The following is a 57,671-nucleotide window of genomic DNA, read 5'->3' as shown; positions in this document are numbered from 1 at the left end:
CGGTCTTCCATTACAGGTCTCTGCAACAAAACCTGTTTCAGTTTTATCTTACGAGGATCAGGATTATTATGTACCATCAAGCAATGGAAGCTTTGTTGGAACTTTGTTCTACGGTTTTTCTGGCTATAATGGTTACTGGCAAAATAGTATTACAGTTACCTCCTATTCCGATAACAATAACATAATAGTTAAAAATACCATAACTGGAGAAACGATAAGTGAATATACATTACAAAAGGGTCAGGTACATTCCGACGGAATAACTTCTGCTGTTTTTTGGACAGTCACGTCTTCACAACCGGTTTCCGCAGCTAATATTCCTTATGCCGGATGGAAAGACTCATATTATTATATGACCCGTGCAATAGATGAAACAGGAAAAGGATTTGGCAAACTTTTTTACGTCCCAACTATTGCCAGCAATATACACGTTTTTTCATTCGAAAATAATAATAATATAACTATCACTCAGCTCGGGGAATATGATCTATTCCCTTATACAAATCCATCGACTATCTGGAGTGGAACCCTTAATGAAGGTGAATTTTACTATTTTAATTCTGCTTATGGTAATTATGTCTATAAAATAGAAAGTTCCGGGTATGTTTCGGTTCTTCAAAGTAATGGTGGAGCAGGCGCGGATTTTATGCCACTTGCCTATTCGCTTGATTATCCTGACCTTGCAATTTCCACATCGGATATTGAATTAAGTAAGTCCGATGAAGAGATCAATGCAGGAGACAAGATTACAATTACTGTAACTGTACATAACTATGGAAGCGTACCTGCTAACAATGTAGTTATTACAGCGTTTGATGGCGATCCAGATGCTGGAGGCAGTGCACCTCCAATCGGTAGCGGTTCAATAGTAAGCATTCCAGCAGGCACCACAGAAATTTTCACATATAATTATACAGTACCCTTAGCTCCAGAATACCGAACGATTGTTGTAAAAGTTGATCCATTAAACAATATTACCGAATCAAACGAATCTAACAATAAAGCATTTAGAAGTATAAAACCGAACGAGGAACTTTTACCACCGCTTGCTGTAACTGTCACTGCACCGTCAAGTCTAATTTTGCAAAACGATGTTTTATCGCCCAATCCATTTACTGTTCAACTTGATATTTTTAATACAGGAACTGTTTCTGCCGGAGATGTTACTGCCACTCTTGAGTTATTAGATGGATTGAACTTGGCAACTGGTAATTTAGTACAAAATGTCGGCAATATAACAGCAAACTCGTCTACTTCGATAACTTACTCTATTAATGCCAATAAAAATATTTCAGGTTTCAATAGGTACAGAATCACTATTACGTCTTCCAATTCGGAAACAAAAACTATAAACCGAGCTATCAATGTGCCCGACGCTACTCCTCCATCTGTGCCTATAAATTTTGACGGACAAGTTTCTGGTGAAGGATGTGCCTTGTTCACCTGGAACAGAAATAGCGAATCGGACTTAGCTGGTTACTATTTATATTATGGGACCGACGGTATAAATTGGAACGGAACAGGTGCAAATCAAGGCGATTCACCAATACTTATAATCGGTCAAAATAATTTCGAAGTGTGCGGTTTAAAAGCAGGCATCTATTATTTTGCATTAAAAGCTTTTGACTCGTCAAATAATTTAAGTTCATTAACTAACACTGTTCAGATTTCTATATCTGGAGAAACAACTACCCAAACATTGTTTTATGGCGATACACCACAGATCTGGACTGTTGGAACAACTCCACCAGCCGACAGCGGCTATGTGTCCGGTACAAATATTTATAATGATTTAGGAAAATATCAAAGATTTGATATAACGGTAAACAGTCATTTAATTCAAGCCAATTTGTATTTTGCAGTCAAACAAATTGCTGGAACTGCCGACAATTTTAATTTAGTTGTTAAATCAGCTCAGATAGACGGAGCACCTGGTTCCACTCTTTATTCGAAATCATATTCTGTTGATTCAATAGACATCTCAAATCCCGGCGTTGTCTACAACGCTTTTCCGATTGATACAGATGTTTCTCTCACTGGACCTTTCTTTATAGGTATTGAATGGCTCTCGGGCGTGGACGATCAGTTTGGATTGGTTACTGATTCAGCTAATGAAGGTGCGAATGCAAAACGTGCATGGGAAAAATGGTCTGATGGCACATATCATGATATAAATTCTGCATGGCAAAACCTTGACATAGATCTCTGGATAGCTGCAGTTTTAAGTACAACTACCGAGATAAAAGTAATTACCAATGAATTACCACAGGGTTATATCCTCTCTCAAAATTATCCAAATCCTTTCAATCCAATAACAAAAATAAAATATGCTATTCCGCATAATGCTTATGTAACCCTACGCATTTATGATGTGCTCGGTAACGAAGTCAAAAAATTAGTAAGTGAATCTCAAAATGCAGGTTACTATGAAGTTGAATTCGATGGCTCAAATTTAGCCAGTGGAATTTATTTCTACAGATTAGAAGCAGGAAATTATTTTGCAACCAAGAAACTAATTATTGTTAAATAAGTCTCTAAAAAACTAAAAGTCTGCCTGTTAATAAACAAATTACCAGGCAGACTATTTATAATTATGTTATAACATTTGCTTACACGAAATAAGCTTTCTTATGGTAACAAGATAAAAATAATGCAGCCGATTTCTTGCTTCTATAAATAATTCAAAAATATGGTCTTCTCGACTTAGAAGTGTTTGCTTGGTATAAAAATCAAAAAAGTAGTTGACTTGCGATACATAAACTGTAGTATCGTGAAAGAAAGGAAAGATTTTGCTCACCTATTTCCTGAGCTTTCTTAGCTACACCCAGTACTTTATTAAGGAAAATATTTTGTAAAGAAGGCAATAACATTAAATAATTTAGAAACAGCAAAACAGTAATAATCACAAAAATTATTTAAAGATATCCACTATTAGTTTCTTGCGATCACGAAAAAAGAAGTGCTGTGCCGAAAAAAGCTTTTAGCCTATGTCCCCGTTGATTTAGTAGTTGATTTTACCCAATCAATTAAAATTATGAGAATGGCAAACGAGCCGAGGATTGCTGGAATAATATAAACCTCCTTGTAGTTAACGCCTTCAAACCACTTCCCGAAGACTGGTGTACCGAGCCAGGCACCAATCCATCCAAAAATTACTTTCGAAAGAAATGAATTGAAGCCAGGCCGAATATAATATTTGAGCGCATAATGAAGGATAGCCGAGACAACAACACTTATAATAAGTAAAATCAGAAAGCTTATAAAATCCATTCCAATCATAATCATCCCTCCTCTTATATAAACACTTCAGCACAGCACTTCTGGGGACAAAAGAAAATTAAAAAAATATTTTAAATGTGTCCACTCCATAATGTGGCGTCAGCTGTATGGTGAAATGGTTAAAGGACAAAACTAAGCTATACGAAGCAAAGTAATGAATTCAAAAATTCAACTCTGATTTGGATAAAAAATGTAAGGACAATTTAAGTCGCTTTTATGGTTCTGTTTTTGTTAAGATCATCAGGGCTTAAATTACAAAAGGTGGAGCATTGATTTAATACTGATTGATTTCCTTTGTTGATAACATTAAATATTATTGACGGCATCTATCGGTTTGTTCTATATCTACTTCTACCTTCACAGCTACAAACCACTGCTCGGATTTAGTTCTTCGTGAATGATTGCGAGTTTTTTGCTTGTTGTAATTTCTGAAAATCTTTCATAATGGAGCAATTCTGATTTATTCTTGGTTAATTGACCCCCTTTTCGCCTGAGGCAGAGGCACTTTTGCTAAGCTTCATGCATCATTATTAATGTTACTATTATAGATCTTCTTGTTTCATCTTTTCCAAGTGCATCATACCACGCTATTTAGTTCAATATGATTCTTTATGGAATTAATAATAGCTATTTAACAAGTACCATTTTTCTATTCAGAATTTTGTCACCAGCCTGAAGACTATAGAAATAAACACCAGCTGCTAAACTTTGAGCGTCAAAATCATATTCGTAATAACCTGCACTTAAATTTTGTCGATGTAGAATTGAAGCAATTTCCCTTCCGAGAATATCAAATACTTTTAATGAAACAGTTTCCCTACTCGACAACCTGAATGAAATATGAGTTGTGGGATTAAACGGATTCGGGTAATTTTGATAAAGTTGAAATTCATGCTCGACTGGGAAATTATTATCAACCGAAACTATATTATTACCGGGTTCAATTAAAATATATTGCACAGAAAGCGCTGGCGATTCTAATTTAATTTCATCTCCTATATCATAGGCCATAGCAGGTATTTTATCAAGTGTTGCAAGAGGACCCTGTGTTCTGTCTGTAGGTCCATATTCATTGTTGACATACACAAATTGTGAAAATTCACAATTGTCGCAGCCGCCAGTCAATGAATAGACATAATACTTTTCACCGACACCATACTCCGCTGGGTATATCTTAACTATTTGTGTAGCAGTCGACTTGTTCACTATTACCACTCCAATATGCCCCGACGTAAAAGTAGAAGCGTATGCTAAAACCTGAGAATTGCCTTTTACTTCAGTTTTGACCGAGTGGTCTCCTACAAATTTTTGTAAAAAATAAATGTAATAAAAATCGGGACGGGGATTCCATGGCGGAATACTTTGGTCATTGCCTCGATAAAACATCCCATCGCTTTCCCAATTTGCCAGTAGCCAGCGTGCGGACATTCCAAAATTATATTTAATTAACTCATTAAAAAGTATTACGGATTGCATACCGTTAATAATCGATGTTTTTGGTAAATCTGGATCTCCTCCAGTATTGTTCATGTTATACTCAGTTAAAGCGACGGGTTTCAGAGGAGCATTTTTATCAGAAATATCTTTCAAAATAAATTCAATGTTTTTCTTCACTTCGCTGGATGCTACGTCGAGCAATGATTTTGCATTTTTCGTCTGCCCAAAATAATTGTGGATCACATAAAAATCCGCTACCTCGGCACCTTCTTTGAAAAAGCCAGCATTCCATCTTCTGTCAACTGCGTTCCAGCTGTTTGTACCGTCATAATGAAGTATTTGTCCCCCGATATAAATTTTAGCTCCTATTTGATTGGCCGCGGCTTTCATTGAATCGACAAATATTTTAAAATGTTTCCCATACAACTCACCAGAAATAATTTCAGGCTGTTCATCTTTATTAAGCGCTGTATCGATTTTCCAGCCCGCTTCCCAAGGTCCTGCATTTTCGTTTCCTATTTCCCAGAATTTAGTACGTCCAGCGTCATAACGCACCCAATCAGCAGCAAGATGAGCAGCTTCGGCAACTGGATCGTCTCCTGTTCCGTAACGTGCATAACCGTAGTTGACGGTAATCAATCCCTGTGTAGATACTTCTTCTCTTAACCGATAATAATTATCGACAGTCGTAGGCCAGCTATTTTTTCCTAATTGAGGTTCGAATTTAACCCACGAATTTTTAGTACCATCCCATACAGTTGGAGGGACATTCTTTGCATTGCCATTCCAGAAAAAAATATCCGACCAGCTTCCGCCAGGATAACGTATTAAAGCGGGAGCCAATTGTTTTACCTGCTTTACGAAAATAGTATCGTAAATAGGATCGTTACCAATCCAGGCAGCCAATGCATTACCGAAGATATATTTCGATATTTTCCCGATTATATCTGTCGTTGCTATTGTAACAATTACATCTGCGGGCTTGTCGGTTTTAACTACATCAACAAAGTCGGGAATAGTTGCTTCCTTTGGCTCAAAGTCGATCAAAAAACAGTTCGTACCCGTTTGTGATAATAAGTGTGGAGCAGTAAAATTAATCACTGCCATTAATACTAAAAATTTTTTCATCTACTCCTCCACTTATTTTGTATAAATAATAATTTCTGAAGGAATTAAATTTTCCGCTTCCGCCTTTAGTTTAATTTCGCCGTAGTTTTTATCAGATTGAATTATAACCAGACAAAGACCATTAAATGTTTTTCTGTAGTTTGCTTTAAATGGTTCGTGACTCGTTTGCAGGCCGTTGTCCACTCCTACTATTCTACCTGGCCCATCAATTTCAAATTGAATAAGACAATCGGCGTTCGGCACTAAATTTCCATTTATATTCAAAACTTTCACAGTTATAAAAGAGAGATCCGTGCCATCAGCTCGAATTACATTCCGGTCTGCTTCCAATCTCAATTTATAAGGTTTATCGGCAGTGTAATTTTTTTTCACTACTACAGTTCCCTCAGATGCTCCGATAGCTTTTAACGTACCTTGCTTAAATTTTATCGACCAGATTAATCTCAAGTTTTCATCAGAAATAAACTTTTTCCCGATTGAATGTCCATTCAAAAAGAGTTCGACTTCAGACAGGTTCGTATATGACAGTACATCCACGTTGTCACCTTCTTTCCAATTCCAGTGAGGAAAGAGATGCAGCATTTTATTTTCAGTCCACTGACTCTGGTAAAAGTAATATGAATCTTTAGGAAAGCCCGCCAGGTCGATTAAACCGAAATAGGAACTTCTCGACGGCCAGCCATAAGGCGTCGGTTCTCCAAGATAATCGAAACCAGTCCATATAAACATTCCCGAAATGAAATCATATTTCTTGACGGTTTTCCATGTATCGAGATGCGTTGAACCCCACGGGGCTCTACAATTGTCGTACGAAGAACATGTATTGTCAGGGTTGCCATCGTAAAAAGGTTTATCCCACCTTTCGGGCCATATTCTGATGCTGTCCGAAGGCATATCGTAATGCCCGCGTGTAGCAAGCGCAGAATTAGTTTCGGTGGCAATAAATTTTTTACCAGGAAATTTTTTCGGAAAGTCAGGATATTCTTCGTGATGATAATTAAATCCAATTAAATCGAGAGCACCACTCTCAAATAATGGATTATCGGGAGAAGTGTTATTGCACGCTGCTGTAACCGGACGTGTGGAATCAATACTTTTTACAATCGAGGTAAGTTCTTTTGTTATTTTAACGCCAAGTGAATCATCTTTATCCCATTGTTCGATAACTTCGTTGCCAATACTCCACAAAATTATGCTCGGATGATTTCTGTCCCTCATTATCATATCTTCGATGTCTTTTTTATGCCATTCATCCCAGTAGAGAGCATAATCGTATTCAGTTTTCTTTTTTTTCCAAATATCAAAAGCTTCGTCCATTACCAAGAATCCCATGCTATCGCATAAATCGAGTAATTCTTGAGCAGGTGGATTATGAGATGTTCTAATTGCGTTAACACCCATTCTTTTTAGTATTTCGAGCTGTCTTTCGATTGCACTCTTATTAACCGCCGCACCAAGAGCTCCTAAATCGTGATGATTGCATACACCTTTTATTTTAATTTTTTCACCATTCAGATAAAATCCTCTCGCTGCATCAAAACTAATTGTTCTTATTCCAAATGGAGTTATGTAATCGTCCACTGTTCTACCGTTTTCGTAAATTGTTGTATGTGCCATGTATAAATAGGGATTTCTAAGAGACCAGAGTTGAGGATTATGCAGATGGAAATTTTGTGCAAATTTTGTTACGCCGGAAGCAATTGTCTTTGTTTCTGATTCAGCTACTGCAATTTGTCGCATCTCAGCGTCATAAATTACGGTTTTAATATTAACTGAAGCAGGTTTATCGTTATCGTTCCTGATTGTAATTTCGATATTTACTTTGGATAATGAATCGGAAACAAATGGCGTGGTTACGAATGTGCCCCATTGATCGACATAGATTGGATTAGTAACTACCAGACGTACATTGCGATAAATACCCGACCCGCTGTACCATCTTGAATTTGGTTGTTTTGAATTATCAACTTTTATCGCAATAAGATTTTTATCGCCGTATTTAATGTAGTCGGTAAGTTCATATCTGAAAGAAATATATCCATTTGGTCTGTTGCCCAAATAAGCACCGTTAATCCACACCTGGCTGTTCATATAAACTCCATCAAATTCGATGAAGATTCGTTTACCAGCATACGAATCAGGAACTAAGAATTCTTTTCTGTACCAACCGATGCCTCCTGGTAAAGCGCCACCACCAACTGTAGCTGGATTGTTCTCATCGAACTTACCTTCAATACTCCAATCATGCGGGAGATTTAATTGTCGCCATTGAGAATCGTTTAACGCGGGGTCGTTTCCGTTAGTAATGTCACCTAAATGAAATTTCCAATCTTCATTAAAATTTTCTACTCTTCTTATTTCCAGCGTCTGCGATAAAGCCATTTCCGCAATAAGACAGAGAATCATAATTAAGTTGGCAATTTTTACTTTCATTTTTTCCCTCGTTTAAAATCTGATTTTAACTTCTTTGCCGTAATATTTAATACTGTGATCAGGTTCGGGATCAAATTCAAAAGGCCTGGGAGAATCGGGACTTACATAGATGATATTGATTATTCTCTCTGAAAGCATACCGGGGAATTTGCCTTTTCTTTCGCCAATGGTTAATTCCTTGTTGCTATCATTGTATTTGAATTCTATTGTTGAATAAAGTCCTTTTTCATAATTGTAATTCGTACCTTCGTCTTCATATAGCTTGAAGGAGCCGTCTTTTCCTGAATAAACAAAAAGAGTAAGAGTGTCGGCTTGTTTTTGACCTGAGTATTGAATGTCGGGTCCAAAAGGTACAATGGAACCCGCCATTACAAATAGAGGGATGCGTTCATAAGGTGCAGAAGTGGAGATTGTATTCCCACCGGAATATTTTTTACCTGTATAGAAATCGTACCAATCAGAACCGGCTGGTAGATAAACATTCCTGGTACGTGCTTTGTATTCAGTAACAGGATTAACCATGAATGCAGGTCCGAACATATACTGGTCAGAGATATTCAGCACATTTTTATCGTTTGGGAAATCGAAGATTAACGAGCGCATGATCGTATAATCTTCAAAAGTTACCATCCCTGCAAGAGAATAGATATAAGGCATTAATCGGTAACGCAATTTGTCGTAATAGACCATCGACTCGTAAGCCGGGTGACCTTCGGGAGAAACATTGAATATTTCCCTGTAAGGAAATTGACCGTGAGAACGAAAGAGGGGGCAAAATGCACCGAACTGGAACCAACGAGTATTTAATTCCCGCCATTCGTCAAGATCTTTTTCTGATGGATTTTCATATCTCGGTTCAACAGCGAAACCGCCTATATCGGTAGTCCAGTATGGAATGCCCGACAAACTAAAATTGAGACCAGCGGGAATTTGAACCTTCAAGTCGTACCATCTGGCTGCAACATCGCCACTCCAGGTAGCTGCGCTATATTTTTGTTGACCTGCAAAAGCAGATCTGGTAAGTATAAACACTCTCCTGTCGGGATCTGAAAATCGTTGTCCTTCATAAACGGCTTTCGAGTTCAGAAGAGAATAAGTGTTTCTGTAACGAGCCGACGTGCCTAAAGCTGTCGGTCCCATTCGTCTCGTGGTTTCTTCGGGCGAAAGATTTGAATGGATATCAGGTTCGGTTGCATCGAGCCACCATGCGTCGACGCCTTTTGAGAATAATTTATTTTCAATTTGTTTCCAGTACAATTTACGTGCGCCCTCGCTGTACGGGTCATAAAATGTTGATACATATCCTCTACCTACCCAGTCTTTTTCGCCGACATCAACATTTCTCATATAGAGCCAACCATTCTTTTTAAACTCTTCGTAATGATCCGTACCCACATAAAATTTAGGCCATACGGAAATCATGATGTGAGTATTAAGACTATCGTGCAATTTTTTAATCATCCCATCAGGATCAGGAAAGCGTAACGGATCAAAGTCGTGACTTCCCCAATCGTCTTCTTTCCAATAAAACCAATCCTGCACAATATTGTCGAGTGGAATATTTCTTTTCCTGTATTCTCTGACCACATTAAGTAATTCATCTTGAGTTTTGTATCTTTCTCTACATTGCCAGAAACCCAGTGCCCATCTGGGCATAACAGGAGCTCTTCCCGTTAAATATCTATAACCTTTAATAACCTCATCAATGTTATTGCCGTAAACAAAATAATAGTCGATCTGGTCGGCAACTTCCGAATAGAAAGAGATTAATCCGTCATAATTTTCGTCCGACGGAGGAAGCGATTTCAATCCGATATATCCTCCCGAATGAACCCATTCGATTTTGATTTTTTTTCTATCTCCTTTTTTCAAATTCAATTTTATAATGTGAGCCCAGGGGAGCCAGTTTTGCCTCCACGAATCGACCACAAGTGAGTCATCAATCCACATTTTTGTATAACCGGAGCAATAAAGTCTCAGTTTATGAAGTCCCTCCTTATTACTTTCTATATAGCCTTCCCATCTTATGGATTTAATTTTTTCAAAACCATCCGGGAAAAGGTCGTTTTTGTCGATGTATTCGTGTTCAATTTTATTTTCTAACCTTTCGATAGCCTTTTGATCAAATTTTTCATCAACAAAATATTCTGCAGACAAACCTTCTTGTTTACCGTCCCTGGAAAACAATTTAAATGTTTTATCGAGGGAGACATAATCCCTGTAATCACCGAATTTTGTATGAGAATAGTTATCCCATAAAATGCCATAGTTTTTGGAAGAAACCATGAAAGGGATAATGTCGACGATATTATATTGTAATAAATCGACGTCTTCGTTTTTGTAGTTCATAATTCCATTCTGGTGAGCGCCCAGTCCGTAGATAGCTTCGTCTGGCGAAGCTTTGAAGATCTGACGAATATTATAGACATTCTCGCCCATGATATTGGTATCTACGAAAATTCTGCAAACGTTTTCGGGCTCTTGCAAAATAATATTCCCTTCCCTGTCATAAAAAGAAATCCTCTCTGTCGATTTATCAATTCTTACTATTAATGTCTCTGAAGAAAGCAAAATATAGTCACCCTTGTCTTCAGTTCTAAAATTGCCTGATGGCTTCACGCTTTCGTCGATAATCAAACTTTTTTTGAATGAAAATTCGTCAGAGGGTGAAGCAATTACGTGGACAATCTTATCATTGATGAATTCGACCTTCAAAAGCTTTGTATTGGAACCACTGCCAGTTTTCATCTGGAATGAATTATCACTCTGAGTTTGAGTTGCACTAAAAACGACAAAGAAAAAAATAAATACCGTAATAATGTTAAATTTCATATTACCCCTCTAAATTAAACTGTTTGTTTTTTGTTAATCGAACAAGAACAATTTCGATTATGAATTCTAAAGTTGCTTTAATAACTACAAAGGTAATAAAAAAAATAATTGCCCACGATTACTAATTTATCGGGAAAACAGGGAATTCCGAATAATTAAATGAGTCATCAAAACAGCGCATAAATAAAAGGCGCCAGCGCTGAACCTTGCGTTGCAATAATTAGAGCTCCTAAAAGCACCAGGAAAACAACTATTGGCATTAACCACCATTTTTTGCGTTCTTTCATGAATTGCCATAATTCTTTCATTATCGATATTTTACTCATAAATTTTCTCCTAAAATTGTTTCTCAGGATCGCTAATATTTTCCTTTTCTTTTTTATTCCAGTACGATCTTCTTTCTTTTTCGATTTCCAGCTCAAGAAAATTTTTTCCAGACAATCTTAATATTAAACCGAGTGGAGTTATAATCAAATAAAATAAAATGATGAGAGTAAGTCGCGACATAAAATAACTGAGGAAAACGGCAATTGACATCCATCCTTTGTAAAAAGGATAAATGACTTTTACCGGCAAAAAATATCCCAAACTGGCAAGTATACCTGCAAATAAAAATAAATAATAACTGACATCGGTAAAGAAATAAAAATAGATGTATATCAATAAAAAAATGCTTCCAATGATAAGTGGAAATTTTTTAATTGCATTTTTATTCGGTTTCAGATTAGAAATTTCTTCAGTAATATTTTTAATCCAGTTCAAATTCTTTTCTCCAGTCGTTTTGCTCTTTGAATTCGGGTTGATCTTTCTTGTCGAGCAAAAAATTTTCCAGCACCAAGAAGTCGATATTTGTACGCATGAAACATCTGTATGCTTCTTCAGGAGTTCTGACTATTGGCTCGCCTCTGACGTTGAAAGAAGTATTTACTATTACCGGGCATCCGGTCAACTCTTCAAATTTGGAGATTAATTTGTAATAATCTGGATTTCGTTTTTTGTCGACGGTTTGTATCCGAGCTGAATAATCGACATGTGTAACTGCAGGAATAACCGAACGAATCACATTTAACTTATCGATTCCGAAAAGATTCCCGTCGGCTGTGTGATTCACTCTTTTTTCCTCTTTTACGTCAGCAACAAGTAACATATAAGGACTGGGGCGGTCGATATTAAAAAACTCGGTTGCTTTTTCTTCCAGTACAGAAGGTGCAAAAGGTCTGAAGCTTTCCCTGAATTTAATTTTAAGATTCATATTTTTCTGCATTGAAGGATCTCGTGCGTCGCCCAGAATCGACCTCGCACCGAGCGCTCTGGGTCCGTATTCCATTCTCCCTCTGAACCAACCAACAACATTGCCCTGAGAAATCAATTCAGCCGTTTTATCAATAATTTCCTCGTCGGATAATTTCTGGAAAGGGATATTATTTTTTTTAAGATAATCTTCAATATATTCGTTATCGAATCGAGGTCCGAGCAACGACCCGTTTTGAGAATCGTTAACTTCGTCGACGTTTCGGTCGTTGTTCAGGTACTGATACCAGCCAAAGAGAGCGGCACCGAGTGCTCCTCCGGCATCTCCTGCAGCGGGCTGAATCCAGATATCATCAAAAATATTTTCTCTCAGCAATTTACCATTCGCCACACAATTCAAAGCAACTCCGCCTGCCAGACACAAATTTTTCATATTCGTTTCGTTTTTAATGTGTCTTGCCATTCTTAAGATGACTTCTTCTATTACCACCTGTACCGAAGCGGCTAAGTCCATTTCCCTCTGCGTCAATTTAGATTCCGGCTTTCTGGGTTTTCCGCCAAATAATTTGTCGAACTTTGAATTCGTCATCGTCAAGCCGGTACAGTAGTTAAAATAATCCATATTGAGACGAAATGAACCGTCATCTTTCAAATCAATAAGATTGTCATAAATCAAATCTACATATTTGGGCGTACCGTAGGGTGCAAGACCCATTACTTTGTACTCACCAGAATTAACTTTAAAACCTGTATAATAAGTGAATGCCGAATAGAGCATTCCGATTGAATGGGGGAATTTTATGTCGGCAAGAATAGTAATTTTATTCTCCTTTCCGATACCGTAGCTTGTGGTAGTCCATTCGCCAACACCGTCGATGGTTAAAAAAGCAGCTTCTTTAAATGGTGAGGGGAAAAAAGCCGAGGCTGCATGGGACTGATGATGTTCAGGAAAAAGAATTTTTCCGTCGTAATTCAGTCGCTCTTTTATCTGTTCTTTGATCCACAATTTTTCTTTTATCCAGACGGGCATGGCACTTAGAAAAGAAGTAATACCTTTGGGAGCAAAAGTAAGATATGTTTCGAGGAGGCGTTCAAATTTCAAAAAAGGCTTGTCGTAAAAAGCAACTAAATCGACGTCGGAAATTTTAATTCCTTCATATTCGAGACAAAAATTAACGGCGTGGCCGGGGAATCGATAGTCGTGCTTCTTACGAGTAAACCTCTCTTCCTGCGCCGCTGCTACAATTCTACCGTCTTTAATTAATGCCGCTGCGCTATCGTGATAATATGCCGAAATTCCAAGTATATACATGAACCGATTTTTTTGTGAATTTGAACTTAGGACTTTTTGTTAAATTTTACAATCTGATTATTACGGCACAAGGCTCGATTTTATAATAAAATAATCGCTAAGTATTGAGGGGAAATGAGAGTCGTGATTAGTTATTTCAATTCTGTAATGAATTGAAGGTTTTATATTTACATCAATATTCCACTCGAATTCGCCATCGTTCTCCGTCTCGGCAGATATTATCTCTTTGACTACGGACTTTCTGAGTAAACGAATGTAGACCTTTTTTATATTGGCGGGCATTTCCCATTTAATTTTCATTATGCTTCCTGTGTAGTAAAGATCTCCTTCGGCAGGTGAAAAGATTTTTGATTTGATAAATACGGAAGGGTAAACCTCTTCTTCTTCGACGGGGAGTTCCTCTCGGCAAGCATACAAAATTAAAACTAAAGATAGTATATGAAGAATTGTTTTCATATCAATTCTTCAATTACATCTATAAGTTATATTAATTTGGATAAAATTGAAATGATAAACTTAATCCCCGAGAATAATTTCCTTTCCCAGTTCGGCTGAGTAAAGTTTAACATCAGGGATAGAAGTAAGTAAGTTATATCCTAACCAATTCTGAGCAGATTCTTCTCCGTGAACAAGTATTACAGTTTCAGGATCAAGTTTTTGTGCAAAGTTAATGAGGCTGTCACGATTAGCGTGTGCCGAAAAATAGAAGCGTTTTATATCGCATTCGACATTAATTTGCCTGTCGCCGTTAAATATCAGTGTGTCATTCTTTTTTGCATTAATAATTTTATAGCCCGGCGTGGAAGGATCCATGTAACCGACTCCAAATATTCCGAAATCTTTCTGTCGCAACCAGAATTGAGCAAGTTGATATGAAGAAGTTCCTTCGAGCATCATTCCGCTGGATGCTAATACGTAACCCGGATTTTTTTTGTAATAATTATTGTCGCTAATTTCATTCAAGTTGGATTGGCGAATTTGCTTTAATTCATTATCAGGACCTTTTCTTCTGACAACATACCTGTATCGGTCATAGATGTTCGATATTTCCCTGCCGATCCCTCCTGTATATATTTCTGCTTCGGTTAATCTGCCGCTTCTAATAGCTTCATCAATCAACATCAGCATTTCCTGCATTTTTCCGAGTGCAAATACTGGAATCAGAACCGATCCTCCTTTCACAATAATTTTATTCAATTCAGTTACGAATCTATTTAATTCCGTTTCCCAACTCCCGATCAACTTCGTGTCGGTATCGCCGTAAGTCGATTCCATAATCAAAAGATCGACTTTGTCCACTGAGTTTACGTCTGCACGTATTTCAATAGATTGTTCGGATAAGTTCAAATCACCCGTGTAAAGAATTTTTACGTCTTCCGTTTTAATCATTACCATTGCCGAACCGAGTATATGCCCTGCATCGTAAAAGCATCCTTTTACTTTTCCGAATGCTGAGTTCAAGCCAGTCAGGTCAAATTCTTCGTTGTAATCGTAGTCGCGTATACTCCTTACGAGAAGATCGATTTCTTCATGCGTGTAAAACGGTATGTTTTCCTCTTCAGTTGTTTCTTTCTTTAGAATGTTCACCGCATTATGAAGCGTTATGGACATTAATTCTTTTGTATAGGGAGTTGTATAAATTATTACATGCGGATACTTTTTTATCAAGAACGGCAGAGCGCCAATATGGTCTTGATGAGCATGTGAAATTATTACAAAATCAAGAGGGTAGTTTTCCAGTAATTGAAATAAAGGTAAAGACTCAATTCCTTTCTTTCGCGGATGAATGCCGCAGTCAAGTAGTATTCCCGTTCCATCGATTTGAAGGAAAAAAGAATTAGCGCCTATTTCACGCGCGCCTCCTATAGGTAGAAATTTAATCATCAATAGAATTCGTATTCGTAGACTGCGAGATATGCAGGGCGTTCGTTATTTGCATAACGAATTTCCTCGTGTTGAAGTCCGTTTTTGTAATATGAAAAAGTCACTCTATACTGACGCGAACCATCTGAAAGGAAAAGTTTATCCTCGATGAGATTATTATTTTCGTCATAATTCATTTGACGAAAAGTTTGTTTGTTCTTCGTAGTTATCAGGTTACCTCGTTCGTCGTAGTTATAGACAACTTCATTTGTAGTAGAACCCGACTTTTGAATTTCTTTTATCAGGAATCCTTTGTCGTCATAAACATATTCTATCTCGGCTACTAATTGACCTTTAGCATTATATCCACTTACTTTAGTGAGTAGATTACCGTCATAGTAATATTTTTTCTCTGCATTTAAATTTTCTCCATAGTATTCGCGCTCGCTTATGAGATGGTTCAATGAATCATACTGAAACGTGATCCTCTCTTCCTGTACATTTCTGCTCGTGAGTATTCTTCTGTTAATTTCATTTCCTTTATCGTCATACTCGGATTCTTTGCGGGTAGTAAGATTTCCGAAGCTGTCATAAATCTCGGTAGCGATTAGCTTGCCTTTATTATCATAGGCAAATTGATAAACAAGGTCGATGCCCCCAAGAGCTGTATATCTGATCAGTTTAGTTCTCTGCCCCTTCTCATTAAAAAAAAGTTCTTCAATTAAAGTAAGTCTATCGGGCTTTTGACCGTTCCGCAAAAAGAAGCCCGCTTTTTTTCTGCGCACTTTAACCTTTAATTTTACTGCTTTTTCAAGTTCTTTAGCAGGTTGATCCTTAATTTCTCTACTTTTTTCCGGTTTGTTTTCTGTTTTTGCATTGACACCTTTTACTTTTTCGTTATTATTCTCCTGAGTATTGCCGCACTGTACTACCAATGACATGGTTATTAACGGCATCAGGATAAAAACAATCATAATCAACGCTTTGAATAATTTTTTCATACATTCATCCCTTTAACTTTGAGTACAACAAGGATAATTTTTCTTCGTCCAGTTGGTTTTGTATCAATTCAAATAATTCTCGTTCTTCCATTCTAATATGCTCGTCCAGCATCATTCCAATTTCGTGCATTGTATTTTCATAATCTTTTTCGATTTTTAGTTTATTGAACAGTTCCTCTAATTTATCATGTTCATTGAGCATTCTTTGAAACAGGTTATCGAGCTCAGGCGTAATACCCGAACAAAAAGGCAGCAAAATATCTTCCTCTTTACGAAAATGTTTTATCAATTCTGCACTATAAAACCGTAGAGCATAATTTCTTTTCCCTTCTACGTCAGCAGGCAAATCGCGATAAGCAGGAGTGTCCTTTTTTAATATCTGAGCAAGTATCAATCCGTTATGATGCTCTTTGGATAAATCGATCAAACTAGGATGTCTTTTCATTTAACCTCTCTCGATACAGTTGTCCTATCTCTGCGCCAGCAATAAAAATACATGACGAATAAAAGATCCATAATAATATAACAACAAAAAGGACAAAGGCGCCATAGAATGGATTAGTGTTGAGAAAATGTCTGATGTAATATCCGAACAGGCTCCTGGCAGTTTCCCATAATAAAGTAGTTGATATAGCGCTTGTTAGTGCTACTTTCTTTGGAAGACGTTCATAAGGTATAAGATAGTAGAGCAGAAAAAATAATATAAGCATTACTATCAGAGATATAATCCAGACAGCAATATTCCATACATTAGCAATTTCCACATATGAAATAACAGGCGAACTTTGCGCATTCTCCACAATAATATTTAGTATGGGAAATATAAGTGTTGAAAGTGAAATAAAGATTACAACGAGTAACACCATCCCGATATCGCGTAAAAATCCAATCAGTGCGTGTTTCTCAATTTTTGTATGAAAAATCTGATTAAGAATTGTTCGTAGACTACTGAATATCCAGGTTGATGTAACTATTAAGCCAAACAATCCAAGATACCCGGCAAGTGTTTTGTACTCGATAACCTGTGGAAGTCTTCTGCTGATTACTTCTTTAGCATAATCTGCATATTGCTTGTATGGAAGAAGCAATTCGATAATCTGATTGATTATTCTTTCGAGACGTGCTGCTTCGAATACATTGCCTAGCAAAGAAAATATCAATAGAATAAGAGGTATCATGCTCAGCAACAACGAATAAGCAATACCAGCTCCTGAAAGGAAAAGGTTGTGTTCTTCAATCCTCTGGTATAATCCCAACAGGTAATATTTCAATATTTTCAGAACGTTATAGGCTCTTTGAATAGATTTTTTCATTATTTCAGTTCAGACAATATTCATTTTTTCTGAAATAGAAGAATAATAGAGCTTAATCAAACGCTCCAGCTTAAACTGGTATTGATCGTTAACCGATAGAATATCGTCAATCGTTTCGCCAAGATAAGTGTATGGAGTAAAACTCCTGGAGGCAATTTGTTCAAAAGAATCTTTATTTTCGCGACTTACGGAAACAATCACTCTTGATTGACTTTCTGAAAAGAATGAAAAATCTTCTCTGGATTTAACGGGTATATGAACTTTTGCTCCGATTGGTTTTTCTTTGTTTATAATGCAACATTCCGCCAGTGCAATTAAAATTCCCCCTTCGGAAATGTCGTGTGCCGATTTAATAATTTTCCGTTTGATCAATTCGAGTAATAGATTATGAAGGTCCTTTTCGGTTTGCAAGTCAATTTTAGGAATTTTGCCTTTAACCAGGTTATGTTGAATTTTTAAATATTCGCTGCCGCCGATTTCTTCGTAGTCCTCGCCGAGCAGATAAATGAGATCTCCGGCATCCTTGAATTCTGCAGTTGTTACATTATCAATGTTTTCGATAATACCTACCATTCCAATTACCGGAGTGGGGTAAACAGCTCTGTCCGGACTTTCATTATAAAAGCTGACATTGCCACCTGTAACAGGTGTATTAAAGAAACGGCAAGCCTCTCCCATTCCTTCAATCGCTTTTTTGAAAGTCCAGTACATTTCAGGTTTGTATGGATTTCCAAAATTCAGACAATTCGTAATAGCCAGAGGAATTGCACCCGAACAGACAACATTGCGTGCTGATTCAGCAACTGCAATCTTTGTTCCTTCCTTAGGATTCAGATAAACATATCTACCATTGCAATCAGTTGTTGCTGCGATTGCTTTTTGAGTGCCTTTAATTCTTATCACTGCTGCATCAGAACCGGGACCAACGACAGTATTTGTTCTAACCATTGAATCGTACTGTTCATAAACCCAACTTTTCGATGCAATATTAGGAGATGAAAAAATCTTTTCAAACACTTCGGAAATACATTCTGGTTCCGGTATTTCGTTATGATCGAGTTTGGTAATTTCTTTCAAATATTCCGGTTCTTTAGCATCTCGATAATAAACAGGAGCTCCTCCGCCGAGGACAAGATCGTAAGGAGGAATTACTGCTTTCAGCTCGTTGTGATGCCTGATTTTCAGAAGTGGTTCGTCGGTGACATATCCGATAATTTCACAATTCAAATCCCACTTGTCGAAAATTTCTTTTACACGATCTTCTTTCCCCTTTTTTACAACCACCAGCATACGCTCCTGACTTTCTGAGAGCATAATTTCGTAGGCCGTCATTTTTTCTTCGCGTAGCGGAACCATATCGAGATTAATATCCATTCCCGATTTACCTTTGGCGCTCATTTCGGATGTCGAGCACGAAATTCCAGCAGCACCCATGTCCTGAATACCCACGATCAGGTCTTCTTTAATAATTTCGAGAGTAGCTTCAAGCAGGAGCTTTTCGGTAAACGGATCGCCTACCTGTACTGATGGTCTTTTCGACTCAGACTTTTCGGATATTTCTTCGGAAGCGAATGTAGCACCGTGAATGCCATCTCTACCAGTCGACGAGCCAACAATCATAACTGGATTGCCTTCCCCTCTGGCAATTGCCGAAGCAGTACGGTTTGTATCGACTATACCAATTGCCATTGCATTTACAAGAGGATTGTATTTATACGAATCGTCGAAATAGACTTCGCCACCGACAGTTGGAACTCCAAAACAATTCCCGTAATCGGCAATTCCTTTTACTACTCCTTCGAAAAGGTAGCGGGTTCGCGGATCGTCGAGTGTCCCGAAACGGAGCGAATTCAAACAGGCTATCGGTCGAGCACCCATTGTAAAAATATCTCTTAAAATACCCCCGACCCCAGTAGCTGCGCCCTGATACGGTTCCACAGCTGAGGGATGATTGTGACTTTCAATTTTAAATGCAATTGCAAGACCGTCGCCAATATCAACCAGTCCCGCATTTTCTTCGCCGGCTCCTACAAGCAGTCGACCACCCGACCTCGGAAGCGTTTTTAGTAGAGCAATCGAATTTTTATAACTGCAATGTTCACTCCACATTACACTGAAAATTCCGAGTTCCGTAAACGTGGGCGTCCTGCCAAGACGCTCGCAAATTATATTATATTCTTCTTCTGTCAATCCGTGTTCAAGTGCTAATTCTAAATTTACTTCCGGTTCTTTCATTTTCATTCTCTTTAGAATTTATAATTACGAATATAACAACATTTCAACTTTTTCACTCCCTTGATTTTTCGGAAAGAAATTTTATCTATTTCAATTTACCGGTATTAAGTACAACTGCAATTTTGATTTTACATTCATTTTAGAATTTAAATCCTCAATTTCGACTTCGATATCATAATCCCCCGCTTTCAAGCCACTTAAATCCAACCGTATAAAAAGCGGCACGTCACTTCTATCGGCTCTGTACTTGTTTGTCAAAGTAAGTGCTTTTCTTTTTGAAAAAAGATTTTTAATAGCGGATAAGAAGCCTTCTTTGCCTTCGTTACGTTTTATTTTAATATTTTGTCTAAATTCGGCAAAACCTTTCCCATTTTTATTAAGATTGTAAACTTCATAATAAAGATAAACCTTACCGATAACAGTATCTTTAATATATGGATTAAAAGAATACTGTCTGCGCTGCAAAATTCCTTTACTGGCTGAATACACAGTATCGGCCAAAATGAGTGAACTGAGTGATAATAACTTTCTGTAGTCCGGAATGTTCAATGTTCCTCTTTTTACAGAAGTCTTTCTGCTCGATTTTTCTATCAGTTCAAAAGAATAAAAACCGCTGTCGGGCTCTAACACTGCAACAAATTCGTTTAATCCCGAGTTTGTTTCGAAATATTTATTCTCAACAATCTTTTCAAGCTGATTATGGTATCTATCGAACAAGAAAAAGCCCGTATTGATATTCAAACTGTCTCCATCTGTTTTTATACTGTCAGGAATATGAAAAACAATATGCATCTCAGTTTTCGACGGATAAAGAGCCGATTTAAAATAGTACTCCTTAGAAGATACCGAGAATTGACTGCCCTCGTAGACGGGCACGTACTTTGAATGATATGATTTTCTTAAATATTGTATAAGCTCGTGAGAGTTTAGTGGATATTGAGAAACAACCTTTTCTTTTTCGACAGGCGGGGCACTGAAAATAAAATTATTGTTCAACGCCATATCCGTGAATCCAAAATTCATTTCTTCGTAATTCCATACGTCCGTCTTCATTTCGTACCCTGCTTCGCCCATCGATGGTCTAATTCTCATTATATTCAATGGTTCACCGTACCGTAGAATCACTTCTCCCCTGTCTGTTTGCCATCCTTTCTTTTGGTTGTTACTCAAAAAAAGATTTGCAAATGTCAACCTGGAATAATGTTCGAGCAATCTTTCGTTGTAATCAGTTAAATACAAAGGGTCGTTTACCTGCCAGTAAAATTTGATGAAATGACTTCTTTTATATTCATTGTCGCCCATTATCTCATCGTAGGCGGGCTGTAGCATTTTAACCGCCGATTCATAATCGTATTCTTTTCTTTCTTCGTAAGTCATGTATCTGAAAGCGAGTTTATAAAAGCGGTTGCTTTCTGTAAAATTCCGCAATTTATAATAACAGAATCCAAGAGCGAGATTTATTTTAGTATCTTTCTTTTCTATCTGATAAAGACGGTGCAAAAGGCCGGCAGCTTTTTCAAAATTACCTGCTTTCATATAGAGCAGAGCTAACTTATAATTAGCTTCATAATTTATCGAGTCTATAGATAAAACAGCTCGATAGTACTTCTCTGCTTCTTTAAAATCTTCATTCGCATACTCCTGTAAACTTGCTAAAAACTCATCGCCAAGTTTTCGATAAGAATTATTATAATTCGTAAAGTCCTCGTCTTTTATTTCGGCAAGATTCAGGTAAGCTTCAATTGAAGTCGAATCGAGCTTAAGAATTTCTTTAAATTCCTTGTAAGCAGAAACACGCGCGAAGTCTTTCAATATTGTTGCATAAGCAAGTCTGTATTTAATATTCCGTGGCTCCAAAAGGGCGGCTTTTTTGAGCAATTGGTAGGCTTTGTTCCTCTCGCCGTAATCTGTTCTAATAGCTTTCAGTTTTCCTAGTAAATAGATAAACTCGGGCATCTCAAATTTTTGAATTAACTTCTCCAGCAATTTTTCAGCCGTTAGACTATCTCCTGTAGAAAGATATTGCCTTGCAAGATTAACATAATACATACTACTGTCTACCTGCTGAGCGAGGCTAACTGCAGCAGCAGTGAGAAATATCGCCGTAATTTTCAATATGAATTTTCCAGATGCAACCATTTTCCAAGAAGTCACGTCTAAAAGACCAAGCAAAACAAACATAAAGAAAGTTGTTTAAAACGTCACCCGGAGAAGTCATGAAAAAATCGATGTTATTTTTGTTAATCCTTGTAAAAATTTTCGCTGCCAACGAAGAAAAAGTAATGAAATTAAAGAAAGTTGATGCAGACATTAAAATCGATGGAATTATAGACGATATATGGAGCAGAGCCGATTCGACAGACGACTTTTTTCAATTGTCACCATATTATTCAAAAGCGCCGAGTAAAAGAACAGTTGCTAAAATTTTGAGTACGGACAATTCTTTATTCTGTTTAATAATTTCTTACGACGATAAAAAAAACATTCAACATTACACTGGCAAACACGACAATGCAAATGGAGATGTTGTTTCGATAATGCTCGATACATTCGGCGATAGAAAGACGGCATATAAGTTCGCCGTTTCGGCTGCGAACGTACGATCCGATTGCAGATTGCTCGATGACGCACGCAATCGCGATTATAATTGGGATGGAATCTGGTTCTCGGCCGCACAGATTTACGATTGGGGTTATGTCGTTGAAATAGAAATTCCATATAAATCTCTCCAGTATGACGAAAATCTCGATTACTGGGGATTGGATTTCGACCGCTGGATACCGACCTTGAAAGAAGATTTATACTGGTGTGTCTACGAGCAAAATGAAGGACAGCGCATTTCCAAATTTGGTAAATTAGTCTTCGACAAATCTAAACCTTCAGTAAAAGGATTAAACCTTGAAATTTACCCAACGACCTATGGCAAATACACAACTTTGAACGATAAAATGAAACCAAATTTCGGACTCGACATTTTTTATAACCCATCGTCCCAGCTGACCTTTCAAGCAACGGCAAATCCTGATTTTGCTCAAATAGAGGCTGATCCATACAATTTCAATATCACTCGATACGAATCATATTTTTCAGAGAGAAGACCGTTCTTTATTCAAGGTAATGAAATTTTCATGCCCGCCGGCAGACAGCGTAACTGGGGATTTTACAGACCGATGGAACTTTTCTATTCAAGAAGAATCGGCAAGTTGCTACCCGATGGCAAAGAAGTGCCAATTAATTTTGGAGCCAAAGCATTTGGAAGGATAGGAATGTGGCAATACGGCGGTTTTGTTGCAAGAACGCCCGAAGTAGAATATACCGAAGACGACTCAACGAAAATTGAGCCTTCATCATTTTTTTTGTCGGGCAGACTGAAGCGCCAGATCATGGAAAATTCTGAAGTAGGCATTTTATTCGTCGGAAAGCAAACTGCAGCTGGAACCGAAGGTGTATTCGATATCGACGGCGCATTCAGAAATTCGAACTGGCAGCTGGCTTATCAAGTTGCACGTTCAATTCAGAACTCAAAAGGCGATTATGCCGCTTCAATGGGATATACAAATATGACGAACGACTGGATTTTAATGTTTCGTTCTCGTTATGTGGGAAACGATTTCGATATCGATCAGGTGGGCTATGTACCCTGGCGTGGAACTTTTGAAGCTGTCGGTCTTGCTGGACCAGTCTGGTTCATAGATAAAGGCGCTATATCCCAAATTTTAATTTATACAGGACCTGCTGTTAACTACGAAAAAATAGATGACTATACCGACAGAGCATGGGTCATAGGATTTAATATGCAATTCAGAAGCAATTGGGGGTATGAAATTAATACCGATTTCGGTAAAGTCAAAGACGACACGGTTAAATATGATTATTATTCTGTCAATCTCAGTAGCTGGTTTAGTCCCGACCCATCATGGTGGGGTAATGTTTGGGGCGGGTTTTCAAGAACTTACAATTTTTCACGAGAATATCTTGCATTCTACAGCTGGGCAGGCTCGAGCTTCGGCTGGAATATTTCCAACTTCATAAATATTGGTGCGTCGGCTAATCTCTGGATTGAAGGCAATCCGGATAATCATATTGAAGAAATCACTATCAACACGCGCCCGTGGATTTCGTTTACTCCGCTTAACGACTTGAATTTCTACGTCTACATCGATAATCTTTTTCTCAGATCTTCAGACAAATTGGAAAGAATTTTTTTAGGTGCACTTTTCTCGTATCAATTTCTTCCAAAAAGCTGGATTTATCTGGCAATCAACGATTTACATGAACGAAACGACATGCGCACTATGGCGTCAATCGAAACAGTCAGTGTTTTCAAGATACAATATCTATACTATTTCTGATTTTTCATAAGCTTATGGATAAAGCTAAAATGTCGTCCAGTAATAGAGATAAAGATAGACGAGCGGGGCGCTGTAAATCAATGAATCGAAACGGTCGAAAATTCCACCGTGACCTGGTATGATTGACGAAGAATCCTTCACATTACAATCCCTTTTCAGCATACTTTCTATGAAGTCACCAACTTGACCGAAGACACCAATAATTAATCCAATAATTATTCCGTCTTTCACTGTGAGTACATCAATCAACAAAGTTACGAATACAATCATTGTGGCTACTGCAAATACCAAACCTGCAATTGTGCCTTCCCAACTTTTATTAGGACTTATTCTTGGAAAAATTTTATGCTTACCAAATGCAGTTCCAATAAAATATGCTGCAGAGTCGCATACCCATATCGAAACCAGTACTCCAATTATTAAATAACCTCCATTATCATAAAGGAAGAATGAATCACTATAAAACTCCCTGATAGCAACCATCGCCGAAGTAAACAGTCCAATATAAAATATGCCCGTGAGTGTTGCCCCTATGTTGGCTACTGCAGATTCTTTATTTCTAAACATTTCCCAGAATAATGTTACTGCAACGATCAAAAATGATAGGATTTCAAATTCGATGAAATGAAAGTATGCATTCAATATCAATGCAATTATCGCAACTGTACCGGCAATAACATTCGGATAAAATTTCTTTTTTTTCAACATACCTGCAAATTCAATAAAAGATAAGATGCCTATAAACAAAGCCAGGAATAAAAACGGTCCTTTCCCTGCCATTGCAAGAAATAAGATTATGGGAATACCGAAGAGAGCAACAATTACACGTTTGGTAAGATTACTCTTCATCTCCCTGATCCTCCGAATTTATTGAGCGGCTATTGATATCTTTAATTATTTCAAGAGCGGATTCTGCATCAACTTTTTTTACCAGGATTTTAATTATTGCCAGGTCGCCAACAGTCGGATAGTTCCTGTCCTTCTGAGATAATACCAGTGTTTCAACATCTGCGCTTTCCAGATTCGCTTTATACATCTCGGCTTCAATATTGTCAGAGCAGGTATAAACCACTACCCAATCTTCAGGGTGTACCAGATGTCCCTCAAATTCTTCTTTGCTAACTAATTGAACACCGCAATCAGGACATACATTTATTCCTTCAACATATTCGTATTCACATTTCGGACAAATCATAATTCACCTTCTTTTTGTTCTTCTTTTAATTTATACATTCTATTTACGTAAAATACAAATGCTGCAAATAGAATAACCAAAACAACAAAACTGATAAGATATATTGAAATATCTTTTTCTGGAACGACGTTTGAACTTATTAGTTCCTGCTCGCCCAGGATTAAGTAAGCTGTAACTGCAAAAAAATTATTCAGAAAATGAAGAGCCATCGGCACAAAAATGGACTCGCTTTTGTATGCAGCAAATCCAAAATATGTTCCGAGCACTATTAGTGGAATCAAGCCATAAGGATTGAAATGATAAATTCCGAAAAATAATCCCGTTATTAGGGCGCTGAGAAATGGTGAATATTTGAGCTGGAAGCTCGATATAACGTAGCCTCTAAAAAAGACCTCTTCGCAAATAGCCGGTATTACCGCAATGATGAACACTATTAACGATGACTCGAAAAATGAATTTGAAACGAGCAAACTTCCGTATGCACTTTCGAGTAATTTGTCGAGCTGGTCTACAATTTGTTTGATTGATTTAATTGCTCCATAGTTTTCGGCTGCTTTCGTAATAAAATAATTCTGTATATAAAGATAATTTTGCAACAAAGGAGTAATAATTATCATCCCGATTATAAAAAGAAATACTTCCTTTTTTTCAGGAAATTTGAATTTAAGAATTGAAGTGACGTCGGTGTAAATAAATTTTGCCAATAAAAGTGACGGTAAAAGAATTAATAAAATTTGTCCACCTGCCGTTAGCAATCTGACTGCATTGACGTCAGCTTTGTCTACATCAAATCCAAATATCAATAATGTAAGAAGAGCACCGCCGAATTGATAAAGCACAAAGACCAACGCCAGTCCCAGCAAAGCAGCTCCAACCGGCGTTATACTTATTTTAATCTTCTGTTCTTTATCGTCGTTTTCTTTGTGAAGTGAATTCCTTTCTTCGTCCATATTTTTTGCTATTTTTGTTATAATCTAATGATAATATAATAAGAATACGAAAAATAATGACCTGCATTACCAAATATTTTATAAAAGTTTTATTCCTTTCAATTTTCTTTTGTGGACATATAACAACATTTTCTCAGGAAATTGACATAAAAGACGCACTAATTAATATAGAAAAAGGGGAGATCGATAAAGCTGTAGAATTTCTTAAAAAAAATTATACCGAGTCGGATCCATCGATATTGTTCCTTGATGCCGTACTTACCAGCGACGGAAAAAGTGCATTGAATAAATACATAAACATATTTGAAAAATTTCCGGAAAGCCGTTATGCCGACGCTGCTCTTTACCGAATTTATACATATTATTACTCAATCGGAGCTTATAAAAAAGCTGAATCATATCTCAATACACTGAAAAAAAATTATCCTTCGTCACCTTATTTGAAATATACCGACAGAAATTTGCCAGATACAACAGATGAGGTAGAGGAACTTAAAGAATACAAATATACAGTACAGGCTGGTGCATTTTTAAAAAAGGAAAATGCAGAGCGCCTTGTAAGCCAGTTAAAGATGGAAGGATACGAATGTGAAATAATCAGCAGAGAAATTGGAGGAAGCTTATTCAGTATTGTTCTGGCAGGAAAATTCGAGAATGAGATTGAAAGCAAGCCTTTACTAGAGCTTCTCGAAAATAAATTCAGTATAAAAGGACGTTTAGTTGACCTCGACCAATACAGGTGAGTTACCAAACAAAGTGGCTGAAGTTGCGCGTGTTATTTCAATTCTCACATAATCTCCCACTTTTATATCATCGCGCTTCGGAAAGACTGCAACTTTATTCGTATCTGTTCTGCCCGACAAGAATTCATCGGATTTTTTACTAAATCCTTCGACCAATATTATTTCTTCTTTACCAATCAAAGATTGATTGATTTCATAAGAAATCTGCTGCTGAAGATCGATTATTTCATTTAATCTTCTGATTTTGGTTTCTTCGGGGACGTCGTCGTTCATACTGTAAGCTTTCGTACCTTCTCGAGGAGAATATTTAAACATATAAGCACCATCGTATCTAACTTCTTTCATAACTTCGAGCGTCATTAAATGGTCTTCTTCGGTTTCGGTGGGAAAACCTGCAATAATGTCTGTTGAAAAACTGACGCCTGGAATAATTCTGCGTGCTTTATCGATAAGATTTAGATAGTGTTCGATAGTGTAGGTGCGATTCATTAGTTCCAGTATTCTATTCGAACCCGATTGTACAGGCAGATGAATATAATTGCAGATATTGTCGTGTTCGGCAATTGTATAGAGAAGCTTATCGGATAAATCCTGAGGATGCGATGTGGTAAATCGGATTCTCATTTCCGGGGCCGCATTTGAGCATGCAGCCAGCAAATCTGCAAAGTCCCTTCCGTTATCGTTGTAAGAATTTACATTCTGCCCGAGCAGTGTGACTTCTTTGAAATTTCTTTCGGATAACGATTTAACTTCGTTTACAATCGATTCGAGTGAGCGGCTTCTTTCCCTGCCCCTTGTAAAAGGTACAACACAGAAACTGCAAAACTTGTCGCAACCTCTCATAACCGATATCCACGCACTTATCCCATCTTCTCTGTAAGGTATTATATCGTCGTAAGTTTCTGTACGCGATAGTTTAACGCCGATTCCTTTCTCACCTCCAAAGGCATGGTCGATATATTCAGGTAAGCGTCTGTATTCATCCGGCCCTACTACAACGTCGACAATCTTTTTTTCCTCAATAAGTCTTTTTCTTAGACGTTCGGCCATACAGCCCAATATTCCAATAATTGCCTGCGGATTTTCTCTTTTTACACGTTTCAAGTGGTCGAGTCGGTTAAATATCTTTTGCTCGGCATTGTCTCTTACACTGCAGGTATTGAGAAGTATTACATTAGCATCGTCAATATTACGCGTAATTTCAAATCCTTTGTTTTTTAAGATTCCCATTACCAATTCAGAATCTGCAAAATTCATCTGGCAGCCGTACGTTTCGATATATACACTGTTTTTATTCATATTTACCTGTATGTCTGAATTTGAGTTACTAAATTAAACAGATTCGAACTGATTAACAAGATGAGAGGTATTAATTAACCACTTCGGCTTTCGGATGATATTCTCCTGTCAATTCCGAAATCCTCTGTGTAAATGTAATCATGAATTTAAGGATGTCTTCGGGATTTTTAAAATCATTTGTTATTTCCAGTTTAAGAAGTTCCTTTTGCTGAACAAAGCGGACTCTTTTGCCGAAATTAGAATTAATGTACTCAAGAATTGGAACAAACTTATTTTTATAATATTCTTCTCTGTTCCCTTTAGGTAAAACCACAATTACTTTGTCCTGTTGAATGATTATTCTTTCCCACAGAGCAAGCGAAGCATAGAAACGGAGTCGTGCGACGTCAATTAAGTTCTTAACTACGGGGGGAATTTTACCGAAGCGGTCCTCCAGTTCTTCAATTATTTCTTCTGTCTCGTCGATTTTAACCATAGAGAACAAAGAGGTATAAAAGCCAAGGCGGTCGGATTGATCGGGCATGTAATCCGCAGGAATACCAATTTCAAAGTATGTATCGATAGCTGGTTCAGAGCGTTCAATCTGTTTGGGTAAATCCCTGAAAATTTCTTTAAACTCGCTTTCTTTCAATTCTTCAACCGCTTCGTCTACAAGTTTCAGATAGAGGTCGAAGCCCACCGAATCGATAAATCCACTCTGTTCGGTTCCCAGCAAATTGCCGGCTCCTCTGATTTCGAGGTCTCTCATCGACAGGCTAAATCCTTCACCCAGCTCTGTATATTCTTCGATTGCCTGCAGACGACGAAAAGCCTTTTTTGTAATTGTATTGACAGATGGCACAAGGAAATAAGCGTAAGCTTGACGATTGCTTCTACCTACCCTGCCGCGTAGCTGGTGTAATTCCGCCAGACCAAATCTATCAGCCCTGTTCACTATGATTGTATTTACACTTGGAATGTCAATTCCAGACTCGATTATTTTTGTAGAAATAAGCATGTCGTATTTTTTTTCGACGAAATCGTGAATCACTTTTTCAAGTTGCGCTGGCTTCAATTTTCCGTGAGCTATGCCTACTTTTATTTCGGGAATATGTTTTTTTATGTAAGCAGCAATTTTTTCGATCGATTGTACCCTGTCGTGTATAAAATAAATCTGTCCGCCTCTTTTAATTTCACTCAGCACCCATTCTCTTATTTTTTGGATGTCGAACGAATCTACTTTTGTGAAGATAGGTTGCCTGTTTGGGGGAGGAGTTGCAATAATCGAGAGGTCACGTGCACCGAGTAAAGAAAGATTCAATGTTCTCGGTATCGGTGTAGCAGTAAGTGTAAGCGTATCTACATTGGCTTTAAGAGCTCGCAACTTTTCCTTTGCCATAACGCCGAAACGGTGCTCCTCGTCAATAATTAAAAGTCCGAGATCGCGAAAACTGATGTCTTTCGACAACAATCTGTGTGTGCCAATGATAATATCGACTTCTCCGCGCGCAAGTTTTTCGACAATTTCTTTCTGTTCTTTCGGAGAGCGAAACCTCGAAAGGACTTCAATTCTTACAGGAAACTGAACCAATCGATCCCTGAATGTATTGTAATGCTGTTCTGCTAATATTGTGGTAGGCACAAGCAGAGCCACCTGCTTATTGTCGTTTACGGCTTTAAATGCTGCTCTTACAGCAATTTCGGTTTTTCCAAATCCCACATCGCCACAAACAAGCCTGTCCATGGGAGTTTCATTTTCCATATCATTTTTAATTTCTTCGGTAACACGAGCCTGATCGGGTGTGTCTTCGTAGATAAAAGATGCCTCGAGTTCTTTTTGCCAGATTGTATCGGGACTGAATGCAAAACCTTTTGACATTTTTCTTTTGGCATAAAGAGTAATGAGCTGCCGTGCAGCTTCTTTGATTTTACTCTTTACCTTTTTCTTTGTCGATTTCCATTCGCCAGAGCCGAGCACGGATAAATTTGGTTTGACATTATCACTGGAAGAATATTTTTTTACCAGCGACAAATAATTCAAGTTAACATAAACAACGCCGCCTTCAGCATATAAAATTTTTATCGATTCTTGCTCGACGTTCCCGATTTTAATCGTCTGCAAACCGGCATACTGACCGATTCCGAAATTTTCGTGCACTACATAGTCGCCAATTTTTAGATTTGCAAGGTCGCGAGTCTTGGATTTCTTCGTTACTCTTTTAACTTTTTTCTGAACTTCTGATAGGCGCGTCCTGTAAGGTTTATTGAATATTTGATAATCCGTCATCAACAGGAATCGGTCTTCTTTAACTGCAAAGCCCGACTTGATAGGCAATTCGATTATTTTGATTAATCCCTGTTCGTAATATTTTTGAATTTCTTCATCGTATTCGGTAAATAAATCACTTAACCGCTTTATCTGGAGCTGGTTTTCAACGGCCACAACTATTTCAAATTCTTTCGCAGCATAATTTTTTAACGAGGAAAACAAAAGTTCATAATTGGAATTGATATATGGAGCTTCGCTCAAACCAAGGTTAATCCTCTCTTCATGAATTCCAATGTGGTCTTCCAGAACCCAGAATGCATCTTTATCAAATAACGATTCTACCCGTAATTCATTTTTTCTTTTCACTTCATCTTTTTTATAAGTGTAATTTTCTAACTCGTATTCGTAAAGTTCGTATTTCAAATCCTCGTCGAGGTCATCCATTTTATCGGTCAAATTTTTATTGGAATCGTTGATGTTCGTGAGATTTGCTAAATAATAATCCGAAGCAATAACAAACGGCGATTCGAGATAATCGAAAATATCCGCAGTCATTTCGCCATTTGCGCACGAGGAGGCAAGTGTAACAGAATCGACTTTTTGTGTGGAACGTTGAGATTCCGGGTCAAAATATCGGATCGATTCAATAAAATCGCCGTCGAATTCAACCCTGCAAGGTAGTTTTTCACTGTAGGACCAGAAATCGATTATCGAACCTCGCAGCGCATATTCGCCCGGTTGATCGACATATTTATCCTGGTCGTAATTGATCAGGTTGAGATATTCGATGAGTTGATCGTAAGGAAGTTCCCCGCCAATCTCAACTTTTGTTGTGCTTTTTCCGAGTGCATCTCTGGAAGGAAATTTTTCTTTAAGCAATTCGTAAGTCGATACAAGAATAAACGATTTGCGGTTCGAAATATCGGTTAATTTTTCCTGGACGACGTCGCCTTCGAAGTCCTCAAGTACAATTAAATCATCGGACAATCCAAGCAGAGCAAGTTCAACACTCAATTCCTTTAATTCGGTCAGCGAGGATGTTAATAATAATATCTGCTTACCTTTTCTAAAAAACGATTGAACGAAAAGGCTTTTAAACGAACCTTCCAAAGGTGATACAAAAACTTTCCTCTGCCTTTGTTCGAGTAAATCGGATAGTTTTTTAAATGGAGTTAATTTTTCAATAATTTGTTTATGCATAATAATTTTTCTTTAAAAAGCATACCTTTCCCTTCATTCCTGAAAGGAAAGCGATTTTTCAAATATTATTTTTCAGATCGTAAGCAACTTAAACTAACATTTCAAGAGCATTCTTAATTCTTTTAATTCCTTCTTCTAATCGGTCCATCGACGTCGAGAATGAAATTCTGATACAATTTTTATTTCCAAAAGCAATACCTGGAACAACTACAACACGGGCCACGTTCAAAAGAAAGAAAGAAAATTCGAATATGTCGTTAATTGCTTTGCCGTTAAATTTTTTGCCGATATAATTCGATACATCGGGAAAAATATAAAACGCACCTTCGGGTTTTGTAGTTTTTATGCCTTCGATTGAGTTTAATTCTTTGTAAAGAAAATCTCGCCTTCTTTCAAATTCCCTGCGCATAATTTCTACGGAATCCTGAGGACCTGTCAAAGCTTCAAGGGCTGCATATTGAGAAACAGTAGAAGCATTGGAAGTAGAATGACTTTGTACTTTAGCCATAGCTTTTACAATACTGCGGTCAGCTGCCGCATATCCAATACGCCAGCCCGTCATCGAATATGCTTTTGAATGCCCGTTTACTACAATTGTCCTCTTTTTGATTTCATCGCCGAGGGATGCCACGCTTTCAAAACGAATGTTATCAAATATTATCTTCTCATAAATTTCGTCGGTTAAAATGAAATAACTTCCCATTTTAAGCACATCTTTCAATGCGTTCAATTCGTTTTCGTGAAATACACTTCCTGTAGGATTCGACGGATTGCATAAAATCAACATTTTAGTTGACGGTGTTACATACGATTCCAATAGTTCGGGAGTTAATTTAAAACCCGATTCGAAAGAAGTATTGATGATAACTGGAGTGCCTCCTGCAAGCTTTACCATTTCGGGATAAGATACATAAAAAGGCGCAGGAATCAGTACCTCGTCGCCTTCGCCCACAAGAGCCTGAATTGCGTTATAAACACATTGCTTTGCTCCATTCGACACTATTATTTCATCAGTTGAATACAGAAGTCCGTTATCTCTTTCGAGTTTATCCGCAATTGCTTTACGCAGCTCAACAATGCCCGTATTAATTGTATACTTGGTTAAATTTCGTTCTAATGCTTTTATTGCCGCATTCTTTATATTTTCCGGTGTCGGGAAATCGGGCTCGCCCACACTGAAGTCAACAACATCCTCCCCTTCGGCTCGCAATTCTATTGCTCTTTGAGCAATCTGCATCGTGAGTGATGTAGCGGTTCGATTTATTCTGTCGGAAAATTTGAATTCCATAATATGTAATTAAATAATTTTTTCAGTTGACAAAGATAATAAATAAAGTCTTACTGCATTTGTAATTTATTCTTTCCAGATAAAATCAAAAAGCAAGTATGAAGCTGTTGTCATAATTACGTCGTACGATACAAGTACTAGTATCTCGGTCATCGACTCGACTATGCTATTCCCATCCATTGCAAATTTTGTAAGTTCGAGAAGAATTAAAATGAGCGGTAAAAGAATTGGAAACGAAAGCACCGGATAGAGTGTTCCCTTTGACGAGGCTTTTGAAATTATTGCCGCAATTATTGTAGAAGAAACGGCAATTCCCACATTCCCCAGCAGAAAAGCAATTAAAAACAATAACATGTTTTTAATAATAAAAGATTCGAATAGTACCGTAAAGAGAAAAGTTATAGCAAAGTTCATAAGGAATACAAGAATGAGATTGTAAAGCAACTTGCCCGAAAAAATTGTGGATGGAGAGGCAATTAAATGAAGCGTAAGAGTTGTTCCCCGCTCTTCTTCCGAAACAAAAGCTCTTGAAAGACCCGACATTGCCGAAAAGAAAATGACCACCCAGAGTAATCCTCCCGTCAAATATTCACTTATCTTTTCGCTCCCTACCGAAAACATTATCACACTAATCGTAACAAGAATAAACATCGACAATGCATTTAGGGCATAACGAGTTCTAAGTTCCGATTCCCAGTCTTTTTTAAAGAGATGGTAAGCTTTCATTCTAACTGCCGCTATTTTTATAGTTTTCCAGATTGATTATTTCACCGCATAATGCCAGGTCGGACTCTTCATTCGATGCAATAATAAAGAGTTTTTCATTTCTGTTTTTATCAATAATTTCATAGACCTTGTCTTTTCCCGGAGTATCGAGATTGGAAGTGGGCTCGTCGAGAATCACCAGTTGAGGGTTGTGAATTAAAGCAAAGATAAATTTCAATCGCTGCTTCATACCCGAGGAATAACCTCTTATCACGTCGTCTTTGCGCTTGTATAAATTAAATTCGCTCAAAAGAAAGTTTGCATATTCTTCGTTAAATTCAACTCCTCTAATTTTTGAAAAACAAATTAGGTTTTCATACGCAGTAAATTCATCATAAAGAAATAAATATGGTGAGACGAATCCAATGTAATTATGAAGTTGTTCATAGCTAATTTCTTTTTCACCATTGAGATGAACAACTTTTCCTTTTGTTGGAGAGATCAAATTAGCTATAATTTTTACGATCGTCGATTTTCCTGAGCCGTTTGGACCGGCGATACCGTAAATATTGGCCGATTCGAAACGGTGATTGATGTTGTTAAAAACAAGTCGTCTGCCGAAGTATTTTACCAGGTTGTTGAGAATTACGCTGTAATTATTCATTAATCACCACGAATTTACCTTTTTTTGTATCGTCGTCCGTCTTGATAACGTAATAGTAGACACCCGAAGGAATTCTACCGCCGCCCTTATCGAGACCATTCCACTTAACGAGATTTTTATCCGATACCAGCACCTGGTGTTCGCCCGAATATATTAGATCCATATCGATTGAAAAAATATAAAGGTCTGCCATTCCACTTATAGAACGCGGAGCCGGCAAATAAATAAAATCATCCGAAGTATAATTAAACGGTTGTGGGAACGGAAATTCTTCTTCAGTTAGTATAGCTGTAGAGTCGATCAATCGATTATTCAACACAGAATTTTCTGTAATCAGGAAGGAAGACTGGCAAACCAACTTGGAATAATAATTATTGGTAATCCATCTGTAGCCGCCGTCGTCGTGGTCTGCAAGAAAATATGTCAGCGGTAAATCGGACGAAGGATTTTGCACCCCATTTGTAACGTCACTGTTTGTGAGGATTGTTGTTAGAGTGTCGACAAGCGAAACAAAAGAGATATAATTTACCGATGCGGGTCTGGTATTGACATCTACCGATACGATTGGTTTGTCGAAATCGATACTCATCAAAGCTTTTATCACAGGATAGTTTTCCGCTTCTTCGAAATATTTACCAGGCGTTGCTCTGTATCCCGTAAAATAAATCCAGTTTGAGAACTCGGCGAATTCCTTTTTGAAATCGGAACCGTATTCCTTAATTGCATCGGCTATTGCATAAAGAGCCCGTTCTTCTTTCATCAATTCCCATGTTCTTTTGAGAATGTCGAATCCAAACCTGTCTTTTAAAAATATGTTCCAGAGAGCAAGGTTATAGCCGCTGTTTTGAGAAAACGAACGATTGGTATTGACAAAATACGAATAAATGTAGGCATAGTAGTCGTTGATATCATCAAAGACAAACTCTTCCATCGCAGTAGAAGAAAGTTCATGATAATACTGGTCAGTCGACCTGTAGATATAATTGCCTACTTGAATAGCATGATGAAATTCGTGAGCTACCGAAACACGGGCACCGTCGATTCCCTCGGTGTAATAACCATCGAAGTCATTATCGATAAGAATGTAACTTGTGTATGTTTCTTCTCCTATTAAATCTTCAGTGCGAGTTTCTCCATAGAGACCTCCACTCATATTCTGAATGTAAATGTCATATTTGTCGTCTCCTCCTCCGTTGTCTTTAGGCGGTGGCGGATAACCCAAAATATTTACTTCATAATTGTATGCAGAATCGAGCGCATCCGATAATAAACTTAAATCGTAGGCAGGTTTGTGTAAACCCGATTTATTGAAATGGATCCGAAATAAACCTGATTTTGTTACTATGCTTGAGTCCGTCTGTGGTCTACTCATATACGAAGACAATACCTGCTGCTGTTTTTTGCTGAATTTTGAAAAGTTCTGTTTAACTTGATTGTAAATACCCGTTCCACACTTAACATAGTCACCCGACAATGAAGTAATAGTTTTCAATTCAGTTGAGCGATCTCCCCGCGTATAAAGAAAAAAATTGTACAGAGAATCAAGATTTTGTGCATAAGAATCGAATGCTACAAAAATGACTGCAAGAATAAATAACTTCTTCATCTAATAATTCTCAATTTAATTATGTTATTGTCGGACCCGGGCGCATAAAGTATCAGGTCAGTATTATTTTTAAAAGGCTTTGAAATATAATTATTAACTGTTTCAGAATCCAAAACAGTATCTGTTCTACCTGATTTGTAATTTTCTTTCAAGACAATTTTTTTCAATTTTTTTGTCAATGCATCGATGAAAATTATCTCAAATCGATTTCTGGTTTTCACGAATTGAAAAGTGGATTCCTCAGGTTGTATCTCTTTTAATTCATACTTGAATATTTTTTCATCCTTGAGAATGATTAATTTAGTGTTCTTTCTTTCAGTAAGTATAATAACCTTAATCAATTCGTTTGATTCTCTGTCGTTATAACACTTAAGACTAATTTTACTAAAATCGGATAGATTATAAGTGCCCAGCTCGACGCTGTCCTCTTTTGCAGCCAATCTTTTTATTTCTTTTTTTACTAATAAAAGGTTATCGTTCTTATTAATTAATGAATAGACAGAAGGATACGTTTCATACACAAGCGCAGTAGCCAGCACATTACTTCCCGCACTGTCCGACCCAGCATGCACAAATCTGAAATCCCTGTAATCATAAGTTTCAAGCAGCAATTTTGATTTACTTTCCGTCAGAGTATAAATTCTTTGCCTATCTTTCAATCGGTCGTTAAATAAAAGGAGGTCTTTGATTTTTCCTTTCGTATAGAGAATTCTTCGTGTTGGCTTGAACGAATCGAGTCTCAAAATTTCAATTAATGATGTGTTGGGATTGTAAAAATAAAAATCGATTTTATTTTTCCGTTTGATGCTTTTAATTACGCTGTAACTATTCTGAAGAGGGAAACGATAAAGTGTATTGGGAATTGATCTTTTGTTAAGAGTCAACAAAATCAGGTGATTTGTGTTTTTATCAATAAAAAAATACGCTTCTGGATTTATTTTGTCTTCAGATAGTATTCCCAGTGAACTTACCCCGGAACCAAAGTTTATTAAATTATAGTCCTCAAATTTTTTTACAGTCGACAAAACGACGATTTTACCATTTCTTAAGAGAAGCGCAATTTTGTTAAAGCCATTTTCCTTATAAGCTGCAACATCTATTAAATCTTTGTCCTTATAAATCAGCAACGGTTCATAAAAATCGAAACCAGACTTGCTAAACATCAGATACAATTTACCTTCGGAGTAATTCGCAAACAGAATATCGTTGATGCCGTCTTCATTAAAATCAGCTATACTCAAATCGTCCGCTTTTTCTTTAAGCTCTAAATCAATTGTATTATGAAAAGACGAAACCGTATCGCCGATAAAAATATGGAATTTGTTTCTGTATGAAATTAATAAATCTGTAAATCCGTCAGAATTAACGTCCGAAGCTACCAGTATCTGCGGGTAATCGGGCAGAGCAATTTTTCTCGATTCGGAAAAAATAAGTTCCTGCTTGTTATAAAAGAATACAAGTTGATTTGAAAAAATATCGTAGGCAACGATGTCAGTAAATCCATCGTAGTCAAAGTCTGCATGAGCAATCTGAGGAAAAACTCTATTGTCGGTAATTTGAGAAAATGTGTAACGGTTTGCCTTGTTCTTAATCAAAGTTAAGCCTTCGAAGGAATAACCGCTTACAACCATTTCCTTTTTCCCATCATTATTGAGGTCGACGCAAGTTATGTTCGATGGGATATCGTCAAACTTCTTAATTTTCTTTCTTGAAAGAATACCGTTTTTTGAAATAGTTACTAATCCAACTTCCCTGTTTTTTCTGGAAAGCCAGCAATAGATGTTTGCATTTTTAGTTAAGTTATAGATATCGAGATTATTAAGTGGACCTACAACAGTATTAGAGAAGCGATGTTTATTGTTCGATACAATTGCAAATAAATTATTGTTATTCTTTAAGAGCATAAATTCATTGGAGCCATTTCGGTCGAGGTCGGCCGGTATAATCATATCGGGAATAAATGCTGAATTTTCTTTAAAACCCTCAAAGAGGATGTCTGCTTTACAAAATCCGTTTATGGGAATTTGAGCAGAAAGGGAGGAGACGGATAAATGAAAAACGAGCAGAAGTTTAAGCAGAACCGAGTCTTTGTTTGCGTCGCTGAAGAGCTTCCTCGTAGCGTTTTTGTTCATCGGGGGTTTCCGGTAGTATTTCACAAGTTTCAACAGGCTTACCATTTTCGTCCACACTTACAAAAGTTAAAAAAGCCGAGTTTGTATGTATTTTTTTCTTTTCGATAAAGGATTCTGCGTAGACTTCGACGCCTACTTCCATCGAAGTTTTAAAAGCCCTGTTAACAGATGCAATCAAAGTTACAACTTCCCCAATTTTAATAGGGTGATGAAAATCAATCCTGTCGACAGAAGCTGTAACGCAAACTCTGTTGGAGTGTTTAGCGGCGGAAAGTGCAGCACAGATATCAATCCAGTGCATCAACTGTCCTCCGAGTAAATATCCCAGCTGATTTGCATGGTTCGGTAGCACTAATTCAGTCATTGTTACAACAGAGTCTTTAACTTTTTTAGTTTGCCTTTGCCGTAAGTCCATTTAATTCCGCCTGTAATTTTTCGATTTCAGCAGCTCTTTCGTCCTCGGGGTAACGCTCAAGAAAAATGGCTATATCGTTCAATGCATCGTTATTCATTCCACGTTTTACTTCAATTTGAATTTTACGATAGAGAGCCAGTGGGGCGTATCTGGTATCGTGATATGTTTCGACAACAAAATCGTAATACTTCATTGCAGCTCTTTCGTATTCCATCTTCTCATAAATTACCCCACTTTCGTATTCTTTTCTTGCGAGCTTGTTGTTCAACTCAATAATCTTTTTTTCGGCTTCCTCTACTTTTGGATTTGCCGGGAAAATATCGATGAATGCCTGGAATTCTTCGATTGCTTTTTTAGTATACGATTGGTCTAACTGAAAAGGCGGTGAAAGATTATAGTATGAATCGGCCAGCAAAAATTGTGCGTCGGGGACAAGTGGGCTGGTGGCATAGTTTTGAATCAACTTGCTAAATTCGTATGCTGCCAGAAGAAATTGTTCTCTTTTATAATAAGTCGTAGCCAAATAATATTGAGCGTCGTCGCTTACGGCACTGCCAGGAAATTGGAGCAGAATACTGTTAAATTCAAGAATAGCCTGCTCGTAATCTTCACTTTCATACAATTTCATTGCGTAAGCAAAATATTCCTCGGCGTTGAATTTAGACGTATCTACTGTTCCAGAACAGGCTGTAACAATCAAAGCTATTACTAATAATCTCTTATAAGACATAAAATGAATTTCCATTTTTAAATGACAAAAATATGCAAAGATTACCACTTAATGAAATTTAATTACTTCTTACGGTGAAGAGCAAAATAACAGAAGTAATCAACGTTGCAACAATTATAACCGGTTGCAAAAAATCCTTAAATTTAGTTTTATATGGGAGTTCGCCCTGTTCTACTGGCAATTGCAGCAAGTGATTAACGGCATAATCGTCGTACAAAATTGTGTCTTTTACTGTCCCTGAAAATGAGGCATCCACAAAACCCGATTTTTCGGGATATATTAGCATCCCACTCATTATCAAATTGCGTTCTATAAAATCGTCTCCAAAAAATCCGCCGTCGATTAATGTATATGAAGCCGAAGCATCATTAACAACCAGAATAATTTTATTTTCGCTGTTGTTGTTTTTATAATGAAATTTATTCCTGAAATAATCTATGAAATATGGTTTCAATCCTTCAAGTTTACGCGGAAGAGAGATAATTAAATTGTAATCAGATGACACCGAAAATAGCTGAGTATACTCATTTAACGAATTATCGATTAATTCAGTAATTATTTTTTCCTGCGATAAGCTAATGTTGAAAGTTCCACAAAAAAGAAGAAGAAACAATATTTTTTTGAAAAAGTGTGACATTATCTTCTGCCGTCGGCAATTTCTCTGAGTCGTTTAATTCTTTCTTCAATTGGCGGATGCGTTGAAAATAATTTAGCAAACGATTTTCCTGAAAGAGGATTTACAATAAACATATGTGCTGTCGACTCATTTGCGGTCCTCATGGGGATAATTTCATTAGCTCTCGATAATTTATCCAGCGCTGAGGCAAGTCCCATTGGGTTTCCCGACATCAAAGCGCCACCTTCGTCAGCCATGAATTCACGGGAACGAGAGATTGCCAGCTGAATAAGCATAGCAGCGATAGGGGCAATAATAATCAGAGCAAGTTCATAAAAAATATTTCCGTCTCTTTCTTCATCTCTGCTTCCTCCAAACATTGCAGCCCACCCTGCCATTCTTGCAATCAATGTAATTGTGCCTACTAACGTAGCTGCAATTGTACCGACAAGAATATCCCTGTTTTTAATATGCGTCAGTTCGTGAGCAATTACTCCTTCAAGTTCGTCTTCTGACAATAGATTCATTATGCCGGTTGTAACTGCCACTGCACTGTGCTCGGGATTTCTTCCAGTAGCAAATGCATTCGGGGTCTGCGAGTCAATTACATAGACCTTGGGCATAGGTAAATTTGCTTTCGATGCAAGATTTTCAACTATCCTGTAGAGAACTGGAAATTCAGCACGCGTAACTTCTTTTGCATGATACATCGACAATACTATTTTATCCGAAAACCAATACGAGCCGAAATTTAGCATCAACGAAAAAATAAAGGCAATTGTCATTCCGGTTTGCCCACCCAGAAGATTGCCAACGAGTAGAAAGAGTATCATCATAACCGCCATTAAAGCAGCAGTTTTAAATCCGTTCATATTATTACCTTCCAATTTGTTTTTGAATCTAACATTTTCTAAATAAAAGATGTTCCGATGAAAGTAAAATTTGGTTGAACCTAACAGTCTTTCTCCTGATTTTAAACGCAGCGGGTGCCTGTAGTTTTAAGCAACAAAATAAATGATAATTACAATATTTCTCCATAATCCACTTCAATTCCACCATCAATTTTTCTATAGATGATAATTTTGACATCTATGTGCTCCGGTAATGCTGTTTTCACCTCATAGGTATTGGGTTTTATAGAGACTGGAATGTCTCCAATGTAGCCATCGATTCCTCTCGATTCTTCATCAGGCCCGGCTAAACGGTAATCCGCATTTTTCATTTCAGCTCCTTTCTTAAGTATTGCCTCCTGAAACCTGAGCCCAGCAAAAGTTTTCACTATTACTAAATCCCTTACCCATTGTTCAACCATATTCCGGTCAATTTTATTAAGAGTACTTTTAAGTTCTTCTAATTTATGCAATATTTTTTCCGTTGCAATCTCGATCGCATCGGGTTTTTTCTCCAGGTACCATTTTTCCCATTCAGAAAGTGTTTTCCCTTCAAATTCCTGAATTAGTTCACTCATCTGACCCACTACTTTGGGTCGCGTTCCCTGGGCATATTGATTCGCTAAATTGATCAGTGGTGCTACATACTTTTCAAAATCTGGAGTCTCTATGTCCAGATATTTTCTGATTTCTTCAACTGTGATTCTTACTTTCACTTTTCCCCATTTTGTAAGCCTAAAAACTTTGCCTTATATTTATAATCAATAGTGGTATCAACAGAAACCAAACCATTTTTAATTAAATGAGCATTTAAAAATGTTTTATTCCACAAATAAAGATAACAGAGCAGATTGTTTTTCTCGTCGTATTTAATGTTATCGAATCTTAGAAATACCTTTTGCCCGTTTGTTTTTTCTATTAAAAATTTGACAGCTTCGTCATTTTTTTGGGGTTTCTCTTTGATACCCAATAACCTGATTTTTAATCCATTACTTAAGCTCAGTAATTCTGGTGATATTACTTCCTTAACGGTATAGTAAGTTTCTCTTTCAGAATGAGAATTATCTATTTTTGAACCAAATCTTAATTTCTTAGGATCAATTTTCTTATCAAATCTAATTGGGTCTTTAAAAATATAGGGTAATTTTTTTATTTCTTCTTCAAAGCTAGTTTGAAGCTCCTCCTGTTTAATAATCTCAAATGCCGCATCTTGAAAAATTGAGCTTTGTTGAAATCCAACTTTTTCTTTTATGATTGGTAAAAAATCCTCATTTATCTCATATCCAATTGAGTTTCTATTAAGATTCTTAGCTGCCATTGATGTCGTGCCACTTCCAAGAAATGGGTCAAGCACAGTATCTCCAACAAAACTGAACATTTTAATAAGTCGCTTTGGCAGTTCTTCAGGAAACATCGCAAGGTGTTTATCCTGTTTTTCACCCGAAAAATTCCAGTGCCCCGTAAAGTACTGATTCCATTCTTCCAGCGTCAATTTTGATTGTTCTTTAATTTCGTCGTTAACTTTTGGTGGATCCCCATATTTTTTAAATATTAATATGAACTCATAGTCTAACTTAAGAATTCCATTCCTTGGATAGGGATAGGACCCCATTACTGTGGCTCCTCCTGTGGTATTGCAAGTAGTAACTTTTTGCCAGATAATAGCACCCATATAATCAAAACCGGCACTTTCGCAGAACTTGATTATCTCTGTTCTTATCGGAATAACCTTATACCTTCCATAATAGACAGAACGTGCAAACTGGTCGCCAATATTAACACACAAGCGACAGCCCTTATGTAAAACCCTGTGGCATTCATTCCAAACTAAATTGAGATTATTAATATATTCTTCATAAGTGTCATTAAAACCTATTTGCTTTCCGTTTCCATAATCCTTCAATTGCCAGTATGGTGGAGAAGTAATTATAAGATGAACTGATTCATCAGGAATTTCTTTCATTTGTCTTGAATCACCGATTATTATTTTGTGCAACGTTTTCATGTTTTACCTGAAATTAGTATTATCACGCTTGAGCCAAATTCGCATAAGATATAATGCCGCTTAGTGTCCCGCCGGTGAGTTCTATAGCTTGCCTTTCTATAATAATATAGTTAAAATCGCTAAACAAAAATATGACACTATGAAAAATACGATTTTATTGGGAATATTACTTTTTAGTTTTTCAACTGTCTTTTCACAAACATATAAATTTCTAAATCTTGATACGAGTCCTCGCGCAGCTGCTCTGGCAGGTGGATTTGTATCGGCTGACGACGATCCAAATGTTATTTTCTATAATCCTGCGGGAATAAATCTACTTGAGGGAATGCCAATATCATTTTCATTTGTAAATCACCTGCTGGATATTAATTCAACCTCACTATCCACAGTGAAAGAATTTGAGTTTGGTAAACTTGGAGCAGCAATTAAATATGTTAGTTACGGCGACTTTACGAAAGCTACTTCAACAGGCGAAAAAATAGGCAATTTCGGTGCTTCCGATATTGCCTTTATTATTGGTTACGGCAATAAACTCGATGACAATTTTTATTACGGTATAAACACCAAATTCATCTATTCCAGTATTGATGAGTATAGTTCTTCGGCAGTTGCTGCGGATTTAGGATTGCATTACGAATTACCCGAATCAATGTGGAACATCGGCTTTTCAATTCTTAATATCGGAAGTCAATTATCGACATACGCCGAAATCGACGAGGATTTGCCACTCGATGTTCGAATCGGTGTTTCAAAACAATTAAAAAACGTGCCTTTTCGTTTTTATTTTTCACTCAACAAATTAAACCAGGATCAAGAGAACATTGCCGATCGACTCCGTAATTTTACTCTTGGAGCAGAAGTTAAGTTAGGCACAAGCTTCAGACTTCGTTTCGGATACGACAGTGAAAAAAGGAAGGAACTAAAAATTGGTACGAGCGCAGGACTGGCAGGTTTCAACCTCGGGTTTGGATTCAATGTAAAGAATTTTACTATTGATTATGGATTTTCATCAATGGGATTTATCGGCTCGATTCACCGATTCGGTATTTCGACAAATCTTGAATAATTATTTTCCATAGGGCTTTTTCAAGTACTGCCTGGCGAGTTGATGAGAATTGCTCCGCTCCCTCATAGTCAGGACTTCACGATAATACTTAATGGCGCGCTGTCTGTCTCCTTTAAGGTCATATAACATTCCTAAATAAAGGACTGTATTTATCAGAAAACCTGAGGCATTTTCTTTATCGAGTTTTCTCGACAGGTTTTCGGAAATTGTAAAATAATAGATTGCAGAATCTACGTTGTTAGAATTTTTGAAGTTCAATCCGACATAATAACTGGCTTCTCTTTTATAATAATTGTTATAGCCCTGCATCTCTCTTACGCATTTGGAATAGATATCCCGAAATATTTCGGCAGCTTTATCGTATCTGTTTTCTTTAACGAATGTAAGTCCATAATATTTCTGGAAATTCGGATTATCCGGATAATCAGCCAATAGAATCAATGCCCACTTGCGTGTTTCCTCCATATTTTCTTCAAACTGGAAATTCAGTGTCATCAGAAAATATCTGGATTCTATACGTGCATATCTGCCTTTGAGGGCAACATATTCAAGTTCGCGCAAGCCTTTATTGCGGTCACCGTGTGGGAAAAAAATCATAAGTGGTTTGACGACAGGATACTTTTCAGGAATAACCTCGGCGTAATAATGATAAATTCCAAATCCGAATTGGACGTCGGGATTATGTGGATCAGCTCGATAAAATTGATAGAGCAATTCGAGCCCCTCTTTTCCGTCCAGCGCAGCATTGATCCATTTTTCGCGTATGCCCAATAATCTTCCCCTGAAACCGATAGCCCCACCTTTAAAGAAAAGGGCATCTTTGTTGTTCTTATTCTTTTCCAGAATTTTGTCGCACATTCTTATTACTTCATCCAGCTGCTTAATAAATTTATCGTCTAAACTTTCATCTTCGAGTTTAAGAAGAATCCGCCACCATGTGATCATGGCTTTAAAAAATTTGCCTGAAGGGTGAGTAGGATATTCTTTTATTACTGTGTCGAAAGTACTTTCAGCTTTTTCGAGTTCGATGCCGTAGATCTGGTTGATACCCGCCTTAATAAGCGAGTCGTGACGAGCCCAATCATAATTCTGCGCTTCTACCGGCATCGAAAGAATAATTAACAAAATAGAAAAAAAGTATTTCATGGTTTTTCTCACATAAGTCCCGTGTCAATTATCCGGTTTATCTCTTCGATTTTTTGCTTGAAATAGCCTGCCTTTTCAGGATTAGACTTAGCAAGGTCTCTATAAATTGCTATAGCCTCTTTGTAATTCTTTTGCGCTTCATAAATTTTAGCCATCGTTTCAGTGACAATTCTTGTTTTCTGAATTTCGGGTAGAGCAACAACAGTGTCGTCTCCAGCATCCGGATTGTATTTTATACGAGCTTTGCTTAATACCTCAGCTAATTCATCCAGTTTGTCTTCAATGGAATTTTTTGTATCGTTTTTATCATTAAAAAACTTGCGTATTTTTAATCCTTCTAAAGATTTAATTTCATTTTCAATCTTATCAATCATTTCGAGATAATATTTTCCGGAAAACGAATTTTCATAGAGCGCCGAAGCTGTATGAACATCCTTTCTGGCTTCCATAACTTTACCAAAATAAGCATAGGCCATTGCTCTTATGTAATAAGCTGTAGGATAATCGGGATATAGTTCCAGTCCTTTGTTTAAAATTTCGATTGCTTCATTCACATTTCCCTCATCGAGTAATATTTTGCCTACACGGGCAAAGAGAGAGGAACGAGGGTTAAATTCATAGATTAATTTAATTTTATCTTCTGTAATAGTTCCGTTCAATTAAAACCCATCATTTAACTGACGTTTCTTAATATATGCCTGTCTCAGAGACATCGCAGATACGCCGGCAAATCCCGTAAAAAACATCAATTGGAAAGGTAAGGCTGCAATTTCCATGAAATAAATTGATGCCACAACTCCAATAAAACAATAAACCGCTAAGATCAATTCGACGTAAGTCGATGCCTGAACGCGAGTCGATTTGAAATACTTATTTTTAATAGGATTATCGTTCTTTGTAACAACTTTGAATTTCGGTGTCCTCACAAATTCGCTTTTCCGATTCAACAATCCTTCGATGACTGCGCGCGTGTTGTTCAAAGCAAGTCCCATACTCCCGGCCATAAAAAGAGGGAAGAGTACAATCCTTTTACGCCAGTCAGGATAAACATCTTTTTGAGCGAACATGTAAAAAAGGAACGACCCGATAAAAGCTATAACAAAGATTGCCATTATGTTAAAAAAGCTCCAGTAGGGACCAGCATTTTTAATGAAAATCAACGGGACATTCAAAATACCCGCAAGTAATATAAATGGGAAAACAATATTGTTTGTAAGATGAAAAGTGGAATGAATTTTAAGTCTAAGGGGAATATTAGAGTTCCAGACAAGAGGGAGAATTTTTTTTGCCGTTTCAACTGCACCTTTAGTCCATCTGAACTGCTGAGCTTTGAAAGCATTCATTTCGGCTGGCAATTCTGCAGGAGTGGTAAAGTCTCTCAGATAAATAAATTTCCACCCTTTTAGTTGAGCCCTGTAACTGAGGTCGAGGTCTTCGGTTAATGTGTCGCCTTCCCAGTTGCCGGCATCTTCAATACAATCCTTACGCCATACACCGCCGGTGCCGTTAAAGTTGATAAAAAATCCGGCTTTATTTCTGACGGTCTGTTCGATTACAAAATGTCCGTCGAGAGCCAATGCCTGTATACGAGTAAGAAGTGAATAATCTTCGTTCAGGTGTTCCCATCGAGTTTGAACCATCCCGACTTTTTCGTCGTAAAAATACCGGAGAGTATTTTTAAGAAAATCTTTTTTGGGAATAAAGTCGGCATCGAAAATAGCCACGTACTTCCCTTTTGCTGTTTTCAATCCTTCTTTCAGGGCTCCAGCTTTGAATCCTTCGCGCGTTCCCCTTCTGATGTGCTTGATGTCGAATCCTTCTTTTTGTTTCTCTTCAACTAATTTTGCTACCACTTCGACCGTTTCGTCAGTTGAATCGTCGAGCACCTGAATTTCGAGCTTATCTTTCGGATAATCCATATTGCATACGGCATTTATTAATCTGTCGACTACATACATTTCGTTGTAAATAGGCAGTTGAACTGTAACAGTTTCCAGAGGGACGTCGTCTTTAGCTTTATGCATTTTCCTTTTATACTTTTCGTGATAATAGACCATTATAAATCCGTAGCTGCCGAAAAAGAGAAGTATCGACAACGAAAAGATATAAGCATATAAAATTATTTCATCGAGTACCATAATTTACTCCTTTTTTTTACCAGTTAGACACCACCGCAAGAAGAATATCGTCCGCTATAAAATCGAGCACCCGCTCGATGGCATTATTTCGGACGGTTATCAAATCTGCACTGTCAGTTTCATAGTCGCTATATTGTGAAAAATTTCTTTCGAATATTTTTTTCTTTTTGATTAAATCACGATAGACAACTTTTACATTTATTGTAATTCTTTGAGTTGTAGCAGTTTCGTTTCCACTCACAACCGACAATTGATCCGTAAGAGAAGTTATTGCGGCTTCGAGTATACAATCGGGATTAGAACTGTTGACTACTTTGAGCGTATTATCGTGAGTAAATTTTTCGATTAATACCGTAGTCAGTCGTTCTCCCAGATTAGGTTCTGCCTTACCGCTGCGATCCTCGATTGTCGGTATCGAAATAGTTTGAAGATGAGGAGGCACTGAAGCACCTGTAAAAGAGTAGGAACAGCTCGTTACAATCAAAGCCGGCATTGTTAACAATACCATAACTAATATTTTTCTATTGTATGCCATACTCCTTCAGTTTCCGATAAAGAGTTCTTTCACTTATATTGAGCAATCTGGCGGCTTTCCGTTTGTTATTTCCCGTAAATTTAATTGCATTAAGTATCGCCCTTTTTTCGAGTTCTTGAAGCGGTAAAACTTCTTCCGGGTTGATTGTTGTGGATGTGGAATTGTTTTCGGGTGTATTATTTAGAGCGATATTTTTTAATTCTATCAAATCTTTCTTAATCTCAATTAGTGCTCTGTAAATCATTTCCCTGTCGAGAGCTTCGGGTGAACGATTTAAATGGACAGGTAAATTTCGTGGCGTCAATTCTTCAACTGCCTCCGGTACGAGTAAAGGTTTCAATAAATCTTCGTCGATAATACCATTGCGACACAAAGCCGCTGCAGTTTCAACCACATTTTTTAGTTCACGAATATTTCCAGGCCAATTATAATTTACCAGCAATTCTTCTGCGCCTTTGGTAAACAACGGCAATTTAATTTGATTGGCCTCGGCAAATTTTCTAAGAAAGAAGAGCACCATATCGAGAATATCTTCTTTCCTTCTTCTTAATGGTGGAATAAAGAGCGTTACAGCTTTTAACCTGAAATAGAGGTCATTTCTGAACTTTTTGGCGTCGACTTCTTTTTGCAGGTCTTTATTTGTAGCTGCAATAATTCGAACGTCCACCTTTGTAACTCTTTCGCTGCCAATTGGCATAAACTCTTTCGTTTCGAGCACGCGGAGCAATTTGACCTGAGTGGTCAGAGCCATTTCTGCAATTTCGTCTAAGAAGAGAGTTCCACCGTCTGCAATTTCGAAATATCCTTTTCGATCTTCTGTAGCGCCAGTAAAAGATCCTTTTTTATGGCCGAAAAGTTCACTTTCCAGAAGTGTTTCGGGAATAGCTCCACAATTAACGCTTACAAGTGGTTTGTCTGAGCGTTTGCTGAAACCGTGTATCGCCCGTGCAAATACTTCTTTTCCTACTCCACTTTCCCCCGTAATTAATACGGTTATATCACTCTGAGCAACCTGCATGGTTATATCAATCAGATCCCGTATTTCCTTCGACTTACCTATTATACCGTATTTCTTCTGGAATTCCTCTATTTGCATTATTCAATTATTTTTGAGTCTGTAAATATAATAAATGAATCGTTCAGTTGTACCGATTTTTTCTTAGCCCAATGTTTCGACTAATCCGTCGTGACAGATAGTTATCTTATCCCTAAGAGCATCGTCGAGGTTTTCGTACCAATCGACCAATTTGCCAAACTTTTCATCGTCGATGTGGGTAATGAATATTCTGCCGGGATTAATTTTTTTAAAAACAAGATATAAATCTTCCGGTTCTATATGCGCCATCTCTGTAATAAAAACATCAGGTTTAAGAGTGTCAAAAAGGTAGAGGTCATCCGGGCTACCGACATCAGACGTGTATACTATCGAATTACCAGCGATTGTAAATGAAAGACTGGAAGAAACAAACATCGATTCCGAGTAAAATTCGATATCTCCTTTGGGATAAATATGAGAATTCTGTTTTGCCATAAAACTAAAATCTTCCGCCACAGTCACTTTTTCGGCAAGGCGGTATCCAATAATCTTTAAATTAAAACCTAGAGCTTCGGGAAACATGTAGACATAATAAAGGAGATTAATCAATGGTTCGACAAGATTTTTGTGTGTAAAAAGTGTCAGCTCCCTCTTACGTCCCGCAATTTTCATTTGAGTAATCAAAGCGCCAATTCCCGTAAAGTGGTCGGCATGATAATGAGTAAAAATAATTCCATTAATCGAATTGAAATCAATCGACGAATTCATCAGAGCTTTAGCCACTCCGTCGCCGGCGTCAATTAATAAATTGAAAGCGGCAGTTTCCAGATATATTGAAGAATGGAATCTTTCCTTACTCGTTTTTCCAGAGCCAGTGCCAATAAATATTATTTTCATAATATCACTGAGTAATTAATAATCATAATTTCTGATTGCACTTATAAATCACTATTTTTGTTATGCCTAAACAATAAGAAAGACCCGAAATGCCAAAGAAAGAGAAAATATCAGTTATCACATTAGGATGTTCAAAAAACACGGTCGATTCAGAACGCCTCATGAACCAGCTTAAAATAAACGATTTTGAACTGACCGACAACCCTGAAAATGCAGATTCAATTATTATCAATACATGCGGTTTTATTGAAGCCGCAAAAGAAGAATCGATAAACACAATTTTATCCGCCATTGAACTTAAGAAAAAAGGTCAATTAAAAAAAGTTATCGTTTCCGGATGCCTTTCCGAAAGATATATGAACGATTTAAGGAAAGAAATTCCTGAGGTGGACGCTTATTTTGGTACAGAAGCTTACGAAGGAATTCTTAAGGAATTCGGCGGAAACTTGAAATATGAATTGCTCGGCGAACGACTCCTAACCACACCGAAACATTTCGCATATCTTAAAATTTCCGAAGGTTGCGACAATCCCTGCTCGTTTTGTGCCATCCCGTTGATGCGAGGCAAACACAAAACAAAGCCAATGGAAGATTTAATTGCCGAAGCTGAAAAATTGAGCAGTCAGGGCGTCAAAGAACTTATCCTAATCGGTCAGGATACTACCGATTACGGAATCGACCTCTACGGTAAAAGAAATATATCTGAACTGATAAATAAACTTTCGGAAATTAAATCAATCGAATGGATTCGTTTAATGTACGCCTATCCTTCACATTTTCCCGAGAGCCTGATTGAAACTATTGCTTCGAATCCCAAAGTATGCAAGTATATCGATATTCCTTTACAACATATTTCTGATAATGTACTCAAATCGATGAGACGTGGAATTACAAAACGCCGGACACTGGAACTTCTGAACAAAATGCGTATGTCGATTCCTGAACTAACGTTGAGAACCACTTTTATTACCGGCTATCCTGCCGAAACCGACGCCGACTTCGAGGAGCTGGCTAATTTTGTAAAAGAATTCGAGTTCGAACGATTCGGTGTATTTACATATTCAATGGAAGAAAATACTCCAAGCTTTATTCTGGGCGATCCGCATTCAGAAGAATTGAAAGAAAAAAGAAAAAACATTTTAATGGAAATTCAAAGTGACATTTCGTATCGCAAAAACGAAAAGTTAATTGGTAAAAAACTCAAGGTATTAATCGATTCTTATGAAAACGGTGTCTATATCGGTAGAACGGAGAGAGACGCTCCCGAAGTTGATTGCGAAGTATTTGTAGAAACAAACGAGAAACTCAAGATTGGCAATTTTTATGATACCGTAATTTATGATTGCAACGAGTATGATTTATTTGCTAAATTGGATTAAAATTATCGGGGTAAAAATGAAACGCTTCGTATTATTATTTGTTTGCTTTGTGTATACAATCTCGGCACAGGTGGAGTCATCAGAAGATATTAACATTAGTAAATTCGAACCCATTTTTTATACCGATTTCGTACAATACAAAGTAGCCGATGACACAAACAAAATCCGCCTCGACGTTTTTTTCCAGGTACCGTATGCAAATATACAATTCGTTAAAAAAGGCAATACATTTTTTGCCGAATACAGTCTCTCTGTTATATTTTACGAACCCAAAACCGACAAAATGATTTTCGAAAGAATCTGGAAAGAAAGAATTTCTACAACGGATTTTGACGAAACTATTTCAAAAAACAATTTCAACATCTCCTATAAATCATTTCCGCTTGATGCAGGCGATTATAAAATTAAATGCATTCTCGAAGACACCGATTCAAGAAAAACACATTCGTACACCTACAATGTATCGTTAAAAAAATTCAATCGCGATCTTTCGGCAAGCGACATACTACTTGTTAAGGATATCCTGAAGAATGAAAGCGGTGAAGTAATTGTGCCGAATGTTTCAAGAATAGTAACAAATAAAGATAACGTTCTCCGCTTCTATTACGAAATCTATTCAACAGAGAAAAGGGAGTTAGAGATAACATATTTGCTCGAACACCTCGATAGCGAAAATAAAATAGAAGAAAAAAGAACACTCAGTCTCAATGAAGGAATTAACACGGTTTACGATTCTTTAAGCACATTAAAATTTATACTCGGCACTTACAAATTACTGATGACCGCAAAAGATATCAAAAGCAATTTAAACGCCGAAGCTCAAAAGGTCGTATTATCTAAAATAACCGGATTACCAAATTCGATAACAGACATCGACAAAGCAATTGAACAGATGATTTACATCGCCTCGCCCACCGACCTGGCATATATAAAAGAAGGAAAAACTTATGAAGAACGGCTGATGAGATTCCTTGAATTTTGGGACAAGAAGAAACCTAATCCCAAGATGTTAATAAATCCCATTATGAACGAATACTATAGACGAGTGGAGTACGCCAATAAAAATTTCAAAGCATTTGGAAACGAAGGCTGGCGCACCGACATGGGAATGATTTATATTACTTTTGGCCCTCCCAGTTACGTCGAGAGGCATCCGTTTGACCCGGATTCCAAACCGTATGAAATATGGGACTATTACGAACTGAATCGCTCATTCGTATTCATAGACCAGACCGGATTCGGAGACTATAGACTTCTTAATCCAGATTACAGTCGCTGGCCTGGTTATCGTTACTGAGAAACTTCAACCATTTTTTCCTTCAGCAATTTGCTGATTTTTTCCAGCCGTTTCTTGCTCTCGGAGTCTAAATTGTATTGTGATATATCATTGACTTCTTCAGCTGCTTCATTAATAAGATTCATCTCGAGCATTAATTCAACAAAGTAGATACGGTCGGATATCCGTTCTTTTGTTGAAGGATATTTTCTATAGGTTTCTTTCGCAAGTAAAATGGCGGACTCTTTATAACCATTTTTAACAAGTTGTTTTGCTCCATTTAATTTTTTGACACCCAGCAAATTGGAAGCCTCAGATTCAGTTTCAATCCTGCGTTTTTCAATTTTTTCGCCGTAAACGGCAGTATTACGAGTTTTGTTATTGTTTTTGCCGGGACGTATATTTTTAATTTCTTCAGAAGCCAGAGCCAGCAAAAGTTCGTTAAGTGTCATCTTTTTTATGTTATTAATTCCGAGTGCTGAATTATCTTCAAGAATAAATCTCGAGCTACCACTTTTCAAATAGACTGCTGAATTTTTTCCAGTTGAAATAATGTCCGTTCCTGACAATTTCATCCCTTGCTTAACAGGTTTCCAGTTTTCTTCCGAAGTAGTTAGAACTTCAACGTCTCCCCTAACTTTTTCAACTTCGAACGTCTGTGCAATTATTGAGATTGTAAAAACTATCATCATTGCAATTATTTTTTTCATTATGATATTCCTCCTTAATAAATATCAATAATAACCACTGTGCCTTTTGAGAGACCCAACTTTTCAATTGCCTCTTTATTAAATTTATCTGCACCGGCTGTCCATGCATCTTCAAAGCCACTCAAGACAGTTGTTTCTATTGGCAGCCAGATCTGGTCGACTCCTTCTTCATTTTTTCGCACTACTACTTTATTGTCGTTATTTGTTATCTTAAATAATTCTGAAGGAGTCAGCTCCGTATTAACGAGTAAATTAACATGACTAACACCGCTTGGATTTTTGTAGTCTACAAAAGCTGTTTGAATGCCAATACTTTCCAGCATCGAAGAGAAGCACACACTCAAATCATCACAATCGCCACCTTTAAGTTCAATCGTTTCATGGGGAAACTGAACACTCTCCGTACTGGATCTCGGATCAGATACATATTCCAGACTATGCGAAAATTCATCGTAAAGAATTTTTATTTTCCGGAAAACGTCGGCAGTACTTTCTCGCGGATATTTATTGAGAATCTCTCTCGAATATTTGTTCGTAAATTCAAAACCTTTTCTGACAAAATAAATTAGATTGAACACATTACCATCCCAGCTGTTTTTATCGTGAAGTAAAACTGGTTTTTGAATATAATCGTCGGGCTCCGATTTGTCGGTGTAGAGATAAAAATCAGCTTGTTCAATTTTTCTTTTGTCCACATCTGTATTCGAGACAGTAGTAAAAAAGCCGATATCGACCGTGTCGCCAGGCAAAATTTTTACCAACGGTGAAAATATCGGCTCGTTATTGATACTTTTAATGAAACTCGCCGGACGTACTTCGACAATTTCATTCGAAATATTAACCACCCTTCCGGTTGCAAACGGTTTGTTGAAATAAATTTCTGAGAGAGTTGGGTAGATATCCGAATCGATCGAAACATCGATGAATTTAACAAGCTGCTTGCTTTTGAAGCTCAATGCCAGATTAAAATTCACAAAAGCTCTGTCGACGCTGTAAGGATTATTAAACAAACTATAAATTCCCTCATTCACCAGTGATTCAGTTGTATTATTAGTACTGGCTGAAACATATTTTATTGCGCCTGTGGATATAGTATATCCGTCTTTTGTAAAGGCAATCGAAGGGATAACAGAAGAAATAAAAGGGTGTCTGAACTTATCGTGTGAAAAAAGAGTTCCAGCAGTAACTATTCCACCTGCTAAATTGAACGAATAATTTAATCCTGCATAAAAGGCTCTGTATTTTTCGAATCCATACTCGTAACCAAATTTTGCCATAAATTTATCATAGCTTTTTAATTGAAGCGAGGCGCTTATTCCCTTTTCAGTTCTTAAAGAATAAAGACGGCTTGCTTCGCTTGAATTGTCTTCCTTACTTATAAACAAATTAATTGTAGAAAGTGAGATTGATAACCTCTCATTCAACACATAATCAAATCCCAAATCACCTCGCCAGAAGTTATCGCTCAATTCCTCTTCTTTAATAGAAATATAATTTACGCTGTCGGTATAAAATAAAATTGGCGATTCCTCTCTGAAAGTTTGCTCGAAATATCTGAGAGAAAAACCAAGATTGATATCTGAAGATAATTTATAGGAATAACTTATTCCGAATTTTTCTGAGTAATTTAATTCTGTTTTTAAACTGGCAATTGTATCGGGCAACTGAATAGTTGTACTGCTTTTGATTATAAAATTCTGTACGATACCTGGACTGTAACGAAAATAGAAATTATGATTACCGAATGCTTTTGAAATCGAGAGTGAATATAGATTCGAATTAAAACGGTTTTCGTTCTGGAAAGAAAAAGATGCCATCAGCTCGAAATCTTCCGTATTAGAAAAATTTGATATGTTGCCTTCGAGTCCGTTCATGCGAAACCTACTGGTGCTATTTAAATAACCATAATTATCGATGCTTTGCTGAGCGTAAATATTTTTCTGTCCAATGAACAGAAAAAATAATTCAAGGCAGATCGATACGAATATTATGAATGCTTTCCGAAACGATATAGGAATCATCAATAAATTTATCTGTGTTTTCAATTTTTCTAACAAAACTAACAATTAAAGAACGGTTGTCTTTATCAATAATATTTTTAAAAACTTTGAAAGGTACTTTCATATTTCCATTGTCATTTCCCTTCACACTCATGAGAGGATTAACTTCCCCGTCCTGATTAATAGCTGCAAATACGATTTCTACACGTCCTCGTCCTTCTGGATTCCATTCGAGGTCAAAATACGCATCACTGGCATTCCTGTTTCCAATTAATCTAACCCTTCCGATAATTTCAGATGGTGTGGGTATGTCAAATTCGATATTTTGACCATGTCCACTAATCACTCTAAAATTTACTTTGCCGCTATAAGGAAAGTCATTCCTCCTTCCAATCGTACTCATCATTCTCTGCGATGCAAAATATTTAACACCCAGTAACGTATCGACATATACAGAACCAATTCTATACTTCACTCTATGTTCAATTTTTCTTGCCTGGAAATTGTTAAAAAAGACAGAATTCATTTGCAAGGTTTTGTATCCTAACATATACCCATTGCCTGTTTGAACTGGGTTCGATTTATCGTTGAAAATTGCATAGTAATAACCTTCGGTCTGAACCGTTCTAAAGTTCGTGTTGCGAACCCCAACAACACTTACGACAATACTTTTATCGATGTTCCGTTCGACAATTCCCGTGCTATCGTAATCCAGATTTGCGGATTCAGCTGCAACAGCTTCAAATTCGACCTCAGAAGTATTGGTAACTTCAATTAATTCGGTCGGAAGCGGCTCGCCGCAACTGAATACTAAAATTGCTAACCACAATATTAATGTTAAGTTTCTCATTCTTTAAGTCCTACCTCAAATAATATGAGGAGGCAATTGCCTCCTCATAAAATATAATTATTTAACTAAATATAAAATGTTTATTGAATGAGATAAGGAATTCCCCATGTCTTTTCTTCAACCGGTGAATCGGTATCATTAATCACTGTCTGAGGTAACATATTGACTACTGCGTGCATATATCCGGGCATTGTATTTGTGATAATGGTTTTTTCGTATGTACGGGTGTAATAGACACCGTCGAATTGAGTATCGACCAATTCAAAGCGTTCTTTGACTCGATTACCTTTATTTATTATCGAGGCGCCATGCGTTACGGTGATAAAGTCAGGCTCTTCATAAATACTTCTTACTTCGACAGTAATTGTAATAGGTTCTCTTTTTCTTACAAAAGGAATCAATCGATCAATTCCTCTATTGCCATATTTATTGCCATTATTATAATGCTGCTGTCCAGCGGTATTACCATTAGCTGAATTTCCTCCGTTCATGGTCTGCTCTATGGTCATAAGTCTTCTTCCTAAATCAAAGAAATAATCATTGGGGGAAGTAATTGTAATTGAATTACCTTCGAGCGTTGTTAGTGTTACTTTTGTAATGGCTATATTATCAGTCGAAGTACCGGCTTCGGGCAATGACATACCGATTATTTTCCAGTCGACAAGATTGTCGCCTGTGCTATCGACACGCTCATATTTAATTTTACGTGTCATAACGGTAGTAAAAGGTTTTTTGACCAGCGTATCGGGAACGCCCCTTTCCTCGTTAAACGAACCAAGAATAAGAAGTTCTCCCTCAAACCTCTTTGTAAGTGTACCGAGAGCAGTATCGGCACCGTATTCAATCTGCAGATCACGTTCTACGAGATGAATTACCTGCCCTACTCTTAAAGGATAAATTGTTTTAGCCAGACCACTTCCTAAAATACTCATGGCGTCTTCTTCATTAAAATTGGGTTCAAAGGAGTTGACCGCCTCGTCTTCGTAAGTAATTTTTTCCAGTGCGGCTTTAACTGATAAACCCGATTCGGGCTCAGTAATTAAACTATTGTCGTTACAACCGGCAAATAATAATGCTAAAAATATAAATGCTGCCGGAATTGCCATAAAAGAACTTCTGATTTTCATTTTTACCTCCGTTTTTTGTGTTGATGTCGTTATTCCGGCTTTGAAAATACATACAACGTGCCAGTTTCAATTTCTCTTAAAAAGGCAAAAAATCAAACTTTTTCCGATAATAAATTGCCTGGAAAACCGCATTAAATGCCTGGAAAGAAATAAATCAGTCATTTAAGAGAATTGAAAACAGTATTAATCAAGAAATTAATTCGACATATTTAAGTTTTTATTAATTTAATCTTGTGTTCTGAATGTTTTCTAACGGTGTCTTCGGTACGCCCCTTCGGGGCTACTCAGACACCTTTTGTATTTCATTGCGTAGTCGCTGAGTAGTCCCGATAGGGATGTATCGAAGTAGCGGACTGATTTAGCAAATTCTGGTCTATTTTTGTTCTTTC

At 37.2% G+C, this 57,671-nt stretch carries 46 protein-coding genes (1 of these 46 running past the window's edge); 6 read left to right on the top strand and 40 right to left on the bottom strand.

Translation table 11 applies throughout. The annotated features are described in order from the left end of the window. Positions 1-2,530 carry the 3' portion of a T9SS type A sorting domain-containing protein gene (locus ACSSV9_RS12695; protein WP_437347631.1) on the top strand. Its footprint begins 599 nt before the window's first position, so 2,530 of the gene's 3,129 nt are visible here — the last part of the coding sequence; its start codon lies beyond the left edge, outside the window; the stop codon is at positions 2,528-2,530. A 455-nt stretch (positions 2,531-2,985) separates the two neighbouring features. On the opposite strand, the gene ACSSV9_RS12690 is transcribed toward ACSSV9_RS12695, so the two are convergent. The 14 genes from ACSSV9_RS12690 to ACSSV9_RS12625 form a co-directional block, all read right to left on the bottom strand. Next, complete coding sequence (locus ACSSV9_RS12690) at positions 2,986-3,279, bottom strand: hypothetical protein (RefSeq protein WP_437347630.1); 294 nt, start codon at positions 3,277-3,279, stop codon at positions 2,986-2,988. Between the two features lie 627 nt (positions 3,280-3,906). Next, the gene (locus ACSSV9_RS12685) at positions 3,907-5,844 is read right to left on the bottom strand and encodes a T9SS type A sorting domain-containing protein (RefSeq protein ID WP_437347629.1); all 1,938 of its coding nucleotides are present in this window, start codon (positions 5,842-5,844) and stop codon (positions 3,907-3,909) included. A gap of 12 nt (positions 5,845-5,856) precedes the next feature. Continuing rightward, complete coding sequence (galB, locus tag ACSSV9_RS12680) at positions 5,857-8,277, bottom strand: beta-galactosidase GalB (RefSeq protein WP_437347628.1); 2,421 nt, start codon at positions 8,275-8,277, stop codon at positions 5,857-5,859. A 12-nt stretch (positions 8,278-8,289) separates the two neighbouring features. Beyond that, positions 8,290-11,109 carry a TIM-barrel domain-containing protein gene (locus tag ACSSV9_RS12675; RefSeq protein ID WP_437347627.1) on the bottom strand — a complete coding sequence of 940 codons (2,820 nt, stop codon included), beginning with the start codon at positions 11,107-11,109 and terminating at the stop codon, positions 8,290-8,292. 167 nt (positions 11,110-11,276) lie between these two features. Beyond that, positions 11,277-11,435 (bottom strand): DUF5989 family protein, encoded by a 159-nt coding sequence (locus tag ACSSV9_RS12670; RefSeq protein WP_437347626.1) that lies wholly within the window; start codon positions 11,433-11,435, stop codon positions 11,277-11,279. A 10-nt stretch (positions 11,436-11,445) separates the two neighbouring features. Beyond that, complete coding sequence (locus tag ACSSV9_RS12665) at positions 11,446-11,871, bottom strand: SxtJ family membrane protein (RefSeq protein ID WP_437347625.1); 426 nt, start codon at positions 11,869-11,871, stop codon at positions 11,446-11,448. After that, a complete protein-coding gene (locus tag ACSSV9_RS12660) occupies positions 11,858-13,672 on the bottom strand; it encodes a carbamoyltransferase family protein (RefSeq protein ID WP_437347624.1) in 1,815 nt (604 codons plus the stop codon). The genes ACSSV9_RS12665 and ACSSV9_RS12660 overlap by 14 nt, the downstream gene beginning before the upstream one ends. A 60-nt stretch (positions 13,673-13,732) precedes the next feature. Next, the gene (locus ACSSV9_RS12655) at positions 13,733-14,128 is read right to left on the bottom strand and encodes a Ser-Thr-rich GPI-anchored membrane family protein (protein WP_437347623.1); all 396 of its coding nucleotides are present in this window, start codon (positions 14,126-14,128) and stop codon (positions 13,733-13,735) included. A gap of 60 nt (positions 14,129-14,188) precedes the next feature. After that, a complete protein-coding gene (locus ACSSV9_RS12650; protein WP_437347622.1) occupies positions 14,189-15,556 on the bottom strand; it encodes an MBL fold metallo-hydrolase in 1,368 nt (455 codons plus the stop codon). Continuing rightward, positions 15,556-16,536: an RHS repeat domain-containing protein gene (locus ACSSV9_RS12645; protein WP_437347621.1), complete on the bottom strand. Its 981-nt coding sequence runs from the start codon at positions 16,534-16,536 to the stop codon at positions 15,556-15,558. The genes ACSSV9_RS12650 and ACSSV9_RS12645 overlap by 1 nt, the downstream gene beginning before the upstream one ends. Positions 16,537-16,540: 4 nt before the next feature. After that, complete coding sequence (locus tag ACSSV9_RS12640; RefSeq protein WP_437347620.1) at positions 16,541-16,981, bottom strand: hemerythrin domain-containing protein; 441 nt, start codon at positions 16,979-16,981, stop codon at positions 16,541-16,543. Continuing rightward, the gene (locus tag ACSSV9_RS12635) at positions 16,965-17,849 is read right to left on the bottom strand and encodes a YihY/virulence factor BrkB family protein (RefSeq protein ID WP_437347619.1); all 885 of its coding nucleotides are present in this window, start codon (positions 17,847-17,849) and stop codon (positions 16,965-16,967) included. Before ACSSV9_RS12635 ends, ACSSV9_RS12640 begins: the two co-directional genes overlap by 17 nt. 9 nt (positions 17,850-17,858) lie before the next feature. Next, positions 17,859-20,084: a phosphoribosylformylglycinamidine synthase subunit PurL gene (gene purL / locus ACSSV9_RS12630; RefSeq protein WP_437347618.1), complete on the bottom strand. Its 2,226-nt coding sequence runs from the start codon at positions 20,082-20,084 to the stop codon at positions 17,859-17,861. A gap of 90 nt (positions 20,085-20,174) precedes the next feature. After that, positions 20,175-22,265, bottom strand: coding sequence for a GWxTD domain-containing protein (locus ACSSV9_RS12625; protein ID WP_437347617.1), 2,091 nt, complete (start codon positions 22,263-22,265; stop codon positions 20,175-20,177). A 35-nt stretch (positions 22,266-22,300) separates the two neighbouring features. Between ACSSV9_RS12625 and ACSSV9_RS12620 the strand changes: the two genes are divergently transcribed. After that, complete coding sequence (locus ACSSV9_RS12620; protein WP_437347616.1) at positions 22,301-24,436, top strand: DUF5916 domain-containing protein; 2,136 nt, start codon at positions 22,301-22,303, stop codon at positions 24,434-24,436. A 24-nt stretch (positions 24,437-24,460) separates the two neighbouring features. Here the strand turns inward: ACSSV9_RS12620 and ACSSV9_RS12615 are convergent, their stop codons facing one another. The 3 genes from ACSSV9_RS12615 to ACSSV9_RS12605 are packed head-to-tail and all read right to left on the bottom strand — an operon-like array spanning position 24,461 to position 26,581. Next, the gene (locus ACSSV9_RS12615; protein ID WP_437347615.1) at positions 24,461-25,285 is read right to left on the bottom strand and encodes a phosphatidate cytidylyltransferase; all 825 of its coding nucleotides are present in this window, start codon (positions 25,283-25,285) and stop codon (positions 24,461-24,463) included. Continuing rightward, entirely contained in the window at positions 25,275-25,631 is a 357-nt protein-coding gene (locus tag ACSSV9_RS12610; RefSeq protein ID WP_437347614.1) for a putative signal transducing protein, read from the bottom strand. The genes ACSSV9_RS12615 and ACSSV9_RS12610 overlap by 11 nt, the downstream gene beginning before the upstream one ends. Next, complete coding sequence (locus tag ACSSV9_RS12605) at positions 25,628-26,581, bottom strand: CPBP family glutamic-type intramembrane protease (protein WP_437347613.1); 954 nt, start codon at positions 26,579-26,581, stop codon at positions 25,628-25,630. The genes ACSSV9_RS12610 and ACSSV9_RS12605 overlap by 4 nt, the downstream gene beginning before the upstream one ends. 56 nt (positions 26,582-26,637) lie before the next feature. Between ACSSV9_RS12605 and ACSSV9_RS12600 the strand changes: the two genes are divergently transcribed. Beyond that, positions 26,638-27,324, top strand: coding sequence for an SPOR domain-containing protein (locus tag ACSSV9_RS12600; protein WP_437347612.1), 687 nt, complete (start codon positions 26,638-26,640; stop codon positions 27,322-27,324). Here ACSSV9_RS12600 and miaB read toward each other — a convergent pair. From miaB to ACSSV9_RS12535, 13 genes are all read right to left on the bottom strand, one after another. Continuing rightward, positions 27,298-28,623 (bottom strand): tRNA (N6-isopentenyl adenosine(37)-C2)-methylthiotransferase MiaB, encoded by a 1,326-nt coding sequence (gene miaB / locus ACSSV9_RS12595; protein WP_437347611.1) that lies wholly within the window; start codon positions 28,621-28,623, stop codon positions 27,298-27,300. The genes ACSSV9_RS12600 and miaB overlap by 27 nt on opposite strands. A gap of 70 nt (positions 28,624-28,693) precedes the next feature. Beyond that, the gene (gene mfd, locus ACSSV9_RS12590; RefSeq protein ID WP_437347610.1) at positions 28,694-32,071 is read right to left on the bottom strand and encodes a transcription-repair coupling factor; all 3,378 of its coding nucleotides are present in this window, start codon (positions 32,069-32,071) and stop codon (positions 28,694-28,696) included. Positions 32,072-32,159: 88 nt separating this feature from the next. Continuing rightward, positions 32,160-33,359 carry a pyridoxal phosphate-dependent aminotransferase gene (locus ACSSV9_RS12585; RefSeq protein WP_437347609.1) on the bottom strand — a complete coding sequence of 400 codons (1,200 nt, stop codon included), beginning with the start codon at positions 33,357-33,359 and terminating at the stop codon, positions 32,160-32,162. A gap of 66 nt (positions 33,360-33,425) precedes the next feature. After that, the gene (locus ACSSV9_RS12580) at positions 33,426-34,085 is read right to left on the bottom strand and encodes a heme exporter protein CcmB (RefSeq protein WP_437347608.1); all 660 of its coding nucleotides are present in this window, start codon (positions 34,083-34,085) and stop codon (positions 33,426-33,428) included. 1 nt (position 34,086) lies between these two features. After that, a complete protein-coding gene (locus tag ACSSV9_RS12575; protein WP_437347607.1) occupies positions 34,087-34,728 on the bottom strand; it encodes an ABC transporter ATP-binding protein in 642 nt (213 codons plus the stop codon). Further along, positions 34,721-36,334 (bottom strand): MXAN_6640 family putative metalloprotease, encoded by a 1,614-nt coding sequence (locus ACSSV9_RS12570; RefSeq protein WP_437347606.1) that lies wholly within the window; start codon positions 36,332-36,334, stop codon positions 34,721-34,723. The genes ACSSV9_RS12575 and ACSSV9_RS12570 overlap by 8 nt, the downstream gene beginning before the upstream one ends. Then, a complete protein-coding gene (locus ACSSV9_RS12565) occupies positions 36,331-38,466 on the bottom strand; it encodes an FG-GAP repeat domain-containing protein (protein WP_437347605.1) in 2,136 nt (711 codons plus the stop codon). Before ACSSV9_RS12565 ends, ACSSV9_RS12570 begins: the two co-directional genes overlap by 4 nt. Next, the gene (locus ACSSV9_RS12560) at positions 38,405-38,881 is read right to left on the bottom strand and encodes an acyl-CoA thioesterase (RefSeq protein ID WP_437347604.1); all 477 of its coding nucleotides are present in this window, start codon (positions 38,879-38,881) and stop codon (positions 38,405-38,407) included. Before ACSSV9_RS12560 ends, ACSSV9_RS12565 begins: the two co-directional genes overlap by 62 nt. Further along, on the bottom strand, positions 38,856-39,611 hold the full coding sequence (locus ACSSV9_RS12555; protein ID WP_437347603.1) for an outer membrane protein assembly factor BamD: 756 nt from the start codon (positions 39,609-39,611) through the stop codon (positions 38,856-38,858). The genes ACSSV9_RS12560 and ACSSV9_RS12555 overlap by 26 nt, the downstream gene beginning before the upstream one ends. Before the next feature lie 58 nt (positions 39,612-39,669). Further along, positions 39,670-40,248 (bottom strand): hypothetical protein, encoded by a 579-nt coding sequence (locus ACSSV9_RS12550; protein WP_437347602.1) that lies wholly within the window; start codon positions 40,246-40,248, stop codon positions 39,670-39,672. After that, positions 40,248-41,099, bottom strand: a complete 852-nt coding sequence (htpX, locus tag ACSSV9_RS12545) for a zinc metalloprotease HtpX (RefSeq protein WP_437347601.1) — start codon at positions 41,097-41,099, stop codon at positions 40,248-40,250. The genes ACSSV9_RS12550 and htpX overlap by 1 nt, the downstream gene beginning before the upstream one ends. 149 nt (positions 41,100-41,248) lie before the next feature. Continuing rightward, positions 41,249-41,833 (bottom strand): MjaI family restriction endonuclease, encoded by a 585-nt coding sequence (locus tag ACSSV9_RS12540; protein ID WP_437347600.1) that lies wholly within the window; start codon positions 41,831-41,833, stop codon positions 41,249-41,251. Further along, a complete protein-coding gene (locus ACSSV9_RS12535; RefSeq protein ID WP_437347599.1) occupies positions 41,830-43,122 on the bottom strand; it encodes a DNA methyltransferase in 1,293 nt (430 codons plus the stop codon). The genes ACSSV9_RS12540 and ACSSV9_RS12535 overlap by 4 nt, the downstream gene beginning before the upstream one ends. A 139-nt stretch (positions 43,123-43,261) precedes the next feature. Between ACSSV9_RS12535 and porQ the strand changes: the two genes are divergently transcribed. After that, positions 43,262-44,188 (top strand): type IX secretion system protein PorQ, encoded by a 927-nt coding sequence (gene porQ / locus ACSSV9_RS12530; RefSeq protein ID WP_437347598.1) that lies wholly within the window; start codon positions 43,262-43,264, stop codon positions 44,186-44,188. Here the strand turns inward: porQ and ACSSV9_RS12525 are convergent, their stop codons facing one another. The 6 genes from ACSSV9_RS12525 to ACSSV9_RS12500 all read right to left on the bottom strand — a co-directional run bounded on the left by ACSSV9_RS12525 (position 44,189) and on the right by ACSSV9_RS12500 (position 49,940). After that, entirely contained in the window at positions 44,189-45,334 is a 1,146-nt protein-coding gene (locus ACSSV9_RS12525; RefSeq protein WP_437347597.1) for a tetratricopeptide repeat protein, read from the bottom strand. Between the two features lie 8 nt (positions 45,335-45,342). Further along, positions 45,343-45,993, bottom strand: coding sequence for a tetratricopeptide repeat protein (locus ACSSV9_RS12520; RefSeq protein WP_437347596.1), 651 nt, complete (start codon positions 45,991-45,993; stop codon positions 45,343-45,345). Then, positions 45,994-47,472, bottom strand: coding sequence for a cellulose synthase family protein (locus ACSSV9_RS12515; protein WP_437347595.1), 1,479 nt, complete (start codon positions 47,470-47,472; stop codon positions 45,994-45,996). It lies immediately after the preceding gene. 16 nt (positions 47,473-47,488) lie between these two features. Beyond that, positions 47,489-48,007, bottom strand: a complete 519-nt coding sequence (gene lptE / locus ACSSV9_RS12510; RefSeq protein WP_437347594.1) for an LPS assembly lipoprotein LptE — start codon at positions 48,005-48,007, stop codon at positions 47,489-47,491. After that, positions 47,994-49,103, bottom strand: coding sequence for a sigma-54 interaction domain-containing protein (locus tag ACSSV9_RS12505; RefSeq protein ID WP_437347593.1), 1,110 nt, complete (start codon positions 49,101-49,103; stop codon positions 47,994-47,996). Before ACSSV9_RS12505 ends, lptE begins: the two co-directional genes overlap by 14 nt. Positions 49,104-49,166: 63 nt before the next feature. Continuing rightward, positions 49,167-49,940, bottom strand: coding sequence for an MBL fold metallo-hydrolase (locus ACSSV9_RS12500; RefSeq protein WP_437347592.1), 774 nt, complete (start codon positions 49,938-49,940; stop codon positions 49,167-49,169). 89 nt (positions 49,941-50,029) lie between these two features. Between ACSSV9_RS12500 and rimO the strand changes: the two genes are divergently transcribed. Both rimO and ACSSV9_RS12490 read left to right on the top strand, forming a co-directional pair. Beyond that, positions 50,030-51,319: a 30S ribosomal protein S12 methylthiotransferase RimO gene (gene rimO, locus ACSSV9_RS12495; RefSeq protein WP_437347591.1), complete on the top strand. Its 1,290-nt coding sequence runs from the start codon at positions 50,030-50,032 to the stop codon at positions 51,317-51,319. 16 nt (positions 51,320-51,335) lie between these two features. Further along, positions 51,336-52,616: a GWxTD domain-containing protein gene (locus tag ACSSV9_RS12490; protein ID WP_437347590.1), complete on the top strand. Its 1,281-nt coding sequence runs from the start codon at positions 51,336-51,338 to the stop codon at positions 52,614-52,616. Here the strand turns inward: ACSSV9_RS12490 and ACSSV9_RS12485 are convergent. The 4 genes from ACSSV9_RS12485 to ACSSV9_RS12470 all read right to left on the bottom strand — a co-directional run bounded on the left by ACSSV9_RS12485 (position 52,610) and on the right by ACSSV9_RS12470 (position 57,282). Next, positions 52,610-53,305, bottom strand: a complete 696-nt coding sequence (locus tag ACSSV9_RS12485) for a FecR family protein (protein WP_437347589.1) — start codon at positions 53,303-53,305, stop codon at positions 52,610-52,612. The genes ACSSV9_RS12490 and ACSSV9_RS12485 overlap by 7 nt on opposite strands. Positions 53,306-53,319: 14 nt before the next feature. Next, positions 53,320-55,179: a transglutaminase domain-containing protein gene (locus tag ACSSV9_RS12480; RefSeq protein WP_437347588.1), complete on the bottom strand. Its 1,860-nt coding sequence runs from the start codon at positions 55,177-55,179 to the stop codon at positions 53,320-53,322. Positions 55,180-55,270: 91 nt separating this feature from the next. Next, on the bottom strand, positions 55,271-56,155 hold the full coding sequence (locus ACSSV9_RS12475; protein WP_437347587.1) for a hypothetical protein: 885 nt from the start codon (positions 56,153-56,155) through the stop codon (positions 55,271-55,273). A gap of 80 nt (positions 56,156-56,235) precedes the next feature. Next, complete coding sequence (locus ACSSV9_RS12470; protein WP_437347586.1) at positions 56,236-57,282, bottom strand: hypothetical protein; 1,047 nt, start codon at positions 57,280-57,282, stop codon at positions 56,236-56,238. Between the last annotated feature and the right edge of the window lie 389 nt (positions 57,283-57,671).

It is taken from the genome of Melioribacter sulfuriphilus, assembly GCF_051488685.1.
Classification (GTDB): Bacteria; Bacteroidota; Ignavibacteria; order Ignavibacteriales; family Melioribacteraceae; genus Melioribacter.
The sequence above is the reverse complement of the archived record's forward strand: the minus strand, read 5'-3'. Positions and strand labels throughout refer to the sequence as shown.

Bases quoted from the DNA above. Each gene is read 5' to 3' on its own strand.
- ACSSV9_RS12690 (WP_437347630.1), bottom strand. From the start codon at position 3,279: ATGATTGGAATGGATTTTATAAGCTTTCTGATTTTACTTATTATAAGT.
- ACSSV9_RS12685 (WP_437347629.1), bottom strand. From the start codon at position 5,844: ATGAAAAAATTTTTAGTATTAATGGCAGTGATTAATTTTACTGCTCCA.
- galB (WP_437347628.1), bottom strand. From the start codon at position 8,277: ATGAAAGTAAAAATTGCCAACTTAATTATGATTCTCTGTCTTATTGCG.
- ACSSV9_RS12675 (WP_437347627.1), bottom strand. From the start codon at position 11,109: ATGAAATTTAACATTATTACGGTATTTATTTTTTTCTTTGTCGTTTTT.
- ACSSV9_RS12670 (WP_437347626.1), bottom strand. From the start codon at position 11,435: ATGAGTAAAATATCGATAATGAAAGAATTATGGCAATTCATGAAAGAA.
- ACSSV9_RS12660 (WP_437347624.1), bottom strand. From the start codon at position 13,672: ATGTATATACTTGGAATTTCGGCATATTATCACGATAGCGCAGCGGCA.
- ACSSV9_RS12655 (WP_437347623.1), bottom strand. From the start codon at position 14,128: ATGAAAACAATTCTTCATATACTATCTTTAGTTTTAATTTTGTATGCT.
- ACSSV9_RS12650 (WP_437347622.1), bottom strand. From the start codon at position 15,556: ATGATTAAATTTCTACCTATAGGAGGCGCGCGTGAAATAGGCGCTAAT.
- ACSSV9_RS12645 (WP_437347621.1), bottom strand. From the start codon at position 16,536: ATGAAAAAATTATTCAAAGCGTTGATTATGATTGTTTTTATCCTGATG.
- ACSSV9_RS12640 (WP_437347620.1), bottom strand. From the start codon at position 16,981: ATGAAAAGACATCCTAGTTTGATCGATTTATCCAAAGAGCATCATAAC.
- ACSSV9_RS12635 (WP_437347619.1), bottom strand. From the start codon at position 17,849: ATGAAAAAATCTATTCAAAGAGCCTATAACGTTCTGAAAATATTGAAA.
- purL (WP_437347618.1), bottom strand. From the start codon at position 20,084: ATGAAAGAACCGGAAGTAAATTTAGAATTAGCACTTGAACACGGATTG.
- ACSSV9_RS12625 (WP_437347617.1), bottom strand. From the start codon at position 22,265: ATGTTTGTTTTGCTTGGTCTTTTAGACGTGACTTCTTGGAAAATGGTT.
- ACSSV9_RS12620 (WP_437347616.1), top strand. From the start codon at position 22,301: ATGAAAAAATCGATGTTATTTTTGTTAATCCTTGTAAAAATTTTCGCT.
- ACSSV9_RS12615 (WP_437347615.1), bottom strand. From the start codon at position 25,285: ATGAAGAGTAATCTTACCAAACGTGTAATTGTTGCTCTCTTCGGTATT.
- ACSSV9_RS12610 (WP_437347614.1), bottom strand. From the start codon at position 25,631: ATGATTTGTCCGAAATGTGAATACGAATATGTTGAAGGAATAAATGTA.
- ACSSV9_RS12605 (WP_437347613.1), bottom strand. From the start codon at position 26,581: ATGGACGAAGAAAGGAATTCACTTCACAAAGAAAACGACGATAAAGAA.
- ACSSV9_RS12600 (WP_437347612.1), top strand. From the start codon at position 26,638: ATGACCTGCATTACCAAATATTTTATAAAAGTTTTATTCCTTTCAATT.
- miaB (WP_437347611.1), bottom strand. From the start codon at position 28,623: ATGAATAAAAACAGTGTATATATCGAAACGTACGGCTGCCAGATGAAT.
- mfd (WP_437347610.1), bottom strand. From the start codon at position 32,071: ATGCATAAACAAATTATTGAAAAATTAACTCCATTTAAAAAACTATCC.
- ACSSV9_RS12585 (WP_437347609.1), bottom strand. From the start codon at position 33,359: ATGGAATTCAAATTTTCCGACAGAATAAATCGAACCGCTACATCACTC.
- ACSSV9_RS12580 (WP_437347608.1), bottom strand. From the start codon at position 34,085: ATGAAAGCTTACCATCTCTTTAAAAAAGACTGGGAATCGGAACTTAGA.
- ACSSV9_RS12575 (WP_437347607.1), bottom strand. From the start codon at position 34,728: ATGAATAATTACAGCGTAATTCTCAACAACCTGGTAAAATACTTCGGC.
- ACSSV9_RS12570 (WP_437347606.1), bottom strand. From the start codon at position 36,334: ATGAAGAAGTTATTTATTCTTGCAGTCATTTTTGTAGCATTCGATTCT.
- ACSSV9_RS12565 (WP_437347605.1), bottom strand. From the start codon at position 38,466: ATGAACAAAAACGCTACGAGGAAGCTCTTCAGCGACGCAAACAAAGAC.
- ACSSV9_RS12560 (WP_437347604.1), bottom strand. From the start codon at position 38,881: ATGGACTTACGGCAAAGGCAAACTAAAAAAGTTAAAGACTCTGTTGTA.
- ACSSV9_RS12555 (WP_437347603.1), bottom strand. From the start codon at position 39,611: ATGTCTTATAAGAGATTATTAGTAATAGCTTTGATTGTTACAGCCTGT.
- ACSSV9_RS12550 (WP_437347602.1), bottom strand. From the start codon at position 40,248: ATGTCACACTTTTTCAAAAAAATATTGTTTCTTCTTCTTTTTTGTGGA.
- htpX (WP_437347601.1), bottom strand. From the start codon at position 41,099: ATGAACGGATTTAAAACTGCTGCTTTAATGGCGGTTATGATGATACTC.
- ACSSV9_RS12535 (WP_437347599.1), bottom strand. From the start codon at position 43,122: ATGAAAACGTTGCACAAAATAATAATCGGTGATTCAAGACAAATGAAA.
- porQ (WP_437347598.1), top strand. From the start codon at position 43,262: ATGAAAAATACGATTTTATTGGGAATATTACTTTTTAGTTTTTCAACT.
- ACSSV9_RS12525 (WP_437347597.1), bottom strand. From the start codon at position 45,334: ATGAAATACTTTTTTTCTATTTTGTTAATTATTCTTTCGATGCCGGTA.
- ACSSV9_RS12515 (WP_437347595.1), bottom strand. From the start codon at position 47,472: ATGGTACTCGATGAAATAATTTTATATGCTTATATCTTTTCGTTGTCG.
- lptE (WP_437347594.1), bottom strand. From the start codon at position 48,007: ATGGCATACAATAGAAAAATATTAGTTATGGTATTGTTAACAATGCCG.
- ACSSV9_RS12505 (WP_437347593.1), bottom strand. From the start codon at position 49,103: ATGCAAATAGAGGAATTCCAGAAGAAATACGGTATAATAGGTAAGTCG.
- ACSSV9_RS12500 (WP_437347592.1), bottom strand. From the start codon at position 49,940: ATGAAAATAATATTTATTGGCACTGGCTCTGGAAAAACGAGTAAGGAA.
- rimO (WP_437347591.1), top strand. From the start codon at position 50,030: ATGCCAAAGAAAGAGAAAATATCAGTTATCACATTAGGATGTTCAAAA.
- ACSSV9_RS12490 (WP_437347590.1), top strand. From the start codon at position 51,336: ATGAAACGCTTCGTATTATTATTTGTTTGCTTTGTGTATACAATCTCG.
- ACSSV9_RS12485 (WP_437347589.1), bottom strand. From the start codon at position 53,305: ATGAAAAAAATAATTGCAATGATGATAGTTTTTACAATCTCAATAATT.
- ACSSV9_RS12480 (WP_437347588.1), bottom strand. From the start codon at position 55,179: ATGAACGGACTCGAAGGCAACATATCAAATTTTTCTAATACGGAAGAT.
- ACSSV9_RS12475 (WP_437347587.1), bottom strand. From the start codon at position 56,155: ATGAGAAACTTAACATTAATATTGTGGTTAGCAATTTTAGTATTCAGT.
- ACSSV9_RS12470 (WP_437347586.1), bottom strand. From the start codon at position 57,282: ATGAAAATCAGAAGTTCTTTTATGGCAATTCCGGCAGCATTTATATTT.